The sequence below is a fragment of the Kitasatospora sp. NPDC005856 genome (assembly GCF_040629945.1).
GTDB lineage: Bacteria > Actinomycetota > Actinomycetes > Streptomycetales > Streptomycetaceae > Kitasatospora.
In genome coordinates, this window is sequence record NZ_JBEXWT010000026.1 from 1 (window position 1) to 56,329 (window position 56,329).

The 56,329-nt window shown below is 72.4% G+C and carries 49 protein-coding genes and 2 pseudogenes (1 of these 51 cut by a window edge); 22 read left to right on the forward strand and 29 right to left on the reverse strand.

The window, feature by feature from the left end; all coding sequences use genetic code 11:
- Positions 1-3: 3 nt before the first annotated feature.
- The 6 genes and pseudogenes from ABZ449_RS17775 to ABZ449_RS17800 form a co-directional block, all read left to right on the forward strand.
- Positions 4-3,393 (forward strand): annotated as a pseudogene (locus ABZ449_RS17775) (SDR family NAD(P)-dependent oxidoreductase); the annotation flags it as partial.
- A gap of 31 nt (positions 3,394-3,424) precedes the next feature.
- Complete coding sequence (locus tag ABZ449_RS17780) at positions 3,425-9,727, forward strand: type I polyketide synthase (RefSeq protein ID WP_360346563.1); 6,303 nt, start codon at positions 3,425-3,427, stop codon at positions 9,725-9,727.
- Between the two features lie 17 nt (positions 9,728-9,744).
- On the forward strand, positions 9,745-10,614 hold the full coding sequence (locus ABZ449_RS17785) for a 3-hydroxyacyl-CoA dehydrogenase family protein (RefSeq protein ID WP_360346565.1): 870 nt from the start codon (positions 9,745-9,747) through the stop codon (positions 10,612-10,614).
- A gap of 22 nt (positions 10,615-10,636) precedes the next feature.
- Positions 10,637-10,918: a phosphopantetheine-binding protein gene (locus ABZ449_RS17790; protein ID WP_360346567.1), complete on the forward strand. Its 282-nt coding sequence runs from the start codon at positions 10,637-10,639 to the stop codon at positions 10,916-10,918.
- Positions 10,911-12,026, forward strand: coding sequence for an acyl-CoA dehydrogenase family protein (locus ABZ449_RS17795; RefSeq protein ID WP_360346569.1), 1,116 nt, complete (start codon positions 10,911-10,913; stop codon positions 12,024-12,026). Before ABZ449_RS17790 ends, ABZ449_RS17795 begins: the two co-directional genes overlap by 8 nt.
- Positions 12,027-12,061: 35 nt before the next feature.
- Complete coding sequence (locus ABZ449_RS17800) at positions 12,062-13,162, forward strand: HAD-IIIC family phosphatase (protein ID WP_360346571.1); 1,101 nt, start codon at positions 12,062-12,064, stop codon at positions 13,160-13,162.
- A gap of 45 nt (positions 13,163-13,207) precedes the next feature.
- Here ABZ449_RS17800 and ABZ449_RS17805 read toward each other — a convergent pair whose 3' ends face one another.
- Positions 13,208-13,870, reverse strand: coding sequence for a class I SAM-dependent methyltransferase (locus ABZ449_RS17805; protein WP_360346573.1), 663 nt, complete (start codon positions 13,868-13,870; stop codon positions 13,208-13,210).
- 139 nt (positions 13,871-14,009) lie between these two features.
- The gene (locus ABZ449_RS17810) at positions 14,010-15,842 is read right to left on the reverse strand and encodes a BTAD domain-containing putative transcriptional regulator (protein WP_360346727.1); all 1,833 of its coding nucleotides are present in this window, start codon (positions 15,840-15,842) and stop codon (positions 14,010-14,012) included.
- Between the two features lie 716 nt (positions 15,843-16,558).
- Here ABZ449_RS17810 and ABZ449_RS17815 point away from each other — a divergent pair.
- Together ABZ449_RS17815 and ABZ449_RS17820 are read left to right on the forward strand one after the other, a co-directional pair.
- Entirely contained in the window at positions 16,559-17,320 is a 762-nt protein-coding gene (locus ABZ449_RS17815) for an alpha/beta fold hydrolase (RefSeq protein ID WP_360346575.1), read from the forward strand.
- 161 nt (positions 17,321-17,481) lie between these two features.
- Positions 17,482-17,733, forward strand: coding sequence for a hypothetical protein (locus ABZ449_RS17820; protein WP_360346577.1), 252 nt, complete (start codon positions 17,482-17,484; stop codon positions 17,731-17,733).
- Positions 17,734-17,912: 179 nt separating this feature from the next.
- Here the strand turns inward: ABZ449_RS17820 and ABZ449_RS17825 are convergent, their stop codons facing one another.
- The 4 genes from ABZ449_RS17825 to ABZ449_RS17840 form a co-directional block, all read right to left on the reverse strand.
- Positions 17,913-18,296, reverse strand: coding sequence for a VOC family protein (locus tag ABZ449_RS17825; protein ID WP_360346579.1), 384 nt, complete (start codon positions 18,294-18,296; stop codon positions 17,913-17,915).
- A gap of 95 nt (positions 18,297-18,391) precedes the next feature.
- Positions 18,392-19,576 (reverse strand): macrolide family glycosyltransferase, encoded by a 1,185-nt coding sequence (locus tag ABZ449_RS17830; RefSeq protein ID WP_360346581.1) that lies wholly within the window; start codon positions 19,574-19,576, stop codon positions 18,392-18,394.
- A 107-nt stretch (positions 19,577-19,683) separates the two neighbouring features.
- Positions 19,684-20,976, reverse strand: coding sequence for a hypothetical protein (locus ABZ449_RS17835; RefSeq protein WP_360346583.1), 1,293 nt, complete (start codon positions 20,974-20,976; stop codon positions 19,684-19,686).
- A 690-nt stretch (positions 20,977-21,666) separates the two neighbouring features.
- Positions 21,667-21,858 (reverse strand): hypothetical protein, encoded by a 192-nt coding sequence (locus ABZ449_RS17840; RefSeq protein ID WP_360346585.1) that lies wholly within the window; start codon positions 21,856-21,858, stop codon positions 21,667-21,669.
- 255 nt (positions 21,859-22,113) lie between these two features.
- Between ABZ449_RS17840 and ABZ449_RS17845 the strand changes: the two genes are divergently transcribed.
- Complete coding sequence (locus tag ABZ449_RS17845) at positions 22,114-22,896, forward strand: tyrosine-type recombinase/integrase (protein ID WP_360346587.1); 783 nt, start codon at positions 22,114-22,116, stop codon at positions 22,894-22,896.
- A 57-nt stretch (positions 22,897-22,953) separates the two neighbouring features.
- Here the strand turns inward: ABZ449_RS17845 and ABZ449_RS17850 are convergent, their stop codons facing one another.
- The 8 genes from ABZ449_RS17850 to ABZ449_RS17885 form a co-directional block, all read right to left on the reverse strand.
- Positions 22,954-23,145: a helix-turn-helix domain-containing protein gene (locus ABZ449_RS17850; RefSeq protein WP_360346589.1), complete on the reverse strand. Its 192-nt coding sequence runs from the start codon at positions 23,143-23,145 to the stop codon at positions 22,954-22,956.
- 470 nt (positions 23,146-23,615) lie between these two features.
- Entirely contained in the window at positions 23,616-24,854 is a 1,239-nt protein-coding gene (locus ABZ449_RS17855; protein WP_360346591.1) for a hypothetical protein, read from the reverse strand.
- A gap of 84 nt (positions 24,855-24,938) precedes the next feature.
- Complete coding sequence (locus ABZ449_RS17860; protein ID WP_360346593.1) at positions 24,939-26,072, reverse strand: hypothetical protein; 1,134 nt, start codon at positions 26,070-26,072, stop codon at positions 24,939-24,941.
- A 5-nt stretch (positions 26,073-26,077) separates the two neighbouring features.
- A complete protein-coding gene (gene fxlM, locus ABZ449_RS17865; RefSeq protein ID WP_360346595.1) occupies positions 26,078-28,156 on the reverse strand; it encodes a methyltransferase, FxLD system in 2,079 nt (692 codons plus the stop codon).
- Positions 28,157-28,171: 15 nt separating this feature from the next.
- Positions 28,172-29,434 (reverse strand): lanthionine synthetase C family protein, encoded by a 1,263-nt coding sequence (locus tag ABZ449_RS17870; RefSeq protein WP_360346597.1) that lies wholly within the window; start codon positions 29,432-29,434, stop codon positions 28,172-28,174.
- The gene (locus ABZ449_RS17875; RefSeq protein ID WP_360346599.1) at positions 29,431-32,439 is read right to left on the reverse strand and encodes a lantibiotic dehydratase; all 3,009 of its coding nucleotides are present in this window, start codon (positions 32,437-32,439) and stop codon (positions 29,431-29,433) included. The genes ABZ449_RS17870 and ABZ449_RS17875 overlap by 4 nt, the downstream gene beginning before the upstream one ends.
- 78 nt (positions 32,440-32,517) lie before the next feature.
- On the reverse strand, positions 32,518-32,679 hold the full coding sequence (locus ABZ449_RS17880; protein ID WP_350884972.1) for an FxLD family lanthipeptide: 162 nt from the start codon (positions 32,677-32,679) through the stop codon (positions 32,518-32,520).
- A gap of 73 nt (positions 32,680-32,752) precedes the next feature.
- Entirely contained in the window at positions 32,753-33,643 is an 891-nt protein-coding gene (locus tag ABZ449_RS17885; protein ID WP_360346601.1) for a TauD/TfdA family dioxygenase, read from the reverse strand.
- A 177-nt stretch (positions 33,644-33,820) separates the two neighbouring features.
- Here ABZ449_RS17885 and ABZ449_RS17890 point away from each other — a divergent pair, with 177 nt between their 5' ends.
- Positions 33,821-34,252, forward strand: a complete 432-nt coding sequence (locus tag ABZ449_RS17890) for an NUDIX domain-containing protein (RefSeq protein WP_360346603.1) — start codon at positions 33,821-33,823, stop codon at positions 34,250-34,252.
- Positions 34,253-34,255: 3 nt separating this feature from the next.
- Entirely contained in the window at positions 34,256-35,404 is a 1,149-nt protein-coding gene (locus ABZ449_RS17895) for a helix-turn-helix transcriptional regulator (protein ID WP_360346605.1), read from the forward strand.
- Positions 35,405-35,528: 124 nt separating this feature from the next.
- Here the strand turns inward: ABZ449_RS17895 and ABZ449_RS17900 are convergent, their stop codons facing one another.
- The 3 genes from ABZ449_RS17900 to ABZ449_RS17910 all read right to left on the reverse strand — a co-directional run bounded on the left by ABZ449_RS17900 (position 35,529) and on the right by ABZ449_RS17910 (position 37,805).
- Complete coding sequence (locus ABZ449_RS17900; protein WP_360346607.1) at positions 35,529-35,681, reverse strand: hypothetical protein; 153 nt, start codon at positions 35,679-35,681, stop codon at positions 35,529-35,531.
- 102 nt (positions 35,682-35,783) lie between these two features.
- Positions 35,784-37,388 (reverse strand): tetratricopeptide repeat protein, encoded by a 1,605-nt coding sequence (locus ABZ449_RS17905; RefSeq protein ID WP_360346609.1) that lies wholly within the window; start codon positions 37,386-37,388, stop codon positions 35,784-35,786.
- Positions 37,389-37,622: 234 nt separating this feature from the next.
- The gene (locus tag ABZ449_RS17910; RefSeq protein WP_360346611.1) at positions 37,623-37,805 is read right to left on the reverse strand and encodes a roadblock/LC7 domain-containing protein; all 183 of its coding nucleotides are present in this window, start codon (positions 37,803-37,805) and stop codon (positions 37,623-37,625) included.
- Positions 37,806-37,988: 183 nt separating this feature from the next.
- On the opposite strand from ABZ449_RS17910, the gene ABZ449_RS17915 reads away from it, so the two are divergent.
- On the forward strand, positions 37,989-38,738 hold the full coding sequence (locus tag ABZ449_RS17915; RefSeq protein WP_360346613.1) for an XRE family transcriptional regulator: 750 nt from the start codon (positions 37,989-37,991) through the stop codon (positions 38,736-38,738).
- Positions 38,735-39,205 carry an NUDIX domain-containing protein gene (locus tag ABZ449_RS17920; protein ID WP_360346615.1) on the forward strand — a complete coding sequence of 157 codons (471 nt, stop codon included), beginning with the start codon at positions 38,735-38,737 and terminating at the stop codon, positions 39,203-39,205. Before ABZ449_RS17915 ends, ABZ449_RS17920 begins: the two co-directional genes overlap by 4 nt.
- Before the next feature lie 4 nt (positions 39,206-39,209).
- Here ABZ449_RS17920 and ABZ449_RS17925 read toward each other — a convergent pair whose 3' ends face one another.
- The 4 genes and pseudogenes from ABZ449_RS17925 to ABZ449_RS17940 all read right to left on the reverse strand — a co-directional run bounded on the left by ABZ449_RS17925 (position 39,210) and on the right by ABZ449_RS17940 (position 40,966).
- The gene (locus ABZ449_RS17925) at positions 39,210-39,347 is read right to left on the reverse strand and encodes a hypothetical protein (protein WP_360346617.1); all 138 of its coding nucleotides are present in this window, start codon (positions 39,345-39,347) and stop codon (positions 39,210-39,212) included.
- A 48-nt stretch (positions 39,348-39,395) separates the two neighbouring features.
- A complete protein-coding gene (locus ABZ449_RS17930) occupies positions 39,396-39,725 on the reverse strand; it encodes a DUF5655 domain-containing protein (RefSeq protein WP_360346729.1) in 330 nt (109 codons plus the stop codon).
- 13 nt (positions 39,726-39,738) lie between these two features.
- Positions 39,739-39,944 (reverse strand): annotated as a pseudogene (locus tag ABZ449_RS17935) (IS630 family transposase); the annotation flags it as partial.
- Between the two features lie 68 nt (positions 39,945-40,012).
- Positions 40,013-40,966 (reverse strand): pirin family protein, encoded by a 954-nt coding sequence (locus ABZ449_RS17940; RefSeq protein ID WP_360346619.1) that lies wholly within the window; start codon positions 40,964-40,966, stop codon positions 40,013-40,015.
- A gap of 94 nt (positions 40,967-41,060) precedes the next feature.
- Between ABZ449_RS17940 and ABZ449_RS17945 the strand changes: the two genes are divergently transcribed.
- Together ABZ449_RS17945 and ABZ449_RS17950 are read left to right on the forward strand one after the other, a co-directional pair.
- Positions 41,061-41,549, forward strand: coding sequence for a carboxymuconolactone decarboxylase family protein (locus tag ABZ449_RS17945; protein WP_360346621.1), 489 nt, complete (start codon positions 41,061-41,063; stop codon positions 41,547-41,549).
- A gap of 184 nt (positions 41,550-41,733) precedes the next feature.
- A complete protein-coding gene (locus ABZ449_RS17950; RefSeq protein ID WP_360346623.1) occupies positions 41,734-43,020 on the forward strand; it encodes a serine hydrolase domain-containing protein in 1,287 nt (428 codons plus the stop codon).
- A gap of 148 nt (positions 43,021-43,168) precedes the next feature.
- Here ABZ449_RS17950 and ABZ449_RS17955 read toward each other — a convergent pair whose 3' ends face one another.
- Positions 43,169-45,211: a hypothetical protein gene (locus ABZ449_RS17955; protein WP_360346625.1), complete on the reverse strand. Its 2,043-nt coding sequence runs from the start codon at positions 45,209-45,211 to the stop codon at positions 43,169-43,171.
- 364 nt (positions 45,212-45,575) lie between these two features.
- Here ABZ449_RS17955 and ABZ449_RS17960 point away from each other — a divergent pair, with 364 nt between their 5' ends.
- The 4 genes from ABZ449_RS17960 (at position 45,576) to ABZ449_RS17975 (ending at position 48,878) form a co-directional block, all read left to right on the forward strand.
- The gene (locus ABZ449_RS17960; RefSeq protein ID WP_360346627.1) at positions 45,576-46,103 is read left to right on the forward strand and encodes a GNAT family N-acetyltransferase; all 528 of its coding nucleotides are present in this window, start codon (positions 45,576-45,578) and stop codon (positions 46,101-46,103) included.
- Entirely contained in the window at positions 46,100-46,912 is an 813-nt protein-coding gene (locus tag ABZ449_RS17965; RefSeq protein WP_360346629.1) for a leucine-rich repeat domain-containing protein, read from the forward strand. Before ABZ449_RS17960 ends, ABZ449_RS17965 begins: the two co-directional genes overlap by 4 nt.
- A gap of 226 nt (positions 46,913-47,138) precedes the next feature.
- Positions 47,139-48,419 carry a threonine--tRNA ligase gene (thrS, locus tag ABZ449_RS17970; RefSeq protein WP_360346731.1) on the forward strand — a complete coding sequence of 427 codons (1,281 nt, stop codon included), beginning with the start codon at positions 47,139-47,141 and terminating at the stop codon, positions 48,417-48,419.
- A 174-nt stretch (positions 48,420-48,593) separates the two neighbouring features.
- Positions 48,594-48,878 carry a hypothetical protein gene (locus ABZ449_RS17975; protein WP_360346631.1) on the forward strand — a complete coding sequence of 95 codons (285 nt, stop codon included), beginning with the start codon at positions 48,594-48,596 and terminating at the stop codon, positions 48,876-48,878.
- A gap of 137 nt (positions 48,879-49,015) precedes the next feature.
- On the opposite strand, the gene ABZ449_RS17980 is transcribed toward ABZ449_RS17975, so the two are convergent.
- Positions 49,016-49,426: a VOC family protein gene (locus tag ABZ449_RS17980; protein WP_360346633.1), complete on the reverse strand. Its 411-nt coding sequence runs from the start codon at positions 49,424-49,426 to the stop codon at positions 49,016-49,018.
- 112 nt (positions 49,427-49,538) lie between these two features.
- Between ABZ449_RS17980 and ABZ449_RS17985 the strand changes: the two genes are divergently transcribed.
- Positions 49,539-50,015 carry a MarR family winged helix-turn-helix transcriptional regulator gene (locus ABZ449_RS17985; protein ID WP_360346635.1) on the forward strand — a complete coding sequence of 159 codons (477 nt, stop codon included), beginning with the start codon at positions 49,539-49,541 and terminating at the stop codon, positions 50,013-50,015.
- A 72-nt stretch (positions 50,016-50,087) separates the two neighbouring features.
- Here the strand turns inward: ABZ449_RS17985 and ABZ449_RS17990 are convergent, their stop codons facing one another.
- Together ABZ449_RS17990 and ABZ449_RS17995 are read right to left on the reverse strand one after the other, a co-directional pair.
- A complete protein-coding gene (locus ABZ449_RS17990; protein ID WP_360346637.1) occupies positions 50,088-50,450 on the reverse strand; it encodes a DUF1036 domain-containing protein in 363 nt (120 codons plus the stop codon).
- Between the two features lie 671 nt (positions 50,451-51,121).
- Positions 51,122-51,748 carry a C40 family peptidase gene (locus tag ABZ449_RS17995; RefSeq protein WP_360346639.1) on the reverse strand — a complete coding sequence of 209 codons (627 nt, stop codon included), beginning with the start codon at positions 51,746-51,748 and terminating at the stop codon, positions 51,122-51,124.
- Positions 51,749-51,989: 241 nt separating this feature from the next.
- On the opposite strand from ABZ449_RS17995, the gene ABZ449_RS18000 reads away from it, so the two are divergent.
- Positions 51,990-52,172, forward strand: a complete 183-nt coding sequence (locus ABZ449_RS18000) for a hypothetical protein (protein ID WP_360346641.1) — start codon at positions 51,990-51,992, stop codon at positions 52,170-52,172.
- A 48-nt stretch (positions 52,173-52,220) separates the two neighbouring features.
- Here ABZ449_RS18000 and ABZ449_RS18005 read toward each other — a convergent pair whose 3' ends face one another.
- The 4 genes from ABZ449_RS18005 to ABZ449_RS18020 all read right to left on the reverse strand — a co-directional run bounded on the left by ABZ449_RS18005 (position 52,221) and on the right by ABZ449_RS18020 (position 55,068).
- A complete protein-coding gene (locus ABZ449_RS18005; RefSeq protein WP_360346643.1) occupies positions 52,221-52,853 on the reverse strand; it encodes a peptidase inhibitor family I36 protein in 633 nt (210 codons plus the stop codon).
- A gap of 109 nt (positions 52,854-52,962) precedes the next feature.
- On the reverse strand, positions 52,963-53,820 hold the full coding sequence (locus ABZ449_RS18010; RefSeq protein ID WP_360346645.1) for a DUF4389 domain-containing protein: 858 nt from the start codon (positions 53,818-53,820) through the stop codon (positions 52,963-52,965).
- A 254-nt stretch (positions 53,821-54,074) separates the two neighbouring features.
- Entirely contained in the window at positions 54,075-54,668 is a 594-nt protein-coding gene (locus ABZ449_RS18015; protein WP_360346647.1) for a hypothetical protein, read from the reverse strand.
- 145 nt (positions 54,669-54,813) lie between these two features.
- Positions 54,814-55,068, reverse strand: coding sequence for a hypothetical protein (locus ABZ449_RS18020; protein ID WP_360346649.1), 255 nt, complete (start codon positions 55,066-55,068; stop codon positions 54,814-54,816).
- A gap of 281 nt (positions 55,069-55,349) precedes the next feature.
- On the opposite strand from ABZ449_RS18020, the gene ABZ449_RS18025 reads away from it, so the two are divergent.
- Positions 55,350-56,329 carry the 5' portion of a BTAD domain-containing putative transcriptional regulator gene (locus ABZ449_RS18025; protein ID WP_360346651.1) on the forward strand. 472 nt of this gene lie beyond the right edge of the window, so 980 of the gene's 1,452 nt are visible here — the first part of the coding sequence; it begins with the start codon at positions 55,350-55,352; its stop codon lies beyond the right edge, outside the window.

Genomic DNA, 56,329 nt, shown 5'->3' on the forward strand with positions numbered 1-56,329 from the left:
GCGGTGCGGGAGCGGATCGCGGGCCGGTTGTCGGTGGCGGCGGTGAACGGTCCGTCGTCGACGGTGGTGTCGGGTGACGCGGACGCGGTGGCGGCACTGGTCGAGGCCTTGGTCGGGGAGGGTGTGCGGGCGCGTCTGATCGAGGTCGATTACGCGTCGCACTCCGCGCATGTGGAGGAGGTCCGCGAGCGGTTGCTCTCCGACCTGGACGGGATCACCCCTCTCGCGGGTTCGGTGCCGTTCTTCTCGACGGTGACGGGCGGCCTGTTGGACACGGAGGTCCTGGGCGCCGAGTACTGGTACCGGAACCTGCGGGAGACGGTGGAGTTCGGGCAGGCCACGGAGGCGTTGCTGGGGGAGGGCTTCCGGTTCTTCGTCGAGTCCAGCCCGCACGCGGTGCTGGGTGTGGCGGTGGGGGAGTCGGTCGATGCCGCGGGTGTGGACGCCGTGGTGCTGGGGACGTTGCGTCGTGGGGAGGGTGGCCCGGCGCAGGTGCTGCGTGCGGTGGGTCGTGCGTGGGAGTGCGGATTGGAGGCGGACTTCTCGGGTGCGTTCCCGGGAGCCCGGCGGGTGGACCTGCCGACGTACGCCTTCCGGCGCAGCCGCTACTGGCCCGAGCCGGCGCCCACCGCGGCGGCCGATGTGGGCGCGGCCGGCCTCGATCCGGCCGACCACCCCGTCCTCGGAGCGGCCATCGAACTGGCCGACACGGGTGAACTGCTGCTCACGGGCCGGATCTCGCTGCTTACCCACCCCTGGCTCGCCGACCATGCGGTGGCCGGTACGGTCCTGCTGCCCGGAGCGGCCTTCGCGGAACTCGCGGTACGCGCCGCGGACGAGGCCGGCTGCCGCACGGTGGAGGAACTGACGCTCCAGTCACCGCTGTTGATACCCGCCGACACCGCCGTCCGCCTGCAGGTTCGGGTCGGCGCCACGGACACGCACGGCAGCCGCTCACTGGACCTGTTCTCCTGCCGCGAGGACGCGGCGACCCCGCACTGGACCGCGCACGCGACCGGCAGGCTCACCGCCGACGCCACGACCCGCGAGCCGTCGTCCTCAGCCGTACCGGACGACGCCGGCTCCTGGCCCCCGCCCGGCGCCGTCCCGATCCCCGTCGACGACCTGTACGAGCGGTTCCGTGCCTCCGGTTACGGCTACGGACCCGCCTTCCGCGGGCTCACCGCTGCCTGGCGCCGGGGTGACGAGATCTTCACCGAGGTACGTCTGCCCGAGGACCAGCACCGGTCCGCCTCCGCCTTCGGCGTGCACCCCGCCCTCCTGGACGCCGCTCTCCAGGGGCTGTTCCTGCGGGCTCGGCCGGACACCGAACCGGGCGCGGACCGGCCGTCCGCCGGACTGCCGTTCTCCTGGAGCGGAGTCGGGCTGCACGCCTCCGGAGCCACCGCGCTCAGGGTACGGCTCGGCTTCCGGCCGGACGGATCGGTGTCGATCGACGCGACCGACTCGAACGGCCTCCCGGTCGCGTCGGTCGAGGCGCTCGCCGTCCGCCCGATCGACCTCGACACCCTCTGCCCGGGCGGCGGCCCGGAATCCCTCTACCGGGTGCAGTGGTCGGCGGTGCCCGCCACCGCACCCGCCGACCCCCTCGGACACTGGGCTGTCCTCGGTGGCCGGGAACTCCTCCCGGACAGCCATCCGGACCTGGCCGCGCTCGGTGCCGCGCTGGACGGGGGAGCGCCGTCGCCCGACGCCGTGCTGGCCTGGTGCGACCACACCCCGGACCTTTCGTCCCCGCCCGACGCCGCGTCCGTGCACACCGCACTGGACGACGCCCTGCGGCTCGTCCAGGACTGGCTGGCCGACCCGCGGTGGGACGACGGCACCCGGCTCGTGCTCGTCACCCGGGGTGCGGTCTCCACGGCAGCCGGCGAGGAGGTCACCGACCTCACCGGCGCCGCGGTCCGCGGCCTCGTCCGCTCCGCCCAGTCCGAGCACCCGGACCGCTTCCTGCTGATCGATACCGACGACCCGGCCGCCGTGCCCGGCCTGCTGCCCCGGGCACTGGCCGGAACGGAACCCCAACTGGCGATACGCGGCGGAGAGCTCCTCGCCGCCCGCCTCACCAGGGCCACCGTCGCCACGGACCCGAACCCGGCCCCGGACACACCGTCCGGTATCGCCGCGGCCGGGGGAACCGTCCTCGTCACCGGGGCCGGCGGCGCGCTCGGCGGCCTGGTGGCACAGCACCTCGTGACCGCGCACGGCGTACAGAACCTGCTGCTCGTCGGCAGGCGCGGCACGGACGCCCCGGGCCTGGCCGACCTCGCCGCCGAACTGCGCGGCCTCGGCGCCCGGGTGGACGTGGAGGCCTGTGACGTCGCCGACCGGGACGCGCTCGCCGCGCTGCTCGCCGGCATCCCCGCCGACCGCCCGCTGAGCGCGGTCGTCCACGCGGCCGGCGTCCTGGACGACGGGACGATCGAGTCGCTGACCCCCGGGCGGATGCGCCACGTCCTGCGGCCCAAGGTCGACGCAGCCCTCAACCTGCACGACCTCACCCGTGACCTCGCGCTGTCGGCCTTCGTCCTGTTCTCCTCCGCGTCCGCCACGGTCGGCAACGCCGGGCAGGGCAACTACGCGGCCGCCAACGCCTTCCTCGACGCGCTCGCCCAGCACCGCCGTGCCCTGAAACTGCCCGCCCAGTCGCTCGCCTGGGGCCTGTGGGCGCGCCGCAGCACCATGACCGGCACGCTCACCGCCGCCGACCTGCGGCGGATGTCCCGGGGAGGCACCGCGGCCATCGGCAGCGAAGAGGGCCTGGCCCTGTTCGACGCGGCGCTCACCCTGGACGAACCCCTGCTCGTCCCGGTCAAGATCGACCTCGGCCGGCTCCGGACGGCAGCCCGGACCGGACCCGTCCCGGCCCTGCTCGCCGCCCTGGTCCCCGGTACCGCACGCCGCCCCGCCTCCGGGGCGGACGCCGCCGAAGCGGACTCGCTGCGCCGCCGGCTGACCGGCCTCACCCCGGAGGAACGCGTCGCCACCCTGCTCGACCTGGTACGGAGCCGGGTCGCCGACATCCTCGGCCACGGCGGACCCGAGGCCGTCGACCCGGACCAGGCGTTCAAGGACCTCGGCTTCGACTCGCTCACCTCCGTCGAACTCCGCAACCGGCTCGGCGCCGCCACCGGCCGCCGGCTGCCCGCCACCCTGGTCTTCGACCACCCCACCCCGGCCGCCGTCGCCGCCCACCTCACCGGGCGCCTGGTACCCGACGGGCCGGGCGACCCCGCCGGCACCGGGAAGGCCGCCGGGGCGCACCTCGCCGACCGGCCGGAGACACCGGACACGCCGGCTCCCGCCGCCGACATCAACGCCATGGCCGTCGACGACCTCGTCCGGATGGCCCTGGGCGGCGAACGTGACTGACCGACAGCCGCAGAAGGAGAAGCCCAACCCCATGCCCACCGACACGGACCAGGTGGTCGCCGCCCTCCGCGCCTCGCTGGTGGACAACCAGCGCCTGCGGCAGGAGAACCGACGGCTCCGCGACGACTCCGCCGAGCCCATCGCCATCGTGGCGATGAGCTGCCGCTACCCCGGCGGCGTCCGCACCCCGGAAGACCTGTGGGAGCTGCTGGTCAAGGAACGCGACGCGGTCTCGCCGTTCCCCACCGACCGCGGCTGGGACGTCGAGGGCGGCTTCGACGCCGACCCCGACGCCCCCGGCACCTTCTACGTCCGGGAAGGCGGCTTCCTCCACGACGCGACCGGCTTCGACCCCGGCTTCTTCGGCATCTCGCCGCGCGAGGCCCTGGCCATGGACCCGCAGCAGCGGCTGCTGCTGGAAGCGTCCTGGGAAGCGGTGGAACGCGCGGGCATCGACCCGGCGACCCTGCGCGGCAGCCGCACCGGCGTCTACACCGGAGTGATCTACAGCGAATACGGGTCCCGGCTCGGCCGGGTGCCCGACGAAGTGGAAGGCTTCCTCGGCACCGGTACCATCCCCAGCGTCGCCTCGGGCCGGATCGCCTACACCCTGGGCCTGGAAGGCCCGGCGGTCACCCTGGACACCGCCTGCTCGTCCTCCCTGGTCGCCGTCCACCTCGCCTGCCAGGGGCTGCGCTCCGGCGACACCACCCTCGCCCTGGCCGGTGGGGTGACCGTGATGTCCACCCCCGGCCTGTACGTCGGATTCAGCCGCCAGCGCGGCCTGGCACCCGACGGACGCAGCAAGTCCTTCTCGTCCGCGGCGGACGGAGCCGGGTTCGGGGAGGGCCTGGGCCTGCTCCTGCTGGAACGGCTCTCGGACGCCCGGCGCGCGGGGCACCCCGTCCTGGCCGTCATCCGCGGCTCGGCCGTCAACCAGGACGGCGCCAGCAACGGGCTGACCGCCCCGAACGGGCCCGCGCAGCAGCGCGTCATCAACGGGGCGCTCGCCCGTGCCGGACTCGACCCGTCCGAGGTCGACATGGTGGAGGCGCACGGCACCGGCACCGTCCTCGGCGACCCCATCGAGGCGCAGGCGCTCATGGCCACGTACGGGCAGGACCGGCCCGCCGGGCGGCCGTTGCGGCTGGGCTCGCTGAAGTCCAACCTGTCCCACACCCAGGCCGCCGCGGGCGTCGGCGGGGTGATCAAGTCGGTGCTCGCGATGTGGCACGGCGTGATGCCGCGCACCCTGCACGTCGACCTTCCCTCGCCCCAGATCGACTGGACCGAGGGAGCCGTCTCCCTGCTCACCGAGGCCGCCCCCTGGCCGGAGACGGGACGTCCGCGCCGGGCCGGGGTGTCCTCCTTCGGCGCCAGCGGCACCAACGCCCACGTCATCCTCGAACAGGCCCCGGCCGACCCGGCAGCTTCCGACGGGCCCGCCACGCCGGAACCCGTGCCCGCCGCCGTCCCCTGGATCCTGTCGGCGCGTACTCCGGATGCGCTGCGCGCCCAGGCGACGGCGCTGTACGAGCGGGTGGTGGCGGAACCGGGCCTGAGCGTGACGGACGTCGGCCATTCGCTGGCGGCGGGGCGTTCGCGGTTCGCGGAGCGCGCGGTGGTGGTGGGGTCGGACCGGGGCGAACTGCTGGCCGGTGTCGCCGCCCTGTCGCGGGGCGTGCGTGCGGCGGGCGTGATGGTCGGCAGCGGGCTGCCCCCGGGCCGTTCGGTGTTGGTGTTCCCGGGTCAGGGTTCGCAGTGGGTGGGGATGGCCGTGGAGCTGCTGGCCGAATCGGAGGTGTTCGCGGGGCGGATGGCCGAGTGCGAGCGGGCGCTGGCGCCTTACGTGGACTGGTCGTTGGCGGAGGCGCTGGGCTCGGAGCGGTTGCTCGCCCGGGTCGACGTGGTGCAGCCGGTGCTGTGGTCGGTGATGGTGTCGCTGGCCGAGGTGTGGCGCTCGTCCGGCATCGTTCCGGACGCGGTGGTGGGCCACTCCCAGGGCGAGATCGCCGCCGCGGTGGTGGCGGGTGGCCTGAGCGTCGACGACGGGGCGCGGGTGGTCGCGCTGCGTTCCCGTGCGGTGGGGGCGTTGGCGGGCCGTGGCGGTATGGCGTCGGTGCCCCTGCCGATGGACGTGGCACGGGAGCGCATCGCCCCGTGGGCGGGCCGGCTCTCGGTGGCGGCGGTGAACGGCCCGTCGTCGGTGGCGGTGTCGGGCGACGCCGACGCGGTCACGGCCCTGGTGGAGGAACTCCTGGAGGAAGGGGTGTGGGCGACTCGCATCGAAACCGACTTCGCGTCGCACTCCTCGCACGTGGAGCGGATCCGCCGGCGCCTGCTCTCCGACCTGGACGGGATCACCCCCCTCGCGGGTGCCGTGCCGTACTACTCCAGCGTGACCGGCGGTCTGCTGGACACGAAGTCCCTGGACGCCGAGTACTGGTACCGCAACCTCCGGCAGACCGTCGAGTTCGAGCGGGCGACCCGCTCGCTCCTCGCGGCCGGGCACCGCGTCTTCATCGAGTCCGGCCCCCAGCCCGCCCTGATGTACGCGATCGAGGACACGGCCGCCGATGCGGGCGCCCCGGAGACGCTGGTGCTCGACACCCTGCGGCGCGGGGCCGGAGGGCTCCGCCGACTCCAGCTCGCGCTCGCCGAGGCACACGTCCGGGGCCTGCGCGTCGACTGGGAGCGACTGTTCGCCGGAACCGGTGCCCGGCGGGTGGACCTGCCCACCTACGCCTTCCAACGACGCCGCTACTGGCTGGACGCCCTGCCGGCCGACCGGGACCAGGCGGCCACCGGCCAGTCCGCCGCGGACCACCCGCTGCTCGGCGCCGCGGTCGACCTGCCCGACGACGCGGGCACCCTCTTCACCGGCCGGCTCTCCTCGGCCACCCACCCCTGGCTCGCCGACCACGCCGTGGCCGGAGCCGTGATCCTGCCCGGCGCGGCCCTCGTGGAGCTGGCCGCGCACGTGGGCCGCCGCCTCGGCTGCGCCCTCGTGGAGGAGCTGACCCTCGCCGCCCCGCTGCTGCTGCCCGACGATCAGGCCGTGCAACTGCGCGTACGGGTGGGCGCCGAGGACGGCACGGGACGGCGCCCGGTGGAGTTCCACTCCCGGCCCGAGGCCGCCCCCGGCTCCGCCGACCGGCCCTGGACCCGGCACGCGACCGGCGCGGTCGGCCCCCGGGACCCCTCGGCCGACCGGGACGACACGACCGGACCGGCCGGCACGTGGCCCCCGCCCGACGCGGTCCCCCTCGACGTGGACGAACTGTACGGGCTGCTCGAAACCCGGGGCGTCGCCTACGGCCCGGCGTTCCGGGGCCTGCGCGCCGCATGGCGCACCGCGGACGCGATCCACGCCGAAGTGGCCCTGCCCGACGGCCTCCCCGACGGCGGAGCGGGCGGCTTCGGCGTGCACCCGGCCCTCCTGGACGCGGCCCTCCAGACGACCGGTCTGCGCGAAGGCGCCGCGACCGCGGAGCCCGCCGACGGCGTCCCCCTGCCGTTCTCCTGGCAGCGCGTCGCGATCGAAACCTCCGACGCGCCGGTCCTGCGCGTCCGGCTGCGCCCCGACGGCCCGGACGCCGTCACCGCGCGGATCACCGATCCCTCGGGGCGCACGGTGGCGACGGTCGGCTCGCTCACCCTGCGCACGGCGTCCACCGCCGCACTGCGGGCGTCCTCCGGCTCCGTCTTCCACGTCGGCTGGACGCCGGTCACGGCCGGGCCCGGCCCGCGCCCTGTCACCCGCTGGGGCCTTCTCGGCCCGCAGGACGAGCGGCTGCTGCCGGCCGCCTTCCCCACCGAACCCCCGTCCGCGACACCCGACGCGATGCTGCTGACCTGCCCCCCGTCCGCCGACACCGTGACCGCGGACGCCCCCGCCCGGGACGCGGACCCCGCGGCGGTGCACGCGGTCGCGTCCGGGGTCCTGGACCGCCTCCAGGCCCACCTGGCCGACGACACCACCGCCCGTACGCCCCTGGTGGTGCTCACCCGGGGCGCGACCGGCCCGCTCGGCGCGCAGCCGCAGCCGGCGGACCTCGGTGCGGCGGCCGTCTGGGGCATGCTCCGAGCCGCTCAGCTCGAACACCCCGACCGGTTCGTGCTGCTGGACACCGAAGGGCCGGACCCGGACGGTCTCGGCGACGCGCTCGCCGAGCTCCTCGCCACGGGCGAACCACAGGCGGCCCTGCGCGGTGGCGTCCTGTACGCGCCCCGACTGATACGGCCGCCGGCCACCACCGCCACGGCCACCACGGCCACGGCCACCGCCGCGACCCGGCCGGCCGGCCCGTTCGGGCCGTCCGAAGGGACGGTACTGGTGAGCGGGGGCGGCGCTCTCGCGGCCGTCCTGGCGCGCCATCTGGTCGCCGCGCACGGGGTACGCCACCTCCTCGTGCTGAGCCGCCGCGGCGCCGACGCCCCCGGCATGCCGGAGCTGACGGCGGAGCTGGCCGAGGCCGGAGCCGAACTGGCCGCCGTCAGCTGTGATGTGTCCGACCGTCAGGAACTGGCCGCCGCCCTGGCGGCCATCCCCGAACGCCATCCGCTGTGCGCCGTGGTCCACACCGCCGGAGTGCTCGACGACGGTCTGCTGGACGGGCTGACGGGGGAGCGGATGACCGCCGTCCTGCGGCCCAAGTTCGACGCCGCCCGGCACCTCGACCAGCTGACGCGCGGAGCGGACCTGTCCGCGTTCGTCGTCTTCTCCTCCGCCGCGGGCGTGCTGGGCAGCCCCGGCCAGGCGTCCTACTCGGCCGCCAACGCCGCGCTCGACGCCCTCATCGCGGAACGCCGACGGCTCGGGCTCCCCGGCCTGTCCCTGGCATGGGGCCCCTGGGAACGGGTGAGCGGGATGACGGCGGAGCTCGGCGGCGCCGAACGGCGGCGCATCGACCGGCGCGGCGCCCGCGGCCTCTCCGACGCGGAGGCCATGGCCCTGCTGGACACGGTGTGCGCCGCGGACGCCGCCCCGCCGGGAGACGGGAGCCCCGTCGTCCTGGCCCACCTCGACCTCACCGTGCGCGGCGACGGCGCGGTGCACCCGATGCTGCGCTCCCTGGTCCGGCGCAGCCCGACCGCGACGACCGGAGCGAAGGGGACGCCGACCGCCGCCGCAGCGCTGCGGCAACGGCTCGACGCCGCCGCCGACGTGCAGGAGCGCGGGCTGGTCCTGCTGGACATCGTCCTCGCCCAGGCCGCCGAAGTCCTCGGCCACACCGACTCCGGGGCGCTGTCCGCGACCGTGCCCTTCCTCTCCGTCGGATTCGACTCGTTGACCGCGGTCGAGCTCCGCAACCGGCTGGCCGCCGCCACCGGACTGCGGTTGCGGCCCTCCGCCGTCTTCGACAGCGGCACCCCCGCCGCGCTCGCGGCGCGCCTCGCCGCCGAGGTCCGGGGGGAAGACACCCCCCGGCCCCGAACGGCACCCGCAACCGGAACCGCCGCAACCGGAACCGACACCGCCGACACCGACCCGGTGAGCGTGCTGTTCCGCCGGGCGTGCGCACTCGGCCGGATCGACGAGGGCATCGCCCTGCTCAAGCACGCCTCCGCCCTGCGCCCGGCCTTCCCCAGCGGCAGCGACCTCGCGGCCGCCGGCACCGGCCCGCGGCTGCTGCGCCTGAACGAGCGCGCCGACGCCCCCGTACTCGTCTGCTTCGGCTCCGTCGTCGCCCTCGGCGGTGCCCACCAGTACGCCCGCTTCGCCGCCCGCTTCCGGGACCGCTACGCCGTCGCCGCCCTGGACGCCCCCGGATTCACCCCCGAGGAGGAACTGCCCGCCGACATGTCGGCCCTGCTGGACTTCCAGGCGACGACACTGCTCCGGGAACTGCCCGGGAGGACGCTCGTCCTGGCCGGCTCCTCCTCCGGCGGCACGCTCGCCCACGGAGTGGCCGCCGCGCTGGAGCAGCGCGGCGAGGGCCCGGCGGCCGTGGTGCTGCTGGACACCTACCTCTCCGACAACGAAGGCATCACCCAGTTCAACGACGTCCTGCTGGGCGGCATGTTCGACCGCGAGGACCGGGCGGCCCCGATGGACGGGACCAGGCTGACCGCGATGGGCGGCTACTTCCGTCTGCTCGACGACTGGAAACCCCCGGCGGTCCGCGCCCCGCTGCTGCTGGTCCGCGCCTCCACCCCGCTCGGCCGCCCGTCCGCCGAAGCCGGTGACTGGCGCTCGTCCTGGGCCGGTGCCGACACCGTCGTCGACGTTCCCGGAGACCACTTCTCGATCATGGAACAGCATGTCGCGACCACCGGCGACGCCGTCGCCGACTGGCTCGGCACCATCCTCCGCACCCCCGAAGACCTGTGAAACCGAAGGAGAGCCCGTTGACCACAGCCCCGTACGACGATTCCCCCCCGCGACACGCCCTCACCGTGCTGGGAGCCGGGGTGATGGGCGTCGGCATCACCGTCCTCGCCCTCGGACACGGCCTGCCGGTCCACCTGGTCGACATCGACCGGGAACGGCTCGACCGGGCCATGGACCTGATCGACGGCGACCTCCGGCTGGCCGAGCTGATGGGCGCACTGCCCGCCGGGACGCCCCGCGGCGCCCTGGCCACCGGCACCTCGCTCAAGGCCGTCGTCGGAGCCACCGCCGTCGTCGAGGCGGTCACCGAGAACGCCGCGATCAAGGCCGCCGTCCTGTCCGAGGTCTCCGGACTGGTCCGGCCCGGAACCCTGCTGATCACCAACACCTCCTCGATCCCCGTCGACGAACTGGCCGGTGCCGTGGAGCGGCCGGAGGATCTGGTCGGCACCCACTTCATGAACCCGCCCTACCTGATCGGCACCGCCGAAGTGGTCCGCGGCGCCAAGACCGGGGACCCGGCGATGGCCGCCGTGGCGGCCCTGCTCACGGCGCTGCGGCGGCGGGCGGTGGTCGTCCGGGACGCACCCGGCTTCGTGACCAGCCGCATCCTGCACCCGATGATCAACGACGCGGCCCGGGTCGTGGAGGAGGGCACGGCGACCGCGGAGGACGTCGACGCCCTGATGCAGGGCTGCCTGGGACACCCCACCGGCCCGCTGCGCACCGCGGACCTGATCGGCATCGACAACCTCGTCGACTCCCTCACCGTGCTCCACGAACGCACCGGCGACGACGGCTGCCGCCCCGCCGAACTGCTGCTCCGGCTGGTCCGCGAGGGCCGGCTGGGCCGCAAGTCCGGGCGCGGCTTCTACGACTACACCTGATCACCCCGACAAGGAGACGGCCATGACCACAGCGAACACGCCCGACATCCACGACCTGGAGAAGGAACTGCTGGGATTCCTGGAGGAACGCACCGGAACCGCCTGGGACGCCGACACCGACCTGTTCGGCGCCGGCGGCCTGTCGTCCCTGTTCGCCATGCAGGTGGTGGTGCACCTGGAGAAGACCTACGCCATCGCCGTCCGCGGCGCGGACCTGCGGCTGGACAACTTCCGCACCGTACGGCGGATGGCGGAGCTGGTGGACCGGCTCCGGGTGCCCGCCGCCGGGGGCCGGAATGGGTGAGGACCTGAACAGCGCCATGACCTCCGTCACGCTGCGGGTCGGCGACCAGGCGGGGGAGTGGGACCGGACCGGTCTCATCCCGCTGGACCTGCTCCGCGAACTGGGCGCCGAGGGCCGCCTGTGCGCCCAGGTCCCGGAGCAGTACGGCGGCTGGGGGCTCAGCAGCATGCGCAGCGGCGAGTACACCGCCCACGTGGGCGGCCTCTGCAGCTCGCTGCGCAGCGTGATGACCTCCCAGGGCATGGCGGCATGGACCATCCAGCGCCTCGGCACCGCCGAGCAGTCGGCCGCCCACCTCCCCCGGCTGACCGGCGGCGCACTGGCGGCGGTCGGCTTCAGCGAGCCCGGCGCCGGCAGTGACCTCGCGGCGATGACGACGACCGTCCGCCGCGACGGCGACGCGGTCGTCGTCGACGGACACAAGAAGTGGGTGACCGCCGCCCACTACGCCGACCTGGTGGTCGTCGTCGGCCGCTACGAGGACGGCGCGGTGGCCGTCGTGGTGCCCACCGACACGCCGGGCGTCCGGATCGAGCGGATCGCCGACCCGCTCGGCTGCCGCGCGGCCGGACACGCGGACGTGCACCTCGACGGGGTGCGGCTGCCGGCCGACAGCGTCCTGGGCGGTCACGGACTGCCGCCCGCCCTGCTGGTGACGACCGCGCTGGCCTACGGGCGGATGTCCGTCGCCTGGGGGTGCGTGGGCATCCTGCGGGCCTGTCTGGCGGCGGCCACCGCGCACGCCTCAGGGCGGGAGCAGTTCGGCAGGCCGCTCGCAGAGCACCAGCTCGTCGCCGGGCACCTCGCCGACCTCTACACGGCCGAGCAGGTGGCCGCGCGGGTCTGCGAGCACGCCAGCCGCTGCTGGGACGAAGGGTCGCCGGACCAGGTGGTGGCGACCGTACTGGCCAAGCACGTCAGCGCGACGCAGGCCGCCCGGGGCGCGGCGACGGCCGTCCAGGTACTGGCCTCGGCCGGGTCCCGGGACGGGCACGCGGTGGCCCGGGCGTACCGGGACGCCAAGTTGATGGAGATCATCGAGGGCAGCAACGAGCTGTGCCGGCTGATGCTGGCACAGCACGCCCTCTCCGCTCCGGGGGCACGGTGAGCGGGCCCACGGCCGACGACACGAGGAAGGACGGCATGGCCGAGATCGTCAAGTGCCTGGTCTGGGACCTGGACGACACCCTCTGGCAGGGCACCCTGCTGGAGGACGGCGAGGTGCACCTGCCGGACGAGGTGCGCAAGGTGGTGATCGAGCTCGACTCCCGCGGCATCCTCCAGTCCGTCGCCAGCCGTAACGACCACGAGCACGCCTGGGCCCGGCTGGAGGCGTTCGGCGTGGCCGAGTACTTCGTCCTGCCGGAGATCGGGTGGGGCGCCAAGTCCGAGTCGGTGCGCCGGATCGCCGACCGGCTGAACTTCGCGCTCACGACCATCGCCTTCGTCGACGACCGGCCCGCCGAACGCTCCGAAGTGGCCTTCCACCTGCCCGACGTACGGTGCTACCCGGCCGAGCAGGTCCTCGCACTCCCCGAACTCGCCGAGTTCACCCCTGCGGCCAGCACCGTCGACTCCCGGCGCCGCCGCCAGATGTACCAGGCGGGCTTCCGCCGCGAGGCCGAGCGGGCGGCCGCCCCCGGCCCCGACGAGGAGTTCCTGCGCTCCCTGGACCTGCGGATGCGCATCGGCCGGGCCACCGGCGAGGAGCTGTCCCGGGTCGAGGAACTCACCCTGCGCACCAGCCAGATGAACGCGACCGGGGTCCACTACCCGGACGCGGTGCTGCGCGGCCTGATCACCGACCCCCGGCACGAGGTCCTGGTGGTCACCCTCACCGACCGGTTCGGCCCGCACGGCGCGGTCGGCGTCCTGCTGCTCGAACGGCACCCGGGCCTGTGGCACCTCAAGCTGCTCGCCACCTCCTGCCGGGTCGTCGCCTACGGCGCCGGCGCGACCCTGCTGAACTGGCTGGCCGACGCCGCCGCCCGGTCCGGAGTCCACCTGGTCGCGGACTTCCGGGCGACCGAACGCAACCGGATGATGGAGATCGCCTACCGGTTCGCGGGCTTCGAGGGACTGGACGAAGCCCCGTGCCCGTGTGCCGCCGTCCTCGCGCCGGCTCCGGAGGACACCGGACTCCAGCGCCTCCACCTGGTCCCCGGCCCGCGCGTGGTGTCCACCGTCATCAGCGTGGACGCACCCGACCTGAACGTGCCGGAAGGGGGCCCGGGAACGTCGTGACCGCGGCGGCGGCGGCCGGCGCTCCCGGGCTCCGGCCCGCCGCCCTCAGCGCTTGCGGACGAGTGTGATCCCGTCGGCCATCACCAGCAGCGACAGCTCCACCCGAGGGTCCTTGTGCAGCAGCTGGTTCAGAGCCCGGACCCCGGCGGTCTCCGGGTCCACGGCGGCCGGATCGGCGACCCGGCCGAAGAAGAGGGTGTTGTCGACCACGATCAGACCGCCGGCGCGCAGCAGCGTCAGCGAAGTCTCGTAGTAGCGGACGTAGTTGCTCTTGTCCGCGTCGATGAACACCAGGTCGAAGCTCTCCGGCCCGCGCTCCGCCAGCAGCGCGTCCAGGGTCTCGGCGGCATCGCCGATCCGCAGGTCGATCCGCGAGTCGACCCCGTCCCGCTTCCAGAAGTCGGCGCCGATGGCCGGCCACCGGTCGTCGATGTCGCAGGACACCAGCACTCCGTCGGCCGGGAGCGCGCGGGCCATGCACAGGGTGCTGTAGCCGGTGAAGGTGCCGATCTCCAGCACCGCCCGAGCTCCCGTCAACCCGACGAGCAGGGAGAGCAGTTGGCCCTCCTCCGCCATCACCTGCATGGCGGTCCCGCCCGGCAGGTCCGCGGTGGCCTCCCGCAGCTCCCTGAGTAGATCGTCGTCACGGAGGGAGACCTCTCGGACGTAGGCGAGCAGGTCGTGGGTGGCTTCTGTCTGGTGGGCCATGGCGCGGGGGTCCTCTCGAAGGAGATCGGGTCGAAGGAGATCGGGTCGAAGGAGATCGGGTCGAAGGAGATCGGGTCGAAGGAGATCGGGGGAAGGGGAACCGGGCCGCCGGGTGTCCGTCGCCGGGCCGCCGGGACGGTCACCCGGCGCGCATGTACGGGTGATCGTGCTGCCGTACGGCGACCGCCTGCGCCCGCTCGCGGGCGTACGCCCGCAGCAGCGCGTCCAGCCGGTAGCGGCCCCCCGCCGGCTCACCCAGCAGATTCGCCTCGACCAGGGCGTCCAAGGCCTCCTCGGCCTGCGCCTCGGAGCAGCCGAACATCACCGCGACCCTACTGCTGGAGACCGAACGCGATCCGGCGGCCCCCAGCGCGGTGAACACCTCGGCGGGGTCGACCCCGGCCGGAGCCGTCCGCCGGAGCCCGGCGTGGTCGGCGTCGAGGCAGGGCCGGACACCGAGGTCGCCCGCGCACAGTTCGTCCAGCAGCCGCGGGGCGTCCGTGAGCCGCCGGGCGAAGTGCCCGATGGTCCAGTGCGGGCGCTCCAGCAGCCGGGTCCCCGCGATCCGGATCGCCAGCGGCAGGCCCGCACAGACCGTCAGCACCGAACGGGCCGCCCGCGGTTCGGCACCGACCCTGGCCGGGCCGACGATGCTGCCCAGCAGCTCCAGCGACCCGGCCTCGTCCAGCGGGCCGAGTACAAGCGGGGACGCCCCCTCCAGATCGGCCAGCCGCCGTCGGCTGGTCACCAGCAGCCTGCTGCCCCCGCTACCCGGTATCAGCGGCCGCACCTGCGCGGTGCTGGAGGCGTTGTCGAGCACCACCAGCAGACGGCGGCCCGCGGTGAGCGAGCGGTAGAGGCTCTCCCGCTCCGACTCCTCCTCGGGTATCTCGTCCCGGGGCACACCGAGGTCCGCCAGGAACCGCGGCAGCACCGCCCGGGCGGTCAGCGGCCGCGCGGCTCCGCCGAGGTCCGCGTAGAGCTGGCCGTGCACCGAGGAACCGCGCACGGCGTGCGCCGCTTGCAGGGCCAGCGCGCTCTTGCCGACACCGCCCCGGCCGGTCACCACGGCCGTCGCCACCATGCCCGCGGGCATCGTGCCGGTCGTGAGGAAGTGCTGCAGCCGCGCCAGTGCGCCGGAGCGGGCCGACAACGGCAGCGGCACCGAGGGCAGCTGCGCCGGGCTCGGCCAGCAGGATCTTTCCCAGGCGGCGGCCGGCGCCGGCGCGATGACCGCGGCCGGGGCCTTCGCGGGCCGCTCCAGCGGGTCGGGCGTGCGGGGCCGGTCATGGGCCGAGAGGATGTGCCGGTGGACCTCGCGCAGATCGGTGCTCGGCTCGGCGCCGAGCTGTTCGACGAGCAGCGCCCGGGTGCGCTGGTAGAGGTCCAGGGCCTCCGACTGCCGTCCCGAGCGGCCCAGCGCCAGCATCAGCTTGCCCACCAGGGCCTCGCGTAAGGGGTGCTTCCGCACCAGCCGTACCAGCTCCGGCACGACCTCGGCGTGCCGCAGCAGTGCCAGCTCCGCGTCGAACCGCATCTCCATGGTCTGCAGGCGAAGCTCCTGGAGGTAGCGGCCCTCCACGTCGCGCAGCGTCTGCGACGGGATGTCCGCCAGCGGCTCCTCGCGCCACAGGGCGAGCGCCTCGGCCAGCTCGGCGGAGGAACCTTCCAGGTCTCCGCGCTCGGCCAGCTCCGCCGCGCGCCGGCGATGGGCCGTGAACTGCCCGAGATCGCTCTCGTGCTCGCCGAGTTCGAGGAGGTAGCCGGGCGCCCGGGTGAGGATCCGGGCGGAGGCGTGCTCGCCCAGCGACTGCCGCAGGCGCATCACATAGGTGCGGACGGTCGCGGCGGCACTCGGCGGCGGGGCGCCGTCCCAGAGGTACTCGGCGATCCGGTCGACCGAGATGACCCGGTTGGCGTTGAGGAGGAGGGCTGTCATGACCACGCGTTGCCTCGGCGCCGACACGTGCACCTCACGTGCGTTCAACCGGACGGAAAGCGGGCCCAGCAACAGGAAGTTCAAGGGGGAGTCCTCTTCATCACACGACCGGAGGGCAAGACTCCCTCCAGCGTCTTGGGTGACCATGAGCGGGTCAACGCGGTCCTGTCGTATCTAGAGGTATTCCTAGATCACAGGTCCTGCGCGCATGCCGGGTTTACGCTGCGCGGCACCGTCACGGTGGACAGGGCCAGGCCGCCCACCACGGCCCACCGGCCGCAGGAACTCGTCGCTGCACACCACGCCGGAACAGCCCCTCGACGATCGCCCTGTTCTCCGGGTGGGCGACATGGAGGGCGCTGACGGCGTACGACCTTGCCATGAGGTGCCCTCGCCTCCTCGCCCGGATCAGCGGTGCGCGGTCCGGCCGGACCGTTGCTGCCGAGCCGGAGCCAAGTAAATCCCACAGGATTGCTCCGCACTGCAACGTTCTTACCACTCGCCGAAGAAACGGCCGGTTTTGAACCCGGACATGAGTGCCGGATGCGCTCCGATGCGTACTTGCTGACATTCCCGGAGGCATGGCAGGCTGTCATATGCGGCGCCCGTGACCCGCCGATCGTCGCCGATCAGGGATCCCCGTATTAGGACGTACCAGCCGGCCCACCGGTGCGGCGGGTGTCCGACGTGATCACCACACCCCGCCCGCCGGCACCGCGCGGATTTCGCGAAAGGAATGAAAGGCCGACATGACCTCCCTCTCTTTGGACAGCGACGTGTGGTGCCGTCGCTTCCATCCCTCGCCGACGGCCACGCGCCGACTGGTCTGCTTTCCGCACGCCGGCGGCTCGGCGAGTTTCTACTTCCCGGTATCCGCCGCACTGCGCGGTCCGGTGGACGTCCTGTCCGTGCAGTACCCCGGCAGGCAGGACCGCCGGGAGGAACCCGGTGTCCAGGACCTGCACCGGTTGGCCGACGAAGTGTCCGAAGCGCTGCGCCGCTGGGACGACCTCCCCCTGACCTTCTTCGGGCACAGCATGGGCGCGCTCGTCGCCTTCGAGGTGGCCCGGCGGATCGAGCGCGCGGGCGGTCGGATCGACCACCTCTTCGTCTCCGGCCGCAAGGGGCCGTCCGCAGACCGGCCCGGGCCCTCCCACCCACTCGACGACGCGGGCATCGTGGCCGAGGTCAGGGCCATGAGCGGCACCGAAGCCCGGCTCCTGGAGGACGAGGAACTGCTGGGGATGGTGATGCCCGTGCTGCGCGGCGACTACCGGGCCCTGGGGGCCTACCGGACCGACCGTGACGCCGTGGTCACCTGCCCGGTCACCGCCGTGGTGGGGGACCAGGACGCCTGGACACCGGTCCCCGAGGCCGGGCACTGGCGCGACCGCACGACGGCCGCGTTCGACCTCAAGGTCTTCCCCGGCGGGCACTTCTACCTCAGCAGCCGGGCGGACGAGGTGACCGGCATGCTCCGCGACCACCTCGCCGGTACGCCGCGCGCCTGAGACCGCCGACGACAGGGAAGGGGGACCGAGGAGTGACACGGTCAGCGACATCTGAGGAGATCAAGCCCGCGCAGCGGCCGCCGCGGTCCGGGCCCGCCGGCGACGCCCGTCCGGTAGTCGGGGGCCCTGCCGGTGGCGCGGGCGTCCGTCGGCTGACCGCCGTGGACGCCCGCATCCTGGAAGGCGTCGCGGTCGGCACCCCGACCGTCCGGCTGGCGGCATCGCTCTATCTGAGCCCGCAGGGCATCGAGTACCGCATCGGGCTGATGATGCGCCATTTCCAGGCCGCGAACCGGCCGGCTCTGGTCTCCCGGGCGCACTCCCTCGGTGTGCTGAGCGTCGGAGCATGGCCACCCCGCGTCCTCCCGGAATTCCTCGAGTCCCAGCAGAGCGCGGCGCGCACCGCTCCCTGACCGCCCCCGTGAATTCCCTCCCGGAGGACGGGCCGAAAAAATCCTTTCCGAAAGCAGAAAATTCACTCCGCCGGCATGCTGTCGGATATTTTCCCAGACCCGGATATCGTATCGATATCGCGCCACGAGACGGGTTTCCGGGTGTCCGGTCGAACGCCGGATTCTGCGGCATTCTGGTGTCAGGCCCACTTCTGCTGCACTACGCCCGGGCCGTGCTGGCACCCCTCCATTCGCTCCGATTCACAGGAGCCGTCATGAGTCCGGGGTACCTGTTCGGCGGAGGCGTCGGGACCGAGCCGCACGTCGAGATGCAGCCGGTTCTTGGCGGCCTTGCCCTCGGGAACGCGCTGGACGTACAACCGCGGCCCCACGCCTGACGGATCGACGCAGGCGAACCACGCGTCCCGCCGCTCGGCCGGCCGCGCGCTCCTGGAGTCCTCCCACGCGGCGAACCCCTCCGGTGGCGGCGGCACGACGTACCCCAACGCCTCGCACCAGAAACGGGCGAGGCGCTCGGGTTCCGCACAGTCGAAGGTGACCTGGAATTGCCTGGTCGATGACATCGGCCCACCATGGTGGCGCGCACCGCCCACCGGGACCCCTGGGCGGCCGTTGATCGTTCCGCTTCTCGTCGGGGACGCCGGGCCCTGTGGTGGGATCAGGTCGTGCGCTTCAGGTAGGCCTCGATCTCGTCGGCGGCGCGGGTGGCACCGCCCGCTTCCCGGATGAGCCGCTGCGCCTCGGTGCCCCGCTCCTGCACGGCCGCGTCGGCGGCCACCTCGGTGATCGCGGCCCGCAGCAGGCTCACGTCGGCCTCCGCCGGCAGCAGTACCCGGCCGAGGCCCAGCTCGGCCATCCGCGCGGTGTTGGCCGCGACGTCCGGCCAGGACGGCACTCCGAGTATCGGGCAGCCGGCGTCCAGGGACTCCAGCACGCCGCCCATGCCGCCGTGGGTGATCATCAGCCGGGCGTGCCGGAGCACCGCCAGGTGCGAGACCCAGCGGTGGACCTCGACGTTGTCCGGCAGCTGACCGAAGTCGGCCGGGTCCATCCCCTCGCCGACCGAGATGACGGCGTGCCAGGGCAGCTCGGCGAAGGCGTCCACGCACAGCCGGAAGAACTCCGGATGCTTGTTGTGCACGGTCCCCATCGAGACCAGCGCCACCGGCAGGCCGCTCGCCGGGGGCTGCCACTCCCCCAGGAAGGAGCGGTCCGCGAGGCACGGCCCGACGAAGGCGAAGCGCTCGTCGAAGCTCTCGCCGTGCGGCTGGAAGAACCGCGGCACGTGGACGAGGTTGAGGCCCTCGGTGCGCATCATGAACTCGTGCGCCGGCTCGTCGATGCCGTGCGAGGCCAGCAACTCGGCCATCCGGGCGCCGAATTCGACCACCACCTCCTCGGTGAGCGGGACCGCGCCGTCCGCCTCCATCATCTGCTGCACGAAGGAGTAGGTGTCGTTGGAGGCGAAGAACGGCGTCGACTGGACGGCCGGGAGCCCCCAGGTGTGGGCCAGTATCCGGCCGGCCTGGAAGGCCACGGCGTCGTAGACCACCGCGTCGGGCCTGGCGTCGCCGAACCACTCCTGGACCGCGCGCAGGATGGCGGTGTTCTCGTCCAGGAAGATCAGCGGGGTGCGCCCGTTCTCGGGACCGCCCACGCTGTCCACCGGCTGGGTGGAGTCGTAGCGCAGGTGTTCGGCGCCGACCTCGGCCAGGGCCTGGGCGAAGTCGTCGACGGCCGCGTAGGTGACCCGGTGCCCGCGGCGTACCAGTTCACCGACGACCGCCAGAGTGGGGAAGACATGGCCGTGGGCCGGGATGTTGACCATCAGGATGTGGCTCACTGCTACTCCGTCGGTATCGGGAAGAGGAACGAGGGGAGAGGGAAGAGGGAAGCAAGAAGCGCGATTCGGGAAGGGAGAAGGAGAAGGGGCGCGGCGGGCCGCGCGGCTCAGCTGGGGTCCTGGTCCGGGCCGGGCTCGGACTGCGGCTCGGACTGCTGCTCGGCGGCCCGCCGGGCGTCCGCGATCTCCTCGGCGCTCATCTGCCGGCGCGGGATCCAGGCGGGGACGGTGCCCTCCTCGTTGCGGCCTTTGTCGAGGATCGCCAGGTTGTGGTAGAAGTGCGCGCCGGTCAGTGTCCGGTCGGTCCCGCTCGGGCGGTGTGCGGTCGGCGGCTCGTGCTCCTCGTGGTTGAGGCCGTCGAGCAGCTGCTTGAGGAACCCCATGCTGGTGGTCGGGTCGCCGAGCCGCTCCGAACTGCCGCCGTAGCCCGGCCAGTAGGAGGTCTGCAGGTCCTCGATCACATAGAGCCCGCCCGGGACCACGTGCGGGAAGAGCGCGCCGAAGGCGGCGATGACGTCCGGGCAGTAGTGGCTGCCGTCGTCGATGACGATGTCGATCGGCCCGATCCGCTCGGCCAGTGCGGTGAGGAAGGCCGGGTCAGCCTGGTCGCCCTGAACGGTGTGGATCCGCTGCTCGCGCAGCGCCGTCTTGTCGTAGACGTCGACCCCGTAGACGAGGCCCCGCCGGAAGAAGCGCTTCCACATCCGCAGCGAGCCACCGCCCGCCGCCGGGTCGGCGTAGCCGCCGATCCCCAGCTCCAGGACGGTGAGCGGCCGGTCCCGCAGCGGGGCGAAGTGCCGGGCGTAGTGCTCGGTGTAGTAGTGCAGCCCCCACTTGTCCGAACCGTGGCGCAGCGACAACTCGGCCAGGTCGAGCGGCTGTTCCACCAAGCCGCGGAGCAGCTGCTGGACGACCGGGAAGGCCGCCAGTACGGGCATCAGCCGAGCCGGGTCCTCGATGCCGTGCCAGGTGATCCCGGGCGTGCGGTGGCCTGCGGCGTGCCGGGCGCCGAAGACGGCGCGGGCCAGGTCGAGCAGGTCCAGCTCGACGGTGGCGCTGGGCTCGTCGGCCGGCCCGGTGCGGTGCTCGGCCTTGGGGCCGGTCAGCAGGTGGTGCCGGAGTACCTGGCCGTCGAAGGCGAGCTCGAACTGCACCACCACCGCGGCGGCGGCGAGTTGCTCGCTCAGGTCGGCCCGGCTGACCAGCTCGTCCACCAGGTCGGCGGCCGTCTGCTCGGCGCCCGCCGACCTGATCACCGCCGCAAGCTGGTCCTCGGGCCCGTCCGCCGCCAGGATCAGGGCGCGGATCCGGCGCAGGTCGGTCTCGTGCGGGTCCGAGTCGTGGTCCGACGGGCTGTTCACGTGCCGGCCGTTCTCGTGCTGTCCGGTGAGGGCGGTCATGCGTGAGCCTTTCCACGAGGGAGTCGAGAGGACGGGGAGCGGATCGGGGCTTCTTCCAGGCCGGGGTGACGCCGTCGGTCATCGCCGGCGGCGGGGTCTCCACCCGACGGGGGAAGAGGGCGTTGTCCACCACGATCGGACCGCCGGGCACCGAGTTCACGGCGGGACGCCGTTGCCACTCTCAGCTACTGGACCGACACGTCGTGAATCTAGGTGCGCATCCCTCGCGCCACAAGCACTACCTGGGGCCACGGGGCGCCGAGTGCGGGAAACGAGCCAGAATCGGGGCACCGCTGTTCCGCATGTTTGAACCCGTCACCCCGGTGTCGTTCGTGGCAGCGGTGGAGTCGGTGATCGTCGGGCGACCGGGCCCCGGCCCCGGATCCGCCGGCCCCCGCGGCGGGCCCCGGGCGGGACCGTCCCGCCCGGCCGGGTCGGCCCGCAAGGACACGAGGGGCAGTTCCACCCCCATGACCAGTGACCGAGCCGCCCGGGTCCGGCCCGGCCCCGAGGCCGGAGCGCCCAGGTTCGGCTCCCGAGTCCGCACTGTGGATCGTGGCCGAGTACGACGCCGCCGGGAACGAGAAGGGCGCGATCCCGCGGTGCGGCCTTCGCGTCACGTCCTCGCCCGCTCGGCGGCGTCCAGGATCACGCGAAGGCCGCAAGGTCGTCCCGGAGGATTCCCGGGCATCAGGCCAAGGTGGCCAGGTCGGCGAGCAGGTCCTGTTCCGCCGTGTCGTGGACGGACACGTCGACCAGGCCGGTGACGAAGTCCTCGAAGGTCTCCGCGAGCAGGGTGATCGCGAAGCCGTCCTCCTGGTCGACGTGCACCACGGCCGGCTCGCCGCGCTTGCCGCAGGAACGGTAGTCGAGGGCGAGCATGTCGTAGCCGGCCGAGGGGGACCGAGGAGTCGGGCTTCGCCACCCAGGACAAGGCGATCGACCGGCTCACCGAGATCTACCGGGCGAAGCGCGAGAACCCCTGGAGCCAGAGCAAGGCCGAGTGCAACCGCAAGTACGGCGCGATGAACTTCGGCACGTACACCGAGGAGTGGAAGGCTGGCCAGCGCGCGCTCGCCCCGGCATCTCGATTCCCTGCTGGAACACCACCTCTACCCCGCCTTCCACAGCCGCCGGATGGCCACCTTCGACCACAAGGTCGTCGACGCCTTCATCCGGACCATGGAGCGTAACGGCGATGGCCTGGCCACCCAGGCCAACGCCTTCGACAAGCTCAAGGCGATCCTGCTCGACGCCCACCGCCTCGGCCTCTACCCGGAGAACCCGCTCGACGGGGTCACGCCGCCCCAGTACGACCCGAAGCGCGCGGTCATCCCGTCGCTTCCCCAGCTCGGCGGGATACGCGAAGCCGGCGACGAGACCTTCAACCTGGTCGCCGAGCTGATGAGCGGCTGCGGCCGGCGCAACGGCGAGGCCCTTGCCGTCAACATCAACAACATCGTCGCCGACGACGTCTACCGGGTCACCGAGCAGGTCAACCAGACGACCAAGGACTACGCGCCGCTCAAGCACCGAAAGAAGGGCGAATACCGAGACGTTCCGCTGCCGTCCCGGACCCGGATCCGCCTGCTGACGTACGCGGACACCCACGGCACCATCGACGGCTACCCGTTCCGCCATCCGCTGGACATCAGCAGGCCGTACCCGGCCTATTACTTTCAGAACCAGTGGGACCGGATCAAGCGGGCCGGTGACGTCGACATCCCCGAGGGCATGACGATCTACGGCCTGCGGCACTTCTTCGCCTCGAACTGCCTCAGCCACAACATCCCGATTACCGATGTCGCGGAGTGGATGGGGCACAAGAGCATCGACGTCACGTTCAAGATCTACCGGCACCTGATGCCCGGCTCGATCGGCCACGCCGCCCAGGTCCTTGACCTCGGGCTCGCGGCCTGAAGCAGGTGGGGCCCTGTTCGTCGCCGAATAGGGCCCCACACGTGTCGTTGTCCGACATCAGCCGCCGGACATCCGCTGCTGCTTCACCCAGGCATTGACCTCGGTGACCTTGAACTGCAGCTTCGCATTGCGCCCGCTCCCGAAGCGGTACGGGACGAGGCCGACCCTGGGCGCTTCTCGGTAGACCCACTGGACGGACATGTTCAGATGCTCCGCGGTCTGCTTGACAGTCATGAACTGTGGTGACATGGACTCTCCTCTGCGCCGGACGGTCGCCGGTGGTACTTCCCGGAGGTCCAAAGCTGTGCCAACAACCCCGGTTCGGGAGTGCTGTGATTCCGTGATAGAGCCTCGTCGCTCTACCGATCAAGACTTCAACACCGGGCACGCCGCCCCGGTGACACTGTGCCGAGGCCGAGCCGGACCGGTAGAGGGCTGACCCAGGGCGGCCGGGTGGATGCGGTGGGCAGCGGCTTCATTTTCCTGATCATGAAGAGCCCAACGATCACCCCCCGTCACAGGGCGCGGCCGTTGCTCGCCACGGACAGGTCCCGATCTCCTCGCCGCCGGTGTGCGCCGTGGTAGGGCAGAGGTCATGGTCCCTCGCTGGCCGGGATCGAGCGCTGCAGGTGTCGACTACCGTGTGCTGAGAGGGCGAAGCCCGGGAGCGGGCAGGCGGCCCGTAGACCCGAGCGTGAGTGCCCGCGCCCGTGGACGCTTTATCCGATGCCGTGCGCGTCACCGTCCTCGACTCGCACGAATCGCGCAGGATCCCAGGTGTAGAGCCGCCAGGTCCCGCCGTCGAACGGGACCGGTACGGGGTCGCCCGACTCGTCCTCGCGGATCCACCGCAGGCCGACGCGCCGGGACTTGCCCTCGGCTCCGGTGATCTCGATCCGGACGGTGCAGACTGCTGCGGCCGTGACAGAGATCCGCTCGATGCGGAAAGCACTCAGCGGATGGTGCTCGTAGGCGAGCCGTACTTCGCGGGGCGCGGCCTTGCCCTGCTTACGGTGCAGCTCCGCTGTGATCAGTGGCGCCATGGCACCGAAGTTCCGTCGGCTCCACGCGCCGAGGAAGGCCTCGGACGCGACACTCGCGGGGTGGGTCGCGAATTCGTCATCGCAGGGTGAGAGGTCGAACGGCTCGAATTCCTCGACCGCTTGTCGAACCCGTTGGTTCTGGGCGAGGGTGGAGAACAGACCGCGCAGCGTGGGTTTCTCTGGCGCGGGCTGCTGCTCCTTCTCCCTGGACCGGGCCCAGTCGGCGACGGCCATGAGCCGGTTCCACGCCTTGGTGGCCACGACGATGTTGTCGTAGTTCAGGAGGCTCCCGTGCACGATGCCGTTGCGGTACAGCTCGTACACGGGTTCCTCGTCGGTCGCGCTGCGGCCCTTCGTGAACGTCCGGTGGGCGTTGGCGAGGCCCATGTGGTGGCCGACCACGCTGTCCCACGCTTTGAGTTCCTCGGCCTGCCTCGCGTGCAGACCCCGGCGCACGGTCTCGAATTCGTTGACGAAGCCGTCCATGACGCTCAGCAGGACATGGACGCAGGCGTAGTACCTGCCGGCGAAGTAGTCGGTGGTGGCCTTGCCCACCAGGTCCAGCCGTCTGCGCATGGCTGGCAGACGCCTGAGCCCAGCTGTGAGCAGGGCGAGCCGTTCGTGGTCGTTGTAGTAGGCGATCAGTTTGGCTTCGGCCTCGGCGGGATCGGTGGTCGTGGCTACCAACTCGGCCGCGAAATCGAGGGATATCGACTCGTGGAAGATCCAGTTGCGTGGGCCGAGAAGCGCGTAGAACGCGTCAACGGTGTCGGCCATGTGATCGAGCTGCTTCCGGAGCGCCCGGACGTCGGGCTTCTTCCCGGCTGGGGCGAGATGGCGAAGGATGCGTAGCGCGGAGATCTGCCGCGATATCTCTACGAACGACGGCAGGTCCCTGGCCGAGCGGTAGTCCATCCGCCGATGCTAGCCACCCGGAGACAGCCCGACCAGCAGTTTGTCCGGCCGGATCGGGCTTTGGCGAGCGGTCCGGGCGGATACTCAGACACGCCTGTCCGGAGCGCCGCGCTCCAGGGGGGCGCCTCCGAGGGAACGGGGGTCCGACGGGGAGCTTTCGAGCACTGTGCGGGTGCGGGTGAGTGCATCCTCCAGCCGGTCGAGGGTGGCCTCGGGGAGGGCTGCGGAGCCCAACGCGCATGTAGCGAGCGCCAATTCGAACGCTGAGGTGCGGCTGGCTTCGAGGCGATCCCGCACCCCCCGGTGGGCGAGGAGGTCTCGAAGTGCGTAGCCGTCTGCCGAATCACCCGTTCGGGCGGTCAATTGCTCGATCAGGCTTTGGGCCGCTGGAGCATCGGGGTCGGCGTCGAGCGCACTCAGGGCAATGCGGGTGGTGAACACGGTCATGCCCTCGCCCGGTTCGAAGGCCAGGCAGTGGCCGATCGCAGTCTCGGAGGCATGCCGGTCGCCGGGGCGGCAGAGGGCGGTGAGGACGGTGGTGACTGCGTTCTCCCAGGGTTCGCCGGGATCGGTGGCGGCCAGGAGGGCGAGTGCGCCGGGCAGGTTGCCGGTGGTGGCTGCGGCGAGGATGGCGACTTGGCGGCCGTCGAGGATGCGTTGGCCGATGCCGTGGTGCGCCTCGATGTGGTGCAGGGCGTCCGTCCAGCGGCCGGCGGTGGTGAGGGCGCGGGTGCCGTCGGCGATGACGACGCGCCACAGCCACGCGACGACTTCGGCGCGCTGCTCGGAGGTTTCGGTGAGGTGGGCGGGGACGGTGACGCCGTCGAGCGTTGCCTCGGTGCTGGTGATGACGGCGCGGTAGAGGTTGAGGAGGAGTTGGTGGCCGCGTTGGTGGTGGCCGGCGCGGATGTGGAGTCGGGCGAGGTTGACGATCGGTTCCAGGCCGCGGATGGCGCTCGTCGCGGGTAGCGGGCCGCGGGTGAGGTGGAGGGCGGCGTGGCGGTGGCAGAGCTCGCGGGCGTAGTCGGGCAGGGCGAGGTCGGAGGCGAGGAGGGCGGCCTGGTTGAAGACGGTGGAGGCGAGGCCCGGGTTGTTCTGCCGGGAGGCCGTGTCGGCCAGCTCGGAGAGCCGACCGACACGGGCGTCGAGGGGCAGGCACGCGGGCCGGTGGCGGGCGACCAGCGGGAAGCGCTGGGCGATCGGTCCGGTCGGGTGCACGCGGACTACTCCCAGGTGACGGTGATCGGGTGGTGGGGGCGGTCCAGAACGAAGCAGCCGGCGGCCGGGTCCGCGGCAGCCGGGGCGTCGGGGAGCTTGAAACGCAGAGTCCGGTTGCGGAAGCCGGTGTTCCAGGTGCGGATCTGCTCGGAGACGAGGTCTGCGAGTGCGGCGCCTGCCGAGCCGTGGCCGATGACGCCGGTCTCGTAGGTCTTGCGGCCGTCGGCGTCGGGCTCGCCGGAGCGCAGGGTGAGGTAGGCGAGGGAGCCGGCGTCCACAGTGGCCATGGCGCCCCAGCCGAACATGGGGTTCACGCCGCGTTCGCGGGCGTTGCCGGTGACGCTCATCCGCATCAAGGAGTTGGGGAGGGTGAGGGCCAGCCACAGGTCCTGGTACTCGTAGGTGGTGCCGGCCGGGATGGTGACGCCGGTCCAGACGTCGTGCCGCTCGGTGTTGAGGACACCGAGCAGCAGGTCGGCGTCGACGGCGTCGTGCTGGTCCTTGTGGACCTGGAGGGTGACGTCGCCCTCGTGGGTGAGGGCGACGGTGCGGCGGGCGTCGTCCATGCTGCCGCGCAACGGCATGAAGACGGCGAGCTGGTCGTCGACCGACACCCAGCCGTTCTCGCCGCGCTCGAAGGCGATGGTGCGTGAGGCGGTGCCGCGCAGGCGCAGGGGCAGGACGATCCGCCCGGTGGGCTTGACCTGCCGGAGCCAGGCGGTGGGCATCTCGCTGGTGCTCACCGTGGCGATCACGCGGTCGAACGGGGCGGCGTCGGGGTGGCCGAGCGCGCCGTCGCCGAGGACCACGTCGACGTTGGTGAGCCCGGCGTCCGTGAGGTGCTTGCGGGCGCCGTCGACGAGGTCCTCGTCCACGTCCACGGTCACCACGTGCCCGTCGGGCCCGACGATGCTGGCCAGGTAGGCGGCGTTGACTCCGGTCCCGGCTCCGGCCTCGAAGACGCGCTGGCCGGGCTGGGCGCCGAGCTGCTCCAGCATCAGGGCGACGATGGCGGGTTGGGAGGCGGCGCTGATCTGGGTGCCGGACCCGTCAGTCTTGGTGTAGGTGGGGTTGTCCGCGTAGGCAGCCTCCAGGGGGAAGCCGGGCAGGAAGTGCTCGCGGGCGACGGTGCGGAAGGCGGTCTCTACCGCGTCGGAGCGGATGGCTCCCTGGTCGATCAGGCGGTCGGTGAGGCTGTCGCGCAGTTGATCGACGGGGATGGAAGAGTTGTTGCTGAGAGTAGTCACGTGGGCGACCCTAGTGGTTGTGCGGATGGTGGGCTGCGAGGGCGCGGGGCCCTCGCCGGAATGGAAGACGGTGTCCAACGCTCGTGCGGCGGCTGCGGATTGGTGCTCGACTGGTAATCCAGCTCGGTTGGCGTGGAAGATCATCAGGTGGGCGAGGACGGCGCGCAGTCCGCGGGTGAGAAGGCCGTCCCGTGCGAGACGGACGAGGCCCTGTCCGGTCTCCTCGAAGGCGTCGATCCAGCCGGCGTGCCCGGCGAGCGGTTCACCGGGGCGGGAGAGTCGACGGGTGTCCACGGTCATGAGGCGGCGCATCGCGGTGGTCAGGGCGGCGGCCCGTTCGGGTGCGAGGGCGGGCGGCGCGGGGCGTTCGGCAGTGAACTTGGCCCAGACGTCGCCCTGTTCGTACCAGTCGAGGCCGGCGGAGCGGAGCATGGCGGAGACGAGGACGACGAAGGTCTCGGTGCTGCGGAGTGCAGGAGGGTCGGGCTTGGCGGCACGGGCCATCAGGTGCCGGCTGTCGGTGTGGAAGAGCCGGTGGGTGATCTCCATGGCCTCGGGGCCGCCGAACGCCTCGGTCTCCGGCTCGTAGACCGCGGTGGCCCAGCCCTTGACGAGTCCCGTCTCGCCGAGCGTGTCCAGGAGTTCGGTGACGACGGGGGCGGGGGCAGTGGCACGGTAGCGCAGCCGCAGCCCTTTCTTGCGCATGTACCACCAGCCCTCCAGCACGCCGGAGTTCTGGGCGTGGTCGAGGACGGGGGCGAGGTGGTGGGCGGTGACCTGTTCGACGATGCAGGAGTCGTTGAAGGTGAGGTCGTGCTGGATCCAGCCGGTGGTCATCAAGGGGGTCCTTGGTCAGGCGGTCAGGAGACAGGCGTCCCAGCGGGTCACCGGCGTGGTGCCAGTTGCGGGGGCGAGTAGGGCGAGGGCGGTGCCGGCCGCGCCCTCCAGGAAGGCGGGCCCCGCCGTGGCGAGGACGTGGTGGGCTTGCGCGTCGGGGTCGGTGCGGGGCTGGTGGGTGGTGTCGAGGAGCAGGGAGGTGGCGGAGTGCAGGTGGTCCGCGTTGTGGGGGAGGGCGTCGGTGGCGGCGCGGTGGGCGATGTGGGCGAGACCGGCGTAGCCGTGGCAGACCGACAGGTCGGTGATCGCCGCGAGTGCCTTCGGATCGGCCAGTGCTGCGGCGAGAGCGCGCTCGGCGTCGTTGCGCAGGTGGTCGTCGCCGAGGGCGAGGGCGGCGAGCTGCTGGGCGCGCGCGATTCCGGCGGTTCCGTAGCACCAGCTCGGCCGCTGGGGCGGCAGCGGCCGCCTGTGTCCGGCGTCGTCCAGGTGGGCGGGGGCGATCCAGTACGGCCAGGCGTGGTTCTCGCGCCAGCGCTCCAGCCAGGCCAGGATGGTGCGGATCGCTTCGCACTGGCCGTCAACCTCGATGCCGAGGCGCAGGGCCAGGGCGAGCAGCGCCAGGGGGCCTGCGATGCCGTGTGCCACGCCGGTATTGGCGTGCCCGTCCGGGAACCGCTCATCCGGCGTGCCGGAGGGCCCGACCAACGTCCACCAGCCCGGCAGCGTTCGGCTGTCGTGCTTGACGTCGTCGGTGAGGCGGACCAAGCAGTCTAGGACCCGACGGATGGCCTCGCCGCCGGGTGACCGACCCAGAAGTACGGAGCCGATGCCGGTCAGGCCCCGGATGGCATCGAACTCCGCGAGCGCCGGCAGGTCGCCGTGGTCGAACCGGGCGAGGGCTGCGTCGCAGCGCCGCATCGCGTCGTCCGCCACGACCTCGTCGAGGTGGACGAGGGCACGCTGGTACGAGCCTGGCCGGGCCCGCGCGGCGCAGGCGAGGGCGTGCACGAGCGCCGGCGCACCGTAGTACAGGTAGCTCTCGGCGCCGCTCGTCACCGGGATCGCGGCGGCGACGGACAGCCAGGCGCGGACCGGTTCCCACGGGCCTCGGCCGGTGGCGGCGCGTTCGATGTGGAGCAGGGCGATGCCGGGGGCGCCATGCGCGAGGGACTGGCGCCACTGCGGACGGGACGACCAGGCAGGCGGCACGGCCTCGGGGTCGGTGAGCAGTTCGGCGATCCGGTCGGACAGACGGAGAGCGGGGCGTGGGGTGGTCACCGGTCACCGTCCCGAGCGAGGTGGGCGAGGGCGGCGGCGCGCGCCAGGTAGAGGACCTGGGCTTCGTCGTCGAAGTCGATGCGGTGTGCCCGCACGAAGGAGCAGTGGAGGAGGGACCCGAGGACGTCGTCCGCCTGCACGCCTTCGGTGTGCGGGCTGGGGAAGAAGCGGCGGTAGGTGTCGAGCGCCTGATGGCGTGCGGGCCAGGCGCCCAGGATTGCGGCACCGGTGGGCTCGGCACGAAGGGCTGCCCAGTTGTGTGCCGGGTCGGCCAGGCGTACGGCCTCGCGGAACACGGGTCGTGGGACGGCGGCCGGGGCTTGGGCGGGGACGTTGTCGACGAGCCAGCGCAGCCCTGTGGTGACGGAGCCGGCGAACCCTGCCGTGATGGCGACGGCGTGGGCTGCCAGCAGCGGCTGCCGGTCGGGCGGCGTGGGTTGGGAGAGCTGAGCGAGAACGGCGGCGGAGTCCGCGCGGAAGACTTCCTCTGCTGCCGCCCAAGCGGGTCCTTCGCCCCACCGGCCGGTCTCCGGGTACGAGGTGGGGTACACGACCTCCGCGAGCAGTCCGGCTTGGTTTAGGTCGGAGGTCCAGGTGCTGATTACGGTGGCGGCGGGCCCGAAGGCGGCTGGCTCGGGCAGGGCGATGCGCAACCGCAGGTGGTGGCGCGGGTCGCGGAAGCGGACGAACCACCACTTCGGGTTGCCGAGCCGCTCCAGGAGGTCGGGTAGGTGGCGGGCGAGGACGGAGTCCTGGCGTTCCAGATCGCCGTAGAGAGAGGCGAGCAGCACGAGTGAGGTGCCCGGCGCATCGCCGTGGCCCCGTCGCAGGATGCGGCTCGGGGTGGGCTTGGGCAGGCGCGGCCACGCCGGCGCCCGGGTGACTGTAACGGGAACGATGACCTCGTGGGCTCGACCGCCTGCCCAGCCGAGGTCGGCGGGCTCGGGCTCCTCGACCAGGACAGCGTGCGGGGCGGAGCGCAGGTGGTCGCGTAGCAGGGCGAGGTGGCCGGGATGGTCAAGGTCGAGCGGCAGGCCCTGGCTGTCGGCGGCCAGCATCACGTGCCGCGGGGCTCGGCGCCGCTCCGCCCACGACGTGAGGGCCTCGTCCCACCGTCGCTGCGAGGCGTCGCCGGAGGGAAGTTCGGCGGCGGTGAGGCGCCAGATGGCGGGGGAGAGGATGACCCGTCGGTGCCGCAGCCGAGGTCGGAAGGGCAGTGCGTGGAGCGAACCCCAGTCGAATCGGGTGACCTGTGCGGCCTGGGCGCGGGACAGCTCGGTGATCAGCCGGGCGAGCGGCGGGGTGTGGTGGCGGAGGTTGAGGGCGTGGGTGGCGGCGGCCTCGATCCTCACACCGAGTGCCGGTGCCGCCAGGTACATGCGCCGCCCGTCGCAGCCCACCGCCAGGTCCTGTGGGCGGAGGACGCCTTCGGCGGCGAGGCGGTGCTCGGCGAGGCTGATCACCGGCCGACCCGTCGGCAGGCTCCGGGCGACGTGCCCGCTGGCGGGATCCAGCGGCGGAAATGAGATCTGGGCGGTGACGGCGTGCTCGTCCATCGTCGGGAGGTCCGCCAGCAGGGTGGTGAAGGCAGTACGGTTCTCGGGTTCGAGGAGGTGGAGGAAGCGGCCGGCCGAGACGCCGGCGGCCCGGGACACCGAGACCACCTCCAACCGGAACTCGCCCCGGTCGAGCGTCTCTTGGCTGCGGGCGTGGACGCGGGTGATGACCTCCAGGTGCGGAGGAAGGCGGGGTTCGTCCGGGCCCAGCTGGAGGGAGGCCAACAGCGCTTCGTCGAGGACGACCTCACGCGTGCCGTCGAGAGCGGCTCGCTGGGCGAGCGCGGCGAGCAGCTCGTCGCGCTTGTCGAAGCGCGGCTTCTCGACGGGCCGGGCACCGGGGTAGCCGTCGGGCCAGCCGATTCCGCTGTCGGCCACCATGTCGAGCAGCGGGACCAGGGTGCCGCGGCCGTAGCGCTCGTAGAAGCGCTGGTGGTAGGCCCGCCATGCTGCCGTGCCGTTGGGCGCGGCACTGAGCCTGGCCAGTAGGTGGGCGGCTCGGGCGGCCTCGTCAGCCACCGGGCGGGGGAGGACCAGGTCGGCGTCCAGTCGAAGGTCGACGGCGGCCACCGGCGGACGACTGTCGGCGGTCCGGAGGTCCGTCAGGATCTCGGCTGCATCGGGGACGTGCTCGGCGCTGATCTTCGACAAGACCGTGAGGAGGTGCCCGAGCGGGTCGGGGTCGGTCGCCGGAGCGTGCAGGTTCGTGATGAGCACTCGCTGGGCGACGAGCTCGGACAGCATGCCGGTGACCTGTTCGGCCGATGCGGCGGGGAACTCGGTGTGGACGGCTTCGGCCAAGTCCCGGAAGCGGAGCGGAAGACGGGCAGCGGAGAGGGCGAAGGCGACGGGACGGGTGTGTCGTAGTGTCGTCTCGGCCGTGGCCGTGCTGCCGCCGGCCCGGGGGACCGGTCGATGGGGGACGACGAGGCGATCGCCCCGTACCTGGACGGTGTTGTTTGCCGTCACGTTCAGGAGTGCCAGTACGGCGGGGCGGCACTCCAACAGACCGACGGCCTGTGCGAGCAGCGACTCCGAGGCACTGGTGACAGTGCGGTGCCGGTCGTCCCAGCGCACCGCGCAGGAAGATCCGAACGATGCCGCCTGCACACCCGCGAAGCGTCCGAACGGGGTGGCGCGGCCGGCCGCGCGTAGGAGGTAGCGGGCGGTGGAGAGCGCGGCACGCCGCACTTCGCGTACGGCGGGTTGCGAGTGGCCGAGCAACTGGGCAACGCGATCGGCGAGGGCCGGGCTGGCCAGTTCAAAGGCGCGGGCGAGGTCGTCGTCGGCCCACAGGGCCCTCAGCCACTGTGCCTGCTGGAGGGCCTCGGCAGGTCCGGCGGCCGAGAGGTCGGGCCAGGCCGGCACTCGCAGGTCGGGGCGGGCGACGGCGCGTACGAGCGCCACGTCGGCGGCGCGGTAGGTGACCTTGGGAGCGGGTGGGCGCATCGCTGCGGACCTCGGGATTCGGAGGTGGGAGGGGGAGGGGGTTCCTCGGGAACAGGTTCCGAGGAACCCCCGGGAGGGTCAGTGCACGCCGGTGGTGCAGGCGCCGCAGGTGGAGCCGCAGCCGTCGTCGGTGAGGACCTGCAGGCTGGCCGCGTCGGTGGTCTCGACGGTGCGCACGTCGAGGTCGAACTCGTCTCCGACGACGACGGCCGTGGTGGCCTTGGTCTCGGCCGGGATCATCTGAGCCATGGTGGCTCCTCCTTGAGGGTTTCCCTTGCGGGTGCCTGGAGCCGGGGCGCAGGTGCGCCCCGCATCACCAGGAGTCGATGGGTCGGCAGCGCCGCGATTCGACGGCCGACTGCCCGGCGGGGGCGGGCGGTTCGACGGACTCTGCGGCGTGGGTGCCCCCGTGCGGGGTGGAGAGGCTGGTGGGGGAGCACGGCCGGCGGAAGCCGGGTCCGAGACCGAGCGCGGGGTGCGGCTCGCCCAGCGCGCGCAGTATCAGCCGCTCGCCCGAGAACGCGGTGCGGCCGTGCAGCAGACGGTGGTTGTCCAGCGCGACGCCTTGTCCGGGGGCCAGCCGGAGTCGGTGAGTGTTCCGTTCGATGGCCTGGCGGAGGGTGGGCAGGTGGGCCTGGGCGTCGGGGGAGAACCGGGCATGGTCGTCCTGGCGCAGTCGCAACCGCCACCACCCGGCGGGCAGTTGCTGGAACACCGGGGTGAAGTGGCCACTCGATCCGCCGAAGTACGCGGCTCGCTCCGCGGAGAATGCCTCGATGGCGGCGGGGTGGTGCGCGGCCAGCTCGGCGAGGACGGCCCGGCCGTCCACCAGCAGGCTCTCACCTCCCGCGTCGCCGGCCCGCGCACACGCCAGCAGGAGCAGACGGGGCGGATCCGAGTGCTGCGCGCACTCGGTGTGCAGGGCCAGCGCGCCGCGCCCCAGGCCCGCGAAGCCCGGTCGCCCGCTGTGGCGGCCGGTGTCGCGGATGACGGTCAACCCGTCCGGGTCGGCATCCCGGTGCTGCCACAACGAGGACATCAACCGGCCGGTCGCGAGGAGCACATCGTCGCGACCACCCAACCTGGCGAGCCTCAGTAGCCCGTGCTCCCGCAGCGCCTCACCGGCCTGCTCGCGCACCTCTCCGTCCAGCCCGCCCGCGGTGAAGTCGTCGCCGCTGGTGCCATGAGTGTTGAACGACGGCATGGTGAAGCTCCCTCGTGGAACCGAGCGGATGGGAGGCGACACACTCTCCACGCCCCACCCACCCGATGGAAAGTGACAGATTGTCAAAGCGCGATCACCGGACCGTGGGACATCGCGGAGGCCCGCGACTGCTACCTTCGACAGGCCCGTGCCCGCCTGCGTGCCTCGGAAGAAGCGATGAACGAGACTGAACAGCCCTACGTGCCAAAGGCCTTCCCGATCTCCATCAAGGGCGTCGTCCTCGACCCGCGGCAACGGGTGCTGCTGCTGAAGAACGAACGCCAGGAGTGGGAGCTGCCCGGCGGGAAGCTGGAGGGCGGCGACGAGACCCCCGAAGAGCGGGTTGTCACCGAGATCCACGAGGAGAGCGGCTGGACGGCCACCGCCGGCCCCCTGCTGGACGTGTGGATGTACGAGCCGATCCCCGGCCGCCAGGTCTTCATCGTCACCTACGGCTGCACCGCCACCGACGCGCACCAGGCCCCGGTCGTGAGCCACGAACACAAGGAAGCCGGCCTCTTCCACCGCGACGAGGTGCCCGGCCTGGCCATGCCGCAGGGCTACAAGGACTCCATCGCCCGCTGGTACGAACTGCACCACCAGGCCTGACCGGTGACCCGGATCGACGCCCACGGCGGCATCCGCTGGCACTGGACCACCCCCAGGGCCCAGGACATCCTGCGCCGCCGAGCCCTGCCCGAGATCCTCCAGCTCTACCGCGAACTCCACGGGCTGCCGCAGCAGGAACTCGCCGACGTCCTCGGCTACTCCACCAGCTACGTCTCCCGCATCGAGACCGGCTCGCGCACCATCACCGACCTGGGCACCCTGCGCCACATCGCCGAACGCCTCGGCCTCCCGCCGCACTGCCTCGGTATCACCGACGACGCGGACGGAGACCACCAACTCGTGATCCAGCTCGCCGAATCCGTGCTGCGCCTGGCCGAGATCGCCCGCCAGTCCGGCCAGGCCACTACTGCCGTCGCGGAACTGTGGCCGCTGGTAGCCCGCCTGGAGGCCCGCACCATCGACGGCCACGCCGACCTCGACACCTTGCGCCTGCTCGCCCGGGCCCGCGTCGGCCTCGGCGTCGCCCTCGGCCACGTCCTGCCGGAGGAGCGCCTGGCCACCGCCGCCCGCTGGACCGGCAAGGGCCTGAACGTCGCCCGGCGCCTGGGCGACCCCGGCCTGCACGCCAACGCTCTGCGCCACCACGGCAACGAGCTCCGCAAAGCAGGGTTGCACCTGCGGGCGCTGGACCGGCTCGGGCAGGCCCGTGACACCGCCCGCACCGCCACGGAACGCGCCGAGGCGGTCGTCCTGCTCGCCCGCGCCGCCGGGGCCGCGGGCAACACCGTCGTCTTCGACACCGCGATCGAGGAGGGTCACCGTCTCCTGGACGAGGCGGCGCCCACCGCCCTGTTCTCCGAGTTCACCCTCCACGAGGTCCGCCTCCGGGGTCTCATGAGCACGGGCCGGGTCGCGGAGGCCGTCCGGCAGCTCGACCGCGCGTCCGTCGCCGGACTCGCGGCGACCTCCCAGTGGCGGATCATCGCGGCGATCACCGCGGGCGAGGTGCTGCTGAGGAAGGGGGATTCCACCGGAGCGGCGCAGCAGCTCGGCGCGGCGGTCGACGGGGCGACCATCCACCACCTGCCGCACCAGCTCCAGCGCGTCCTGCGGGCCGGCCGTAGCCTGCCCGAGGTCCGGGAGCGCGCGGGCGACGCCTTGGCGCGGTTGCGGGCCGAGATAGCGGCCTGATCTCCGGCCCGGCAGTGAGGCAGCGATGTACACGGCGGATTTCACATCCCTGAGCTCTGGGCTGAACCATCTGGGACGGTGTGGTGGGGCGCCGCTGAGCGTGTGGAGCGGCGCCCCACGTTGATCACTGGCCGGAGGCGGTCCAGATCGGGATGTCCTTGGCGGCCGGAGCCGTCCAGATCGGCGCATTGGGATCGGCGACCTGGGCGGATGTGGCGGGGGTGCTCGGCGCGCAGAACGTGAGGATCGCGGCTGCGGTCATGGTACGCAGGAGCATTTTTCTTCCTGGAAGTGAGGGAAGGGTGGGTGATGTCCCGGCAGGATGAGGTGTCGGATCGCGTTCGGGCGCCGGGTGGGCGGTGGGGGCAGCGAAGGGAGTTCACTCGGGCAGCAGCGCGAGCAGCCGGCTCTGCAGGCGTTCCACGTCGCGGCTGCTGCCCAGGTTCCGGTACTGGTCCTGGCTGGCGGCGTACCAGCTGGCGGCGAGTGCAGGCAGGTTGCCGCGTTCGGCGGCCTGTCCGAGGAACTCGACGCCGTAGGCCGCCCAGTGGCGGTGGCCGAGGCGCATGAACTCCTGCACGGCGGTGTTGATGGTGCCCGCCGCGATGTTGTGCTCGCCGGCCAGGGACTGGGCCTCGCCCAGGAAGACCTTCGCCCGGGCCACGTTCAGCGGGTCGGGCGGGGTGAGCGATTCGAGGTCGGCGACGGCCTGCTGGAGCAGCGGGATGCCGAGGTCGGTGTTGCCCTGGCGGGCGGCGGCAGAGCCGAGGAGGATCCCGGTGAGGCCGGCGCCGCGCCGGTCGTCGAGGTCGGCGTAGAGCTCGATGGCGCGGGTGAGTTCGGGATCGGCGACGGCATACCGCTCGGCCTCGTACAGGGTGGCGCCGATGCCGGCGGTGCACTGGGCGATGCGGACGGGGGCCTGGTCCTCGATGGCGAGGGTTCGGCCTTCCTCGTAGAACCGGAGAGCGTCCTCGTGTTCGCCGGTGCGTTTGTGCGAGATGGCCAGGGTGGTGGTCATCTCGTAGACGGCCAGGGCGTGGCCCCAGATCCGGGCGGAGTCGAGGCCCAGCCGGTGGCAGGTGAGGCTTAGGTCGGTTCGCCGGGTGAGCACGGTGACGGCTGCCGCACGGGTGCGGATGCCGCGACGGGAGAGCGCACGGACGACTCGTCCCTCGACCGTGCGGGCCGTGCGCAGGCTCAGGGCGACGGCATTCGCCCCGGCCTCGCTCAGCGCCCCGGCACAGATCAGCGCGGCTACTGCCCGCCCCGCCTGATCCAACTCGGAGACGGGGTCAGGCAGATCGGCGCGCAGCCGCTCGGTGCTGATCGCCTTCGCCGTGATCAGACGGACGACCAGGAGTGCGTCGTCCACGGCGCCGACGCGCCGGCGCAAGTCGGCCAGGCGGGGCCGGACCAGGTAAACGTCGGTGCCACGGCCCACAGTCATCACCCTCGGCCCGAGGCGCCGGTGCAGCCGGTCGGCGAGTTCCCAACCGGGCTGGGCGACCCACAGCACCACGGTGTCGCTCCGCCTGGCGAGGGCCTCCATCTGGTCCAGCGCCTCCGCCTGATTCCAGAAGGCCGGTGGCGCCGCATCCACGGCGGTGATCAGCGTGGCTGGGCTCATCCCTTCGCCGAGCGTGCGGAAGCGCCAACCAGGCGGCGAAGTCTCGTGACAGGAGCTGTCCGGGCAGAGGTCCACCACAAGGACCTCTCCGCCGCCGTCGTAGCCGATGGAGTCCCCCTTCGGAGCCTCGGCGAGGATCCACCCGGGATCGCGGCTGACGAGCGCGCAGGTGAGCGCGGCGGCAGCCATGGTGGTCGAATGGCTGCCCGCGACGGCGACGGTGACCGGCGCCGTCCCGGCCAGCAGCTCGACGGCTCGGCCGTGGCCCAGTACGGGAAGGCCTCGGCCGACGGCGTGGTCGAGGAGGTCGTGGATCACGGTGTTGTCCCCGCCCCAGATCAGCGGGGTCTTCACGGGGCCGGCCGACCGGAGACCAACACCGCACCGTTCGAGCGTTCCGAGCAGGTCGGGGCGCGGATCGAGGGGCGACGTCGAGACCGTCACCCGAGCGTGGCGCCGTGCCAGGTAGGAAGCCAGGCCGGCCATGCCGGGGCTGCAGGGGTCGAGGGATGTGGGCGGCGGAGAGGAGCCCGGGCAGCGGCAGGGGCCGCAGGGGCCTGTCGGCGCCGGGCACGGAGGCGGTCGCGGTCATGCCGCCTCCGGCAGTGCGTTCAGGGTGGCCATCGCGGCCGCCCAGTGGTCCGCTTCGTTGCGGTCGACACCGGGGGAGACCCCGAGGAGTAGTCCTTCGGGGCTGACGTGGATGGCGGCCAGGACGCCGGCGGTGTCGGTCAGGTCGTTGGCGATGGTGCTGGGAACGCTCGGGTTCATGGCAGGACTCCGCAGATGAGCGGGTGAGTTCGAGCCGACCGATTCAGCATCCGAACCGGCGGGGAATCAGAATGCCTCCGAGGTGGGGGACATGTTCAGATCCGAGGTGGACGTCTTGGGACGTCCTCGGTATCGTCCTGGTACCTCAATACGTCCCAAGACGTCCCTCATCGGGGGAGCAGCATGGCGAACGAACGCCTTCGGTCAGCACTGGTCGTCCGAGGGGTGACCGAGCAGGAGCTGGCGAAGCGCTGCGGTGTCGACTCCAAGACGGTGGAGCGTTGGATTCTCAGGAACCGCGAACCGTACCGGAGACACCGCCAGGCGGTGGCGGCGAAGCTGCAGATCGACGAGGACTACCTCTGGCCGGACGCGAAGCCCGAGACCCAACGGCTGGACCAGGCCGATGCCGAAATCGTCCACGTCTATCCTCACCGCTCCTCCGTGCCACCGGAGTTGTGGGTTCAGCTCGCCGAGCGGGCCGCGAGTGACATCGGGATACTGGTCCATGCCGGCGTTCATCTGGCGGAGAACCCGCGGTGGCACCGGGCGCTCACCGGGCGGGCGCGGGCAGGGGTCCGCATCCGACTGCTGCTCGGTGACCCGGAGAGCTCGGAGATCGCGCGGCGGGGCAAGGAGGAGGAGATCGGCGAGGGCGTCGCGTACAAGGTGCGCGAGGTCATCAAACTCTACCGTCCGCTCTACAGCACGCCCGGCATCGAGTTCCGGGCACACCGGTCGACGCTGCACAACTCCCTGTACTGGTTCGACGACGAGATGCTGGTCAACACCCAGATCTACGGGGTGAGCGCACCGCTGACCCCGGTGCTCCACCTGCGCCACGTCGCCGGCGCCCGGCTGGTCTCGACTTACCAGGAGAGTTTCGAGAAGGTCTGGGCCAGTGCTGTTCCGCTACCGAGGCAGGCGCCATGAGCCGTACCGACTACTTCGACGATCCGGACGCCCCGAAGGCGCAGCGGATCGTGCCTGCCGTCACCGCCTTCGTGGTGAACGATCGCGGCGAACTCCTGCTGGAGCGGCGTTCCGACAACGGCCGCTGGGGGATGCCGGGTGGGGTTGTCGAGATCGGCGAGAACCTTCCCGGGGCCGTCGTGCGCGAGGTACGCGAGGAGACCGGTATCGAGGTCGAGGTCACCGGCCTCGTCGGCACCTACAGCGACCCCGGCCACGTGATCGAGTTCTCCGGCGGGGAGGTGCGCCAGGAGTTCTCCCTGTGCTTCCGCGCACGGCCGATGGGCGGCCAGCTCACCGCCAGCTCCGAGTCCTTCGAGGTCCGCTGGGTACCACGGGAGGAACTGGAGGAGCTGGACATCGCCCCGACGACGAGACTTCGGCTCAACCACGGCTTCCGGAACGAGGAAGCCCCCCACCTCGGTTGAGCGCTCAGACGCCGTCGGAGTCCGCCAGCTGCTTCGTGGCCCGGTCGACCATGTCGAGCAGCGCCGGACGCGCGGCGGAGACGGCGCGGTGGACGACGTGGCCGGTGCCGTACCGGCGAAGAACCTCGTTGAGCCGGAGCACGAAAGGGCGGCCGGAGCAACGCAGCTCCAGCCGCCCTTCCTCGTTCCGTCAGGACTCCTCGACCGCCCGCCGGATCAGCGGCACCGCCTTCTCCACGTCCGCCGACGACGCGATCCGCACCTCCAGGTTCCCCGTCCCCAAGTGCCCGACGCCGCACACGTTCCGCGTGCAGCCCTCCTTCAGCTCCACCGTGCCCGGGTCCAGCCGCAGGTAGAGGAGGATCGCTTGCTGTGATGTACGGAAGATGGCGGAGCCGACATTCTTGATCCGGCGGAAGGCGATGTAGACCCTTGCTGGCACGACCCGCACTTCGCCTGACGCCGTCATCGTCTCTTCCAGCTCGTCGTAGAGCGCGCGCCGGCTGTCGGGAACAGTTATTGACTTCGGCTTGTCAAGGTGATGTTGGGGTGTCGAGGGTCAAGCCGGTGCCGGCTATGAAGCGGTCGAGGAGGTCGGGTCGGTACTGCAGGCGTTGAGCCGGTTGCGGACGAGGGCCTCGAGTCGGTCGAGGGCGACCACGGCGAGGTTGGCCAGGCTGCGCTTGATGTGCGCCCAGACCCACTCCTGCGGGTTGGGCAGAGGGGTCGCGGGGGTCACGGCGGAGGACTTTGGTGGGGAACGCGGCAGGTCTCGCCGCCGCGCTCCCCGGCCGGTGAGATCGCAGGTCAGCGGGTGCGCCCGCGCGGCTTGAGGGGGATGCCGGGGAGCTCCGGGGCGGGGAGGCGGTCGCCCGGGTAGCCCTGGACGGCGCCGAAGCGGTCGGAGGCGGCCTGCCACTCCTCGCGGGCTCGGGCGATGTCCTCGTGGGACCGCCCGATGAAGTTCCACCACATGACGATCTGCTCCTCGAACGGCGTGCCGCCGAGCAGCACCAGCCGGGCGTCGGCTTCGCTGGTGTTGGTCAGGGTGAGGGTGCGGTGGCCGGGGGCGACGTAGCCGAGTTCGGCGGGGCGCAGCGGGGCGTCGAGGAGGCGGACCTCGCCGCTGTCGACCAGGAGGCCGTGCTCGAAGGCGGGGTCGACGGTGAGGGTGACGGTGGCGTGCGGGCGCAGGGTCAGTTCGGCGCCGAGCAGCGGGGTGAAGGTGGGGACGGGGGAGGTGTCGCCGGCGAGGGTGCCGAGGAAGACGCGTGCCTCGCCGCCGTCGAGGGTGACCGGGGCGGGGGCGTGGTGGCGGAAGTCGCGCCCGGTGTGCCGGTGCTCCTCGGGCAGGGCGACCCACAGCTGCACGCCGTGCAGGACGGTGGTGGCCGGGGTGGAGACCTCGGAGTGGGCGATGCCGTGGCCGGAGGTCATCAGGTTGACCTCGCCCGGTCGGACGTACGCGTGCACGCCGAGGCTGTCGCGGTGCTCGATCTCGCCGGTGAACAGCCAGCTAACGGTCTGCAGCCCGGTGTGCGGGTGCGGGGCGACGTCCATGCCGCCGGTGGTCGCCACGTCGTCGGGCCCGTAGTGGTCGACGAAGCACCAGGCGCCGATCATGGTGCGGGAGCGCTGCGGCAGGGTGCGGCGCACGGTCATGGCGCGCGGGCCGCCGAGCGGTACGTCCCGGGCGGGCAGGACCTCCACCCGCGGGTCGGCGGCGGGCGTCTCGACGAGGTCGGTCTCGGCGGTGCTCACGGGGGGTCCCTCCCGGGTGGTAACTAGTTCTAGATTCAACTATCATGCCATGGCAGAGTGGCGGGCGACAGTGTGACCAGCCTAAGGAGTCCAGGTGAGTGATGTGACGGTGGTCCCGGCGGACCGGCGGGTGTTCGTCGACAAGCAGAGCCCCCAGGCGTACAAGGCGCTGCTGGCCGCCGCCGAGGCGGCGCGCGAGGTCGCGGCCGAGGCCGGGCTGGACCGCCGACTGATCGAGCTGGTCAACCTCCGCGTCTCGCAGATCAACGGCTGCGCCTACTGCCTCCACGTCCACACCCGGGCCGCGATCCGCGAGGGCGAGACCACCCAGCGCCTCGGCGTGCTCCCGGCCTGGCGCGACACCGAGGTGTTCGGCGACCGGGAGCGGGCCGCGCTCGGGCTGGCCGAGGCGACCACCTCCCCGGCGGACGCGGCGCTCCAGGAGGCCGCCTACGGCGTGGCGCGCGAGGTGCTGAGCGACGAGGAGATCTCCGCGGTGGTCTGGGTCTCGATCACCATCAACTCCTTCAACCGGGTGTCCATCCTGAGCAAGCACCCGGTCCGCCCGGCTCCGGCCCGGTAGCCCGGCCCGGCAGCCCGGCCCGGTAGTCCGGGCCCGACGGAGGGTCTCCGCCTTCCGGCGGAGGCCCTCCGTTGGCAGGTGTACGGCCGCCTCCTCCCGGCGGGGGATGACCGACCGTCAGCGATCCGGCGAGGCTGGGCGGCGAGGGCGGGGAGCTGCCCGCCGACGGCGAAGGTGGGGTCGCATGGCACGTCGTACGGTTGTTTCCGCTGTGTCCGCGCTGGTGGGGGCGGTCTGTCTGGCACTGGCGGCGCCGGTAGTCCCGGCAGGGGCGGCCGAGGCCGCCGACGCGCGGCCGGGCACCGGTGATCCGCGGGCGGCGGCCCTGCGGGCGCTCACCGACGCCGGCGCCGTCGGGGCGATCGCCGAGGTCAGGGACGGGAACGGCGCCTGGCGCGGGGCGTCCGGCGTCTCCGACCTGGCCACCGGCGCGCCGCTGCGCACCGACGGGCGGTTCCGGGTCGGCAGCGTCACCAAGACGTTCACCGCCACCACGGTGCTCCAGCTGGTCGGGGAGGGGTGGATCGGCCTGGACGACCCGGTCGAGCGGTACCTGCCCGGGCTGGTCCCGAACGGCGGGCACATCACCGTCCGTCAGCTGCTCAGCCACCGCTCCGGCCTCTGGGACTCCACCAACGAGAAGGGCGGGGTCTTCCCCGACTGGACGGACCCGGCGGACATCCGGAACTGGCTGGACCAGGGCGGCCTCACCCGGCACATCACCCCGGCCCAGGTGGTGGCCTCCTCGGTGGCGCACGCGCCCGGCTTCCCGCCGGGCACCGGGTACGGCTACTCCAACGTCAACTACACCCTGCTCGGCATGATCATCGAGAAGGTGACCGGGCACGGCTACGCCCAGGAGATCACCGCGCGCATCCTGCGCCCGCTCGGTCTCACCGGCACGTACTTCCCGGGCACGGCCACCGGCATCCGGGGCCCGCACGCGCACGGCTACTGGACGGTCGTCGAAGGCCCCGACCCGGAGGACCGCAGCGACCGGGACGTGACGGTGGCGAGCGTCACCTGGGCGAACTCGGCCGGCGAGCTGATCTCCACCCTGGGTGACCTGAACCGCTTCGACAAGGCACTGCTGGGCGGCCGGCTGCTGCCGCCGGCCCTGCTCAAGGAGATGGCCGCGACCGTCCCGATCGAGGTCGAGGGCCAGCCGACCGCGCTGGGCTACGGGCTCGGGCTCGCCAGCTGGCAGCTCTCCTGCGGTCCGGTCTACGGGCACAACGGCTCGGTGCCCGGGTACAGCACCCAGCTGTGGACCTCGGGCGACCGACAGGTGTCGCTGTCCGTCACCCCGCGCGGCGACGAGGCGCAGTTCGTCGCGCAGATGCAGGCGGAGGCCGGCTTCCTGGAGCAGGCCTTCTGCGGCACCGGGCCGGCAGCGGGTGCGGCGGGTGCGGCAGGCGCGACTGGCTCGGCGGCGCAGGGGCCGTCCGCCGTGGTGCCGAAGCTGGGCTGACCGGTCTGCTGTTCGGCCGCTCCACCGCTCCGGCCGCTCCACCGCTCCGGCCGCCCGCGCGGGTCCAGGACCGCGCGGGCGGGTCGGAGCCCGCGTCGCCGGCGCCGGTGTTCCGGGGCGCACCGGCGGGGGTTCGGATCGGTCGAGGCTAGAGGACCCGGACCTGCGGCGGGTTGCCGGTGGACACGGAGATCGTTCCGCCCTGGACCTGGAGACCGGCGCCGCTGACCAGCATCCCGCCGGCTTCCTTGGTCATCGAGACGGAGTACTTGCCGTTGAGGACCAGGACGCCGTCCTCGAATCGCGCGCCCCGCTTGAATTCATTGGCCCCGGTGAAGACGATCGCATCCGGCCGGGTACTCAACAGCGTCCCACCCTCGTGGGCGAGTTTCATGCCTCCCCGGACGGACAGGAGGCCCTTCACCAGTCCTCGGCCGGTGACCAGCTCGCCGAGTTCGGCCTTCTCGGCCCTGAGGACGCCCGACTCGTTCCGGCCGTCGCGGAAGATCCGGACGCCGTCCTTCGGGAAGTCGATCCAGCCGTCCCCGGGGTCGCGTCCCTGGACCCACTTGGTGTTGACGCCGTCGACGTCGGCCTTGTCCGCGTGGACGGTGCCCCAGGTGTCGGTGCCGTTCGCGCGGATGTCGACGCCGTTCTGGGGGAACCCGATCCAGCCCTTGCCGCCGTCGCGGTCGCCGACCCACGTGGTGTTGAGGCCGGTGAGGTCGGCCTTGTCGGCCTTGACGGTGCCCCAGTTCTTTCCCGTGCCGTGGAAGACGTTCAGGCCCGTCTGCGGGAACTCGATCCAGCCGTCGCTGTCGTTCCGGCCCTGCACCCACGCGGTCTTCACGCCGTCGACGTCGGCCTTGTCCGCGTGGACGGTGCCCCAGGTGTCGGTGCCGTTCGCGCGGATGTCGACGCCGTTCTGGGGGAACCCGATCCAGCCCTTGCCGCCGTCGCGGTCGCCGACCCACGTGGTGTTGAGACCGTTGAGGTCGGCCTTGTCGGCGGTGAGCGTGCCCAGGGATCCGCTCCTGTCCTTGTGGAGGCTCGCCCCCGACGGAGTGAACTCGATCCAGCCCGCGTCCGCGTCGCGGCTGCCGGCCCACGTGGTGTTGATGCCCTGGACGTCGGCCCGGGCGGCCGTGACGACGCCCGGGACGCTGGTGGGGCCGTGGTACACGTTGATGCCGCTGTCCGGGAAGGTGATCCAGCCGTTGTCGTCGGTCCGCCCCTGGACCAACCTGGTGATCACCTTGTCGACGTCGGCCTTGCCGGCCTTCACCCGCCCCGGGTCGGCCTGCGGGTCGGCCTGGACGTCGATGCCGTCCTCGATGAAGACGACGCGGCCCTTGCGCTCCAGCCCCTCGACCCACGGGGTACGCGTCCCGCCGCCGAACTCGGGAACGAGCGCGTGCACGGTGGTGGTGAGGAAGTACCCCCGCTGCTGCTCCCCGCCCCCGGGCTTCTTGGCGACCAGGGTGTACGTGGTGCCGCGCTTCGGAGCGGAGGTGGGCCAGGAGTACTCGGCGTGAGCCGCCGAACCGCCCTTGGCCGCCGGTTCGTGGCGCACCTCCGCGCCGGTCCCGTCGAGGATCAGGTAGTCGAGGTCGTCGGGCCCGTCCCACTTCAGGACGAGGCGTTCCTTCTCCCCGTCCAGCAGGGACTTCTCGGCGCGGAAGTTGCGCGGCACCCTCGGCGTCTGCTTCGGGATCCCGAGGGTCGTGGTGGAGGGGGCGGCCGTGATCGGCCTCTTGTCGTCGCCCTCGCCGGCCCTCTCGTTGATGTCCAGGAGCACCAGGCCCGCGCCCTCGGAGACCGGGACGTTCTCCAGCTTCAGGACCAGGCCCTCCCGGCTGTCCAGGATCGTGTACTTCTGCTTGATGCCCGGCGGCGGCACGAACGTGGCCCGGAAGTGGCTGTTGTCGCCGTCCCACGCGAAGGTCAGGGCGTCGTCGCGCGGCCCCGGCCTGGTCCGCTCGATACTCGTGATGACGGCGGAGGGATCGTCCGTCAGGTCCGAGGAGAGGGGTGTGAGCGGGAACTCCACGTCGATGGATTCCAGGTGAACCGGGGAGCGGTGGGTGTTGGTGGCGATGATGTGGACGGTCGCCAGGGACGGTTCGCCGGGGAGTGATGCCTGGAGCGATGTCGGGTCCGTGATGATCTGGTAGTTCAGCAAGGACGGCACGGTGCGGACTCCCTACCTCGGTGGCTCACGCGATGCGGGCGGACGGCGGAACGGGTGCCAACAGCTCCATCGACGGTAAGCACCGTCCCGCCGCCCGGGGGTCGCGAACCCGCGGAGCTGGCCCGGAACAGGCCCTCCCCTGGCCGGAACGGCCTCGAAGGGATGAACTCCATGGCCTTGGGCGAGGGTCGTCGGGCCCGGTTCTGCTGTGTCGGCTGAAGCGGGCCGTGCCCGCGTCCCCGTCCGCGTCCGGGCTCGGGCTTCCGGGGGTTTCCGCTCGGCGGCTCGGATGCGTACGGTGATCCACACACGGCACGGGAGAGGGGCGCACGCCATGACGGGGACGGAACGGGGACCGGATACGGTGCTGACCACCGAACGGCTGACGATGCGTCAGTGGACCATGTCCACGGCCGACCAGGAGCGCGCGTTCGACATCTACTCGCGCTGGGAGGTCGCCCGGTGGCTCGGCCGGACCCCGCGGGCCATGGCCGAACCCGAGGAGGTCCGGGCCTTCGTCGAGCGCTGCCGCAAGCGCTCCGCCGACCCGCGCTACGGCGCCTGGGCGATCGAACGGCGTGACACCGGGGTGGTCGCCGGTACGGTCCTGCTGGTGCCGCTGCCGGACGGGGACGGCGAAGTCGAGGTCGGCTGGCACCTCCACCCTGACAGCTGGGGGCAGGGCATCGCCACCGAGGCCGCCCGGGCTGCCCTGGCCAAGGGCTTCGCCGACGGCCTGACCGAGATCCGCGCCGTGCTGGCCCCGGACAACGCCCGGTCGGCGGCGGTCTGCCGTCGCCTGGGGATGACCAGCGCCGGGCTGACCGACCGGTGGTACGGGCGGCAGCTCGCGGAGTTCCGCATCGGTCCGGATCAGGGGGCGCAGGCGTGACGGCGGTGACGGGCATGACGGCGGTGACGGGCGTGACGGCGGTGACGGGCATGACGGGCACGACGGACGTGGTGGGTATGACTGATGTGACGCTCAACCTCTGGCGCCGGCCGCTCGACGAGGTGCCGGCCGAGGTGTGGGACCGCACCGAGCTGACGGTGCTCATCCTCGCCGAGACCGGCATTCGCGAACTCCCGTCCGGCATCGGCCGGTTGCGCGAGCTGCGCACCCTCGACCTCGGGCACAACGCACTGACCGACCTGCCCGCCGAGCTCTGCGACCTCACCGGGCTCGCGGACTTCCTCTACCTGCACGACAACGCGCTGACCGCTCTGCCCGAGGCGATCGGGCGGCTCACCGCGCTGCGCTACCTCAACGTCGGCGAGAACCGGCTCACCGAACTCCCTTCCGGCATCGGGGAATTGTCCTCGCTGATCGAGCTGCGCGCGCAGCACAACCGGCTGACCGCCCTGCCGGAGTCGATCGGCGCAATCGGTGATCTGCGCGAACTCTGGCTGCGCGGCAACGAGTTGACCGGCCTGCCGGAGTCGTTCGGCCGGCTCGCCGAGCTGCGCGAGCTGGAGCTCCGGGAGAACGTCCTCGCCGAAGTCCCGGCCGTGCTCGCGGGACTTCCGCAGCTGCGCCGCCTCGACCTGCGCGGCAACCGGATCGCCGAACTGCCCGACTGGCTGACCGATCCGGGCGCGCTGCCCGCGCTGGAGAAGCTGGACCTGCGGTGGAACGAGGTGCGGCCGTCCGGCCGGCTGCTGGAGTCGCTCGCCGCGCGCGGGTGCGTCGTGCTCTTCTGAACCACCGGGCTCCGAACCGGAAAATGATCACCATCGGCAGTGCGGAGCTGATACCGTGGAACGCATGAAGCGCGCTGCACTCGTCACGACGACGCCGGAGAGAGTCCCGGCGCGCTGACTGCTGACCTAGTCCGAAGCCCCGGGGCGAGTGCCCCGGGGCTTCGCCGTTTCCGGACCCACTCGCCCGCACACCCGAGTGGAGACCACCGCCATGCACGACCGCCTGATGCACGATCGCCCGGCGCACGACCGTCCGATGCAGGACCACCCGGCGCACGACCACCGCAAGCTCGGCCGCGAACTCGACCTGTTCGACACCGACCCGCTGATGGGCTCCGGCCTGCCGTACTGGCTGCCCGACGGCGCCGCGATCCGGCACTCCCTGGAGGAGTTCATCCGCGACCGCGAGCGCAGGGCCGGCTACCGCCACGTCTACTCCCCGGTGCTCGGCAAGCGTGAGCTGTACGAGATCTCCGGGCACTGGGCGCACTACCGCGAGGACATGTTCCCACCCATACAACTGGGTGCCGAGGAGATGGTGCTGCGCCCCAGCCTCTGTCCCCATCATGCGCTGATCTACCGCTCACGCTCCCACAGTTACCGGGAACTGCCGCTGCGCATGGCGGAGTTGGGCGGCATGTACCGCTCCGAGCTGTCCGGGGTGCTGGGCGGGCTGACCAGGGTCCGGGCGATCCAGCTGAACGACGCCCACGTGTTCTGCACCCCGGAGCAGGCGGCCGACGAGGCCGTCGCCGCACTGGATTTGATCCGCGAGGCGCACCGGGCGCTGGGTGTCGTCCCCGTCCGCTACCGCCTCTCGCTGCCCGGCGCGGGCGGCAAGTACGTGGCGGATCCGGACCTCTGGGAGCGCGCCGTCGCACTGCTCACCGGGGTGCTGGAGCGCTCGGGGGTGCCGTTCGAGGCGGCGGAGGGGGAGGCCGCGTTCTACGGGCCCAAGATCGACGTGCAGATCGCCGACGGCGCCGGGCGCGAGTTCACCCTCTCCACCGTGCAGATCGACTTCCACCAGCCCGAGCGGTTCGACCTGCACTACATCGGCGCGGACGGCGCCAAGCACCGCCCGGTGATGGTGCACCGCAGCGTGATCGGCAGCGTCGAGCGGGTGGTCGCCCACCTGATCGAGCTGTACGGCGGCGCGTTCCCGGCCTGGCTCGCGCCCGTCCAGGTGGTGCTGCTGCCCGTTGCCGAGGCCGAACTGCCGCAGGCCGAACGGTTCCGGCAGCGCTGCCTGGACCTCGGGCTGCGCGCCGAGGTCGCCGGGCCCGAACACGGCAGCCTCGGTGCCCGGATCCGCGAGGCCCGGCTGGTGCCGTACCAGGCGGTGATCGGGGCGAAGGAGGCCGTGGACGACCGCGTCGCGCTGCGGTTGCGGGACGGCCGACGGCTGGAGCCGATGCCGGGCGAGGAGGCATGGGCGCGGATCGGCGCGCTGGTGGCGGCGTGCGAAGCGGAGCTGTGGGTGGAGGGCGACTCCCGGCGGCCGTAGGGCCTGACGTCGGACTCCGCTCGCGGGGCCGTCGGACACCGCGCCCGTGGCATACGTACTACTAGTGCGGTGCGCGGTGTGTCGGCCGGGCCACCGATGGCGGCCGCCCGTCGAATGGGCCGGGCGGCCGAGTCCGCGGCCGCCGCTGTCCCCACCCGTACGGAGGTACCCCCGATGCGCATTCCACGCGGCTTCGCCGTTCCCGCCCTGGCCGGCTGTCTCGCCCTCGCCGGGGCGGTGGCCGCCACCCCGGCAGGCTCGACCGAACTCCGCCCGCTGCCCAGCCCCGCCGTCCAGTACTGCGCCGCGGTGCTCGGGCACGTCCCGGGCGCCGACGCGGCCACGCAGGCCCTCGGGCGGGCCTGCTCCTCGGACTTCCGGGCCGATCAACTCGCGCAGGCCGGGGCCGGATTCGAGGCCTCCGGACTGGCGGGCCGCCCCTCGCTGCCGAGGGAGTAGGCCAGGGCACGGCAGGCCGGGCCTGACCAGGTCAGGGCAGGGCGGGCCGGGGCGCCGACCGCACCGGCCGACCGCACCGGCCGACCGCACCGGCCGACCGCGCCTCGCGAGGCGAAGGCTCCGTGGGGCGCGGTCGGTCAGTAGGACTGGAGCTCGATCACCCGGCCGTCCGGGTCGCGCAGATGGGCGCTGCGCAGGGTGGGGCCCCACTCCGGACGGTCGGTCGGCGGCGTGACGGGGGTGGCGCCGTGGCGCAGGCAGAGGTCGAGTGCGCCGTCCACGTCGTCCACCCGGAGGACCAGCATCGCGGCGTCCTGCGAGGGCGCGGCGGGGTGGGCGGGCAGTTCGGCGGTTCCGAGGGTGGCGGCCATCGCCGAGCGGTCGAAGAGGGCCAGGAAGGTGCGGTCGGCGAGGTCCCAGCTGGCGTACGGGCCCTCGGGGGTGCCCTTGGCCGGGGCGGCGCCGGTGAGCGGCGGGAGGACCGCCCGGTAGAAGTCGAAACACTCGGCGAAGCGGGTGACGAGCAGGCGGGGATACAGGGCGTCCACGGGCGAGCTCCTGGCAGGGGCGGAGGGGACGAAGGGGGCGGCTCGGTGGGTTCGGCGTTCCCCCAATTGATGGGCTGGCACCCACTATAGGGAGACACCCTAGACTTCCGCCATGGCCTCCGAGAATCCGCACCCCGCCGTCGAACTCCCCCCGACCCTGCTGGACCTCAGCACCTACCTGCTCTCCCGGGTCGGCAAGGCGGCGCGCGGCCGGTTCTCCGAGCGGCTGGCCGAACGCGGCCTGCGGCTCTGGGACATGGCAGTGCTGGCCGCGCTCGCCGACTTCGGCCCGCAGGCTCAGCGGGACCTGGTGCGGCGGCTCGCCATCGACCCGAGCGACCTTGCCAAGGTCGCCGACCAGCTCGCCGCCGCCGGGTACGTCGAGCGTGCCCGGGACCAGGCCGACCGGCGGCGGGTCTCGGTCTCGGTCACCGACGCCGGGCGGGCGCTCCTCGCCGAACTGCAGGCGCAGGCGCGGGTGGTGCAGGACGAGGTGCTCGCGCCGCTGGACGCGGGGGAGCGGCAGGTGCTGCAGGAACTGCTGCTGCGGGTGCACCACGGGGCGGGGGAGTGGCGCGGCGGCCTGTGAGCGTGGGGCCGGCGGTCCTCCGCTGTGGGTGGCCGGGCGCCGGCGCGGTGTCAGCCGTGGGCTCGCGTGCCGTCAGGGCCCGATGACGTTGATCGTGTGGTTGAACGAGGTTTCCGGTACGAGCACCTTCTTCATGCCGAGCAGCCGGGAGTCCGTGCTCCCCGTGGTCCAGCACCAGTCGAAGGCCCGGTCCGGCATCTGGGTGAGGAAATCGCCGCCCCAGCTCAGAGTTCTGTCCTGGTTCTCCGCGAAGAAGAAGTACTTCGCCCCGTTGACCGGGCCGGAACGCACCTTCAGATCCGTGTGCGGAGTGACCATGAACCATCCGGTCTTCGACCACGGGTCGCCCTCTGACGCGCAGTCGCTGTTCGCATAGGCGTAAGCGAACCAGACGGTCTTCGACGTGCTGTTCTGGAAGTAGAGTCCCACGGTCATCCCTCCTGCGGGGTGGGGTCGTTACCGCGGCCGTCGTCGCCGACGTAATCGCTGTCCACGCCCGGACGATGGTCCTCCCCGCTGGAGACGTCCGGCGTCCGATCCATCGGGACCGCCTCGCCCTTCCGGTCCGGACCGCGTGACCGCCGGTGTTCGGCAGCCTCGTCCGCCGTCCAGGCCCGCGACAATCCTTCTGCCATGCCCGTCACCCTTCCGTCTGTTGGTGGACCGGGCGATGCTCGAGTCGCCGTTCTGCAGGAGTTCCGTAGCGCTCGTGCCGCATCGCCCCGGTTGGGGCTGCCTCGGATCGGGAGTGTTGCCGGTGGTTCCGTTTCACCAGGACCGAAGCGCCCGCCGGGTTCGCCGCTCAACCAGCATTCAAACTAGCTGCGACGCATCCCCGTCGCATCCGGGCGAGCGATCAGGGGAAATCCGACCACGAGTGCAGGACGCCGGGTTGCAGTTCCCGAGAAGTGAGAGTGGGCCTTGGAGCGGGCCACGCCGTGTTCGTGCGCGATCCGGAGCGGCCGCGTCAGCCTCCGCGTTTCGGTTGGGGCCGGCTGAGCCGGCGGACTTTCGGGGCTGTCGTGACGAGGCTGCTGTGGAGGAGTGGGTCGTGGACTGATCGCCGAAGCAGTGAAGGCGAGTGGATCGACGACGGACGACCCGACTCAGGCCGCGGGCGGGCCCGGGCGGCGGGCGCCGGCGAACTCGCCCGCCCAGCGCGGGACGTCGAGCACGTTCTCGACCCGGGCGACCAGGGTGCCCGTCCGTTCGGCGTGGATCATCGCGCCGTCGCCGACGTGGATCCCGACATGGTGCAGGGGCGCGTCGGGGCGGGAGAAGAACAGCAGGTCGCCCGGGGCGAGCGCGTCGCGCGCCACCGGGGCGCTGAGGTTGAACTGCGCGACGGTGTAGTGCCCGAGCTCGACGGTGCCGTGGCTGGCCCGGTACCAGCAGTAGAGCGACAGGCCGCTGCAGTCGAAGCCGACCGTCTTCTCGCCCAGGCACTCGCCGTTCAGCCAGCCGTTCTCCTCGTCGCAGAAGCCGAGGCTCGCGCCCAGCCGGTCGCCGCCGCCCCAGGCGTACGGCACGCCGAGCTGGCTCGCGGCCACGTCGGCGACCCGGCGGCCCAGCGCTTCCACGGGCAGCGACCGGGGCGTCTCGGGCGAGGCGTCGGGCACCGCCTGGGCGGCCGGGCCGAGCGCGGGGACGAGGCCCGCCCCGAGCGCGAGGCCGAGCATGCGGCGCCGGCGGACTCCGGAGACCTGGTCGCGGTGGGACGGTTGGGGCTCCATGGAGGTGCCTCCCGGTGCTGGAGGTGGCAGTGGCGGGCGTCCGGTGGCGCGGGGCCCGGGCGCACGCACCAGGATTCCGTTCCGGCGGGCCGGTCCGCCATCACCCGCAACGGTGAATCGCGGAGGCAGGAGTGCCAGAGCGGAAGGGAGTTCGCCGAAGCGTCAATCCTGATTGACGGCTGAGGTGTTCATCGGGCCGTGGCGGCAAGGAAGTTGACCGCCCGGCCCCTACCCTTGGGCCATGAAACAGCACATCCTCACGCTGGTCCTCGGGGGCCTTCTGCTGGGCATCGTCGCGTTCGGCGCGGGCTGGTACGCGGCGGACTCCCGGCAGACCGCTCCGGCGCCGACCTACATCACGGTCACGCCGGAGCCGGTCCCCACCGGCGTGGTCTCGCCCCCGGCCTCGGCCGGCGGCCGGTAGCGCGGTCGGTGTGCGCTCGATGGCGGGGCCGGTGGCACAGCCGGTGGGCTACTGCCTGACCGCCCAGAACCGGTCGGCCATGTTGTCGTACGCGACCGAGGCGGACAGCGACACCGCCGGCTCCTTCCAGAGCATCTGCCACTGGCCGTCGCCCGGGTCGTTGTCCACGATGACCTCCAGTCCGCGTGCGGTGTTCACCCAGCTGCTCGCCTGGTCGCGGAACCCGTAGTCGGTGAAGTAGACCGCGGCGTCCTCGTGGAAGAGGTTGAACTGGAGCCGGCGGCCGCCCCAGTTCCTGTCGGCGTAGAAGCAGTAGTAGGACGGCTCGGTGGCCGGGGTTGGGCAGTTCTTCCAGTCCGGGCTGCGGACGGTGCGGCGGCGGTGGTCGCCGCTCCACGGCGGTGCCTGCGCCTGGCCGGGCAGCGGGAGCACCATCACCGCCCCGTCGGGGTAGGTGATCTCGTTGGCGGCGGTCTGCTTGCCGCCCGTGCCCGCGGCGAGCTGGGCGTCCACCGCCTGCTGCAGTGCGTCGCGGTCGCGGTCGCCGAGGGCGGTGATGATGGCTCTCTGGTCCCCGGCCGGGCTGTGCGCGGCGGCGGCCTGTGCCCCGAGGGGAGCGGCCAGGAGTAAGAGCGCCCCGGCTGTACGGACGAGGAGTCGGCGGACTCGAGAGTGCGTCATATGCCAAACGTAGCCGTACACGTACGGCCGGTGACCTCGCTCTCGCGATCAGACGGCGCGTACGCGGCAACAGCGCGCCGGTGCGCACGCGCCCCCTGATCGGGCGAACCTACGACTCGTGGGTGGACCCACCGCGCCGGTGGGAGTCGCCGACCCGGGCGGCGGGGCCCGGCACGAGGGGTGCGACGACGTGCTCGGCCGGATTGGAGCCGTTCTCGTCGTTGTCGTCGTCCGAGTTCACCGAGGCGGTGATCGAACTCGTCGCGGAGGAGGCCAGCCCGATGATCAGGAAGAGGACGAGCAGACCGCGCGCCGCGCCGCTCAGGATCAGCGGGCGGGTGGCCGAGGCCGGGCCCTCCGGCTCGCTGCCGGGTTCGTCGCCGAACAGGCGCTTGGGATAGGCGGACGAGATCATCACCAGATAGGCGTAGAAGCGCATCCGGTAGCGCAGGATCGCGGTCGTCGCCTCGTACAGCGCTTGCGGCATCCGGCCGAGGACCAGGACCACCAGCCAGAGGATGAACGACACCGCCCACCACCCCGCGAACACCAGGCCCTGCACGATCGCCGCCGGGATGACGAGGAAGATGCGGAACAGCACGGCGAGCCGGTTCAGCTCACCCGGCCGCAGCCCGACCTGCACCGGATAGTCCGGGACCTCGAACCGGAACGGCGGGTAGCGGTCCACGGTGAGCATCAGGTACGCGGTGACCCGGATGTCGTACGGGACGAACGCGGTGAGGTAGTCCGCGGCGAAGCCCGGCAGCCGACCGAGCACCAGCGCACCGAACCAGCCGATGACGGTGATGAGGAACGCCACCACCGACAGCACCCACACCACCACGAACTGGGGGATCAGCAGCAACGCGCGCAGCAGCACCGTCCAGCGGTTCTGCGGGCCGGACGCCGGCATGTCCAGCACCGGGAGCCACTCGCGGCTGACGGGGGCGGGGGGAGCCTGCCACATCCGGGCCTCCACGGTCTCGGGACGACGGGACCCGGCGGTCGGGCGCGGCCGGGGTGCCTTCCGAAGATCGCAGCAACCCGCTCGTCCCGCGCGTCACACTGCGCCGGACGGCGCAGCCGGGCGACGGCGGCCGGTCCGAAGTGGTCCGGCGCGGTGTGGTCCGGCGTGCTCGGGCCCCGCGGGCGCCGGCCCGGCCGACCCGCCCGGTGGGGGCGGGGAGCCGGTGCCGATGACGCCGTGCGCGGGGCGCCCGGTCAGGCGATCTTCGCGCAGAGAGGCTCGGCGGAGCCGTGCTCGAAGGTCAGCGTCCGGTAGCCGGTGGCGCTGATGTCGACGGTGTAGACGCCGTCGACGGTGTAGAGGTCGCGGGGCAGGTTGCCGCCGTTCGCGCCGAAGCCGAGCAGGATCGGGCCGCGGGCGTGCCAGGTCTGGGAGTTGTCGGCGCGGTAGTCGACGACGGACCGGCCACCGGCGTCCGCGTCGTACGAGGCGCCGGTCGTCGTGTTGGTGAGCCGCAGGACGAGGGCGCCCCGGAAGGCGGCGCGCCGCACGGTGGTGCCGTCGGGCGCGTACTCCAGCACCCGCCGCTGTACCTCGTCGACGACCGCCTCCATGTGCACGGGGAAGTCGCAGCGGGAGCCGGCCGGGAGGTCGAACGTCGGCGACGGCCACGGCTCCCACCGGCCCTGACCGGTGAGGGCCCCGGAGGAGTCCGAGGAGGCGGACGGAGCGGAGGAGCCGGCCGGGCCGGACACGGCGGCGGCCGGGGTGCCCGCCAGGCCGGTCAGGGTGACGGCGGTGGCAGCTGCCAGCACGGTGGAGGCGGCGTTGAGCAGGATGCGTCGCATGATCGGTCCTCCTGGTGAGGGGTCGGGCCTTCAGGGGCCTCAGCCTGGCAGGCACCCCTGACCGGATTCTCACCACGAGCCCGGCCGCGGCCCGGCGCGCCCCCGGCGGGCGCGCTCGGGCTCCTCCCGGCGGTCCGCCGAAGGGTCAGGACGTGCCGGCGGCCGAGAGGGCACCCACGGCGAACTTGTGCGTCCGTGCGGCGGCCTCGTCGACCGGCACGTGCTTGCCGTCCGGCGGGAAGAAGTCGACGACGCTGATCGCCCCGTAGTTCGCCCAGAAGCAGGTCGTCATGGGGAAGGTGTCGCTGACGTTCTGCCGGCACTTCACCACCAACTCCTTGGTGGTGAAGGTCTTGGGCTCGCCGACCGGGTTCCGGCCGTAGCCCTTCTCCAGGTCCATGGTGTGGGAGAAGACCGCGTTCAGTGAGGCGGCGGGGTCGGCGACCTTCTCGTAAAGCGATCCTACGACCCGGGGCTCACGGGGCGTCAGCGCGGGTCGGTGCAGGGTGCGGTGGTGCTGTCGCCGTCGCTCCGCCTCCGCAGGACAAGGGCTCCGGAACCAACCCCCCGAAGGACCTCCGGAACCAACCCCCCGAAGGACCTCCGGAACCAACCCCCCGAAGGACCTCCGGAACCAACCCCCCGAAGGACCTCCGGAACCGACGACTAAGGTGGCCCGCCATGGAGTTCCGACTGCTCGGGTCGTTCGAGGCCAGCCACGAGGGTGAACCCGTCCTGGCCGGCAGCCGCCGTCAGGAGCGGTGCCTGCTGGCCGTCCTGCTGCTGGAGGACGGCCGGGTCGTCACCACCGACCGGCTGATCGACCTGCTCTGGGGCGGCAACCCGCCCGGCTCGGCCCGCGGCACCGTCCACACATACGTCGGACGGTTGCGGGCCCGGCTGCGCCCGTACGCGGTGGTGATCGAGACCCGGCATGACGGGTACGCCCTCGTTTCCGGCCAACACGGCATCGACGTACGGGAGTTCCTCGACCTGACCGCCCGGGCGGCCGCCACCGGGGACCCCGGCGAGCGGCTGCGCTGCCACGACCGGGCGCTCGCGCTCTGGCGCGGTCCGCTGCTCGCCGACGTCGTCGACGAGGAACTGCGCGGGCGCCTCGGCCGTCGGCTGGCCGAGCTGCGGCTGTCCGCCCTGGAGCAGCGGGCCGAGATCCTGCTCGCCATGGGCCGGCACGAACAGGTGCTCGCCGATCTGACCGCGCCCTCTCTGGCCGCACCTTCTCTGGCCGCACCTTCTCTGGCCGCGCGCTCGGCCGGGGCGCCGGCCATCGACGGCTCCGCGCCCGCCGGCGCCCCGTCCGGCTTCCCCGCTGACGACCTCCTGTCCCGGGAGCGCCTCGTCCTCGCTCTGATGACCGCCCTCTACCGGGCCGGCCGGCAGGTGGAGGCGCTCGCCCTCTACCGCCGCACCCGGAGCCTGCTGGTGGACGGCCTCGGCGTCGAGCCCGGCGCCGAACTCGCCGCCCTGCACGACCGCATCCTGCGGGCCGACCCCCGGCTGGACCGCCCGCCGGCGCCGCTGTACGCGGTGCGGGTCGGCGAGCAGTGGCTGCCGTGGAGCGCGGGCGGCCATCCGGCGCTGGAGTTCTGCAACACCTACGCCGGCTGGAGCGTCGACCCGGCGGTCCCGCCACTGCCCGG

Excerpts from the sequence above, each read along its gene's own strand:
- ABZ449_RS17780 (WP_360346563.1), top strand. The coding sequence starts at position 3,425 with ATGCCCACCGACACGGACCAGGTGGTCGCCGCCCTCCGCGCCTCGCTG.
- ABZ449_RS17790 (WP_360346567.1), top strand. The coding sequence starts at position 10,637 with ATGACCACAGCGAACACGCCCGACATCCACGACCTGGAGAAGGAACTG.
- ABZ449_RS17795 (WP_360346569.1), top strand. The coding sequence starts at position 10,911 with ATGGGTGAGGACCTGAACAGCGCCATGACCTCCGTCACGCTGCGGGTC.
- ABZ449_RS17800 (WP_360346571.1), top strand. The coding sequence starts at position 12,062 with ATGGCCGAGATCGTCAAGTGCCTGGTCTGGGACCTGGACGACACCCTC.
- ABZ449_RS17805 (WP_360346573.1), bottom strand. The coding sequence starts at position 13,870 with ATGGCCCACCAGACAGAAGCCACCCACGACCTGCTCGCCTACGTCCGA.
- ABZ449_RS17815 (WP_360346575.1), top strand. The coding sequence starts at position 16,559 with ATGACCTCCCTCTCTTTGGACAGCGACGTGTGGTGCCGTCGCTTCCAT.
- ABZ449_RS17825 (WP_360346579.1), bottom strand. The coding sequence starts at position 18,296 with ATGTCATCGACCAGGCAATTCCAGGTCACCTTCGACTGTGCGGAACCC.
- ABZ449_RS17835 (WP_360346583.1), bottom strand. The coding sequence starts at position 20,976 with ATGACCGCCCTCACCGGACAGCACGAGAACGGCCGGCACGTGAACAGC.
- ABZ449_RS17840 (WP_360346585.1), bottom strand. The coding sequence starts at position 21,858 with ATGCTCGCCCTCGACTACCGTTCCTGCGGCAAGCGCGGCGAGCCGGCC.
- ABZ449_RS17845 (WP_360346587.1), top strand. The coding sequence starts at position 22,114 with ATGGCCACCTTCGACCACAAGGTCGTCGACGCCTTCATCCGGACCATG.
- ABZ449_RS17850 (WP_360346589.1), bottom strand. The coding sequence starts at position 23,145 with ATGTCACCACAGTTCATGACTGTCAAGCAGACCGCGGAGCATCTGAAC.
- ABZ449_RS17855 (WP_360346591.1), bottom strand. The coding sequence starts at position 24,854 with ATGGACTACCGCTCGGCCAGGGACCTGCCGTCGTTCGTAGAGATATCG.
- fxlM (WP_360346595.1), bottom strand. The coding sequence starts at position 28,156 with ATGACCACCGGCTGGATCCAGCACGACCTCACCTTCAACGACTCCTGC.
- ABZ449_RS17875 (WP_360346599.1), bottom strand. The coding sequence starts at position 32,439 with ATGCGCCCACCCGCTCCCAAGGTCACCTACCGCGCCGCCGACGTGGCG.
- ABZ449_RS17880 (WP_350884972.1), bottom strand. The coding sequence starts at position 32,679 with ATGATCCCGGCCGAGACCAAGGCCACCACGGCCGTCGTCGTCGGAGAC.
- ABZ449_RS17885 (WP_360346601.1), bottom strand. The coding sequence starts at position 33,643 with ATGCCGTCGTTCAACACTCATGGCACCAGCGGCGACGACTTCACCGCG.
- ABZ449_RS17890 (WP_360346603.1), top strand. The coding sequence starts at position 33,821 with ATGAACGAGACTGAACAGCCCTACGTGCCAAAGGCCTTCCCGATCTCC.
- ABZ449_RS17900 (WP_360346607.1), bottom strand. The coding sequence starts at position 35,681 with ATGCTCCTGCGTACCATGACCGCAGCCGCGATCCTCACGTTCTGCGCG.
- ABZ449_RS17910 (WP_360346611.1), bottom strand. The coding sequence starts at position 37,805 with ATGAACCCGAGCGTTCCCAGCACCATCGCCAACGACCTGACCGACACC.
- ABZ449_RS17915 (WP_360346613.1), top strand. The coding sequence starts at position 37,989 with ATGGCGAACGAACGCCTTCGGTCAGCACTGGTCGTCCGAGGGGTGACC.
- ABZ449_RS17920 (WP_360346615.1), top strand. The coding sequence starts at position 38,735 with ATGAGCCGTACCGACTACTTCGACGATCCGGACGCCCCGAAGGCGCAG.
- ABZ449_RS17950 (WP_360346623.1), top strand. The coding sequence starts at position 41,734 with ATGGCACGTCGTACGGTTGTTTCCGCTGTGTCCGCGCTGGTGGGGGCG.
- thrS (WP_360346731.1), top strand. The coding sequence starts at position 47,139 with ATGCACGATCGCCCGGCGCACGACCGTCCGATGCAGGACCACCCGGCG.
- ABZ449_RS17975 (WP_360346631.1), top strand. The coding sequence starts at position 48,594 with ATGCGCATTCCACGCGGCTTCGCCGTTCCCGCCCTGGCCGGCTGTCTC.
- ABZ449_RS17985 (WP_360346635.1), top strand. The coding sequence starts at position 49,539 with ATGGCCTCCGAGAATCCGCACCCCGCCGTCGAACTCCCCCCGACCCTG.
- ABZ449_RS17990 (WP_360346637.1), bottom strand. The coding sequence starts at position 50,450 with ATGACCGTGGGACTCTACTTCCAGAACAGCACGTCGAAGACCGTCTGG.
- ABZ449_RS17995 (WP_360346639.1), bottom strand. The coding sequence starts at position 51,748 with ATGGAGCCCCAACCGTCCCACCGCGACCAGGTCTCCGGAGTCCGCCGG.
- ABZ449_RS18000 (WP_360346641.1), top strand. The coding sequence starts at position 51,990 with ATGAAACAGCACATCCTCACGCTGGTCCTCGGGGGCCTTCTGCTGGGC.
- ABZ449_RS18005 (WP_360346643.1), bottom strand. The coding sequence starts at position 52,853 with ATGACGCACTCTCGAGTCCGCCGACTCCTCGTCCGTACAGCCGGGGCG.
- ABZ449_RS18010 (WP_360346645.1), bottom strand. The coding sequence starts at position 53,820 with ATGTGGCAGGCTCCCCCCGCCCCCGTCAGCCGCGAGTGGCTCCCGGTG.
- ABZ449_RS18015 (WP_360346647.1), bottom strand. The coding sequence starts at position 54,668 with ATGCGACGCATCCTGCTCAACGCCGCCTCCACCGTGCTGGCAGCTGCC.
- ABZ449_RS18020 (WP_360346649.1), bottom strand. The coding sequence starts at position 55,068 with ATGGACCTGGAGAAGGGCTACGGCCGGAACCCGGTCGGCGAGCCCAAG.